The following is a 57671-nucleotide window of genomic DNA, read 5'->3' as shown; positions in this document are numbered from 1 at the left end:
TTCAATTAAAATTTTTGCTTTAGCAAGCATGTCACCAGCGTCCATTTCTTTAATCATATAAATTAAAGTTATGCCTGATTCTGTATCTCCATTTAATAAAGTATATTGAACAGGTGCTGCACCACGGTATTTTTCAAGCAAACTTCCATGAACATTTAAGGCTGCTTTTTTAGGTAAATTTATGATTGATGTTGGTATAAATTGCCCATAACTTGCTGTTATAAAATAATCAAAATCTAAGGTAGAAAGTTCATCAAAAATTTCTCTAATTTTTAATGGTTGGAATAAAAGAATTTTATGTTTTTTTGCAAGCTTACTTACTTCAGTTTCTATTGGTTTTTTGTTTCTATCTAAGGCGAGATTTGGTTGGCTAATTAAAGCAACAATTTCAAAGTCTTTATTGTTGATTAAACTTTCGAAAATCTTTGCTGAAAAAGAGCCAGTTCCTGCTAATATTAATCTAATTTTTTTTGAGTTCATAATTTAATTATAATGCTTAAATTTTAAATAAATAAAGTAAAGAAAAAACACCGTTAGGTGTTTTAAATTATTAATAATTAATACTATGCTTGAAAGCCTGAAATAGTAAATGAATAAGATTTTGTAATTACATAATTACATTCTAAACGAACTCAAACTCTTAGTTTGCCACTTTTTACATCACGGAATTTAATTTCATTTACTTCTCAATTAGTAGGTAAGTTAGTTACCTTAATTTTTGATGTATCTTTTCCAGCAAGTGCATCATTTACATTGATTGTATCTTTTCCTTCATAATCAACTACTAATGAACCTTTGAAAGTGTTGTATTTTTCACTATAAACGTCTTTTTTAACATCTTCTTTAAAATCTTTTTTAGCAGTTATATTAACTCTTAATGATGCAAATGTTGCACCTGAAACTTTTAAATCATTTACTGGTACAGTTGTAATTTTGATAGTATCTTTGCCATCAACAACTTTAAAATCACTTAAAATAAATACTTGTTGAGCGTCTCTAAAGAATTTATCAGCATCAGTTAAAAAGTAAACATTGTGAGCTAGAATTGGAAAACCGTCTTTATCATCTTTTAGTTTGAATAACTGAACTAATGGTTTAGTGATTGTTCCATCTTTAAATCCTTTTAAAGTTTCTTCACTTACTCAAAAGTTTTTTAATTTTCATTTGTCAATATTTGATTGTGTAAATTTGAACTTATCAGGTGTATCGTCGGCATCAGTGCTTTTATAATCAGCGGGTAAAGTTAAGTCAACTTCAACTTCTCCATCAATTGTTGGAGTTGGATTAAACTGATCTTGCATTGGCGAAGTTGGGTGAGTTTCGTTATAAATTTCAACACCAGTTTTACTTAAATCAATTTGAATTTCTTTATCTTGAGTTGGACTTCCTACTCAATCTTCAAAAGCAGCAGTTGCAGTTATAAAATAATTTTCGCTATCTTTTCTAAGTTTTGAAAATGTAATTCTTAATGATTTATCAAAAGGTGCCAATCAATATGATTTATCACTTAATTTGCTAGTTTTTAAACTTTTAATATTTTGTAAATCTTTTGTATATTTTGGATTTATTTTTAAAGTAGATAATTTTGATAAAAGATATGCTTTTTGGCCAACTTCATCAAGTCCATGTGGGTTAATTGATTTTAAATAATTTGACATATCTACTTTTTTAGCTTCTTCTAAAAAGACCGTCGGATTTGCACTTAATTCCAATTTAACAGTTACATATCAACCATCACTTTTCTTTTCAACTTTTAATAATTTTTGGCTATATTTTGAACTATCTAAGTTTTGGGTTGCAAAGTTAGGTTTTCCAGCATTATCAACAGCCATGTTTTTTGTTGCAAATTGATATGCTGATTCACTTGCAAAAATAACAGTTAAATTGTTCATTTGAGTTTTAAGGTTTTTCTTTGCTTCTTCAATTTCTTTAAGCTTTTCTTCACTTAATTTTCAACCCTTTAAAACTCTTTCAATATTGTGGGCAGTTTCTTTATTAGTTTTTGAATCTTTAAGCTTAAATAAGATTGTAACTTCATCTAAACTTGGGTTAACTACAGCTTTAAAGAAACTTAATTCATAACCGTATGGAACATTTTTAACAATTTTTTCCTGTTTAAAATCTTTTAAAAGAGTTTGTTTAATATTTGGATATATGAAAATTACACTTTCAGCAGCTTTATCAACATTTTCAAATTTAACTTTTCTTGCAAAACCAGTTATTTTAATACTGCAAGTTTCTTCATAAGTTTTGCCATTCTTTTTTAAAACAACTTTTATTTGAATGTTAAGTGTTCCATCATCGTCGTTTGCTTCACCAGCATCAATATTAATCTCAAATTTTTCAGATTTTTCAATAATAAGGTTAATTAATTCATCTAACACTTGTGAAGGTAAAAGTTTTTCTTTTGAGTCAACTACAATATTTTCTTCTTTTATTGAACCAACAAACTTATGTAGTTCTTCTTTTGCTTTATCTTCATTTCCATTTCCACAACTAGCTGAAATAATAGGCAATGCTATGGCAGGAATAGTTGTTGATAAAATTAAAAATAAATTTTTCTTCATTTTTTACTTCCTTTTCTTTTCATTTTCTTTATAGATATACACTATTATAAAATAAAAATTAATATTTTAATTTTTCAAATGTTTACAAGGAAAAATTTGCAAAATATTCTTTGATTTTTGCTTTTTTTTGTCTTAATTTCAAAAGTTTAGTAATTAAAAAATCTTAGCCATCAAGACTAAGATCTTTTAATGTTAATTTTAAGATTGTGTTCCTTCTTTAATTGCAGATTTTAATGTTTTAAAAGCAGATTCTAAATCTTTTTTAGCTTGTGCTGCTTTTGATTCATCTTTTACTGCTTTAGCTGTATTTCAAGCAACTTCATAAGCATCTACATCTTTTTTAAGAACTTTGAAAACGCCTTTTTTATATGTTGCAGGATCTAGAGAAACTGCATCAACAATTTCAACATCTTTTAGAATTCCACTTGCAATTAAATTATCTTTCTTAACTTCTTCTAAGTATGCAGTTAAAATTTGTAGTTTAGTTTTCTTAAATCCTTCAAGAACAAATTCAACATTTGTTTTTGATTCATTTTCAGTTCCAATTTCTTTAAGTTTAAATTCAATTTTAACTGTGTTTGTATCTGGATCAGGTGTAGCTTTGAAGAAACTAATTTCATATCCTAAAGGTGCAATTTTAACTACAATATTGGCATCAAATGCAGATAAAAGAGTTTCTACAATTTTAGGATATTTAAATTTAACTTTTTTAGCAGCTTCATCAACATTTGCATCTTTTAATGCAAATCCTTTAATTTTAATTTTACGAACTACTTCAATTCCTTTGCCTTTATTTTCTTTGAAAGAGAATTTTAGTTCAATTTCAAGAGTTCCTTCAAAATCTTGAAAAGCAAATCCAACAATTTCAATTTCAAATTCATCTGATTGTTCATAAACAAATTTAATAAAATCTTTGGTAGCGTGAGAAGCTAAAATTCCTTCTTTTGAGTCAACAACAATGTTATCTTCAGTTACTGAATTAGCAAATTTTTGTAGTCTTTCTTTCTTTTGTCCTTTTGTTTCGCAAGCTGCAGAAATAGCAGGTAGTGCTAGAATAGGTGCAGTTGCAGAAAGAATTAATAATAATTTTTTCATTTAAATTTTCCTTTCATTAATTTAATAGGTAAATAAATTATAAATTAAAAACAATAAAGTTGTAATTGCGAGTAATGTCAAACTTGATTTTTTACTTAATTTCAGTGTGTTTTTGGTAAATTTAGTTAAGAAAAAATCTTAGCTTTGACACTAAGATTTTATATAAATTCTCAATTTATAATATGAAATTTTTATTCTTTTGTTCCAACAACAATCTTAGCTTTTAGAGCGTCGATTGCAGCTTGTAAGGTTTTAGTTGCTTCTTCTGCTTTTGCTTCTTCTGTTACTTTTGTAGCAACATCAAGTGCAGCTTCATAAGTTTTAACTTCTGATTTTGCAACTTCTTTTTTGCCTTTTTGAATTTCTTCAGGTTTTTTAGGTGAGTCAACTTGGTCAACACCTTCTAGAAGTTTTGCTACTGAAGAATTTTTAATAAGTTCTTTTAAAGCATCTAGTTTTGGAGTTGTGCTAGGTGTAGCTTCTTTTGTTCCTTCAACGATAGTAGCTTTTAAAGCTTCAATAGCAGCTTTTAAAGTTGTTGCTGCTTCTTCAGCTTTGCTTTCTTCTGTTACTTTTGAAGCAACATCAAGTGCAGCTTCATATGTTTTAACAGCAGCGGTTGAAACTTGTTTTTTACCTTTTTCAAGTTCTTCTGGTTTAGAAGGGGTTTCAACTTGTTCAACACCTTCTAGAAGTTTTTCAACAGATGAGTTTTTTACAAGTTCCTTTAGTTCATCAAGTTTAGGTGTTTTTTCACCGCAACTTGCTGAAACTAGTGCAACAGATGGCAAGATTGTCATTGTTGCTAAAATTAATGATTTTCTAATTTTCATATTTGATTCCTTTAATTAATTAATCGGTTATAAAAAAAACCAATCCATATTATTTTATCATTAATTCGCTTTTTTAAGATTTTAAAATTTTAGTAAATAAAAAAATCCCAATCTCTTTAAGATTGAGATTTATTAGTATAAATATTTAATAATTATAGTTCAATTACTGCTGTGAAAGTTTTCTTTGAGATTGGGAAGGTCTTAGAAGGTTGACCTTTTATATATTTGTAAACTCTAAATGTAATGGTTAATTTATTACCCACAATTGTAAATGGGATTTTAGTGTTCATTGATCTTGAACCATATGTTCCATCACCTTCGCTTGACAAATATCAAATTCTGATGCTCTTCCTACTATTGTAATTGCTTCTGGAGGTCTATTGCCATTTCAATCTGGTGTTCCTAATCCTTGGTTAACAGCAAATCATTTCTTTTTATAGTCATATCATAGTAAACTATTACCTTTGGCTAAATCTTTTAAAGCTTGTCTTTGAGTATCAACAACTTTTAGATTTTCAGCAACATAATCACCATATTCTTCAATGTTATTTTGATCTCAAACTTTTTTTGGTTTAGTTCCTTCAACAATTTCTGATTTTAAAGCACTGATTGCTGCTTCTAAAGCAGTTTTAGCATTTAAAGCTTTGCTTTCTTCAGTTACTGCTTTTGCAGTGTTAAGTGCAGTTTCATAAGTTTTTTTAGCACTATCTAATATAACTTTTTTGCCTTTTTCAACAGTATCAGCTGCAGGTTTAGTTGTAACTGAAGCAGGTAAAACTTCTACTCCTGCAAGTAATGTGTCAACTGAAGAATTGTTGATAAGTTCTTTTAGTGCATCTAAGTTTGGTGTCGTTGAAATTTTATTTCCAACAACAATTTCTGCTTTTAGAGCATTAATTGCAGTTTCAAGATCTTTTTTAGCTTGTTGAGCTTTGCTTTCTTCAGTTACTTCTTTAGCAGTATTAAGTGCTGCTTCATAAGTAGTTTTTGCACTTAGTAAGATAACTTTTTTGCCTTTTTCAACAGTATCAGCTGCAGGTTTGGTTGTAACTGATGCCGGCAATACTTCTACTCCTGTCAAAAGTGTTTCAACTGAAGAATTTTTGATTAGTTCTTTAAGAGCATTTAAGTTTGGTGTTGCACTGCTTGAAGCTTTAGTTCCTTCAACAATAGCACTTTTTAAAGCATTAATTGCTGCTTCTAAAGTAGTTTTAGCTTCGCTAGCTTTGCTTTCTTCATTTACTGCTTTAGCAGCACTTAAGGCTTCTTCATAAGTTTTAACAGCGACGTTTGAAACTTGTTTTTTTCCTTGTTCTAAATTTTCAGGTTTTTCAGGGGTTTCTACTCTTTCAACACCTAATAGAATTGAATCTACAGATGAATCATTAATTAGTTCTTTTAATTCGTCTAGTTTTGGGGTTTTATTATCGCAACTTGCTGAAATCAAAGTTACAGTTGGCAAAATTGCCATAGATGTTACGATAAATAATTTTTTCATTTTCATATTTTTTTCTTCTTTCTTTCCTTATCTAATTAGTTTTTGAAAACTAATTGCCTTAATTTTAGAAATTGCTATATTTTTTGAAGAGAAAAAAAGCTAAAAATAAATTGTAATTCTTAAAAAGTGTTTGCAAAGTAAATTTTTTTTGCTTTTTTAAAAGTGAAATCGTTTATTAGTAATATTTTGGCGTAAAAACATAACTTTTAACAATAAAAACTATTAAATTTTTGCATACAAAAACCTGACATTTTGTCAGGCTTTGCTGTATATATTTTTAAATTAGCTTAAATCAAGAACTGCTGTGAATTCATTAATTGAATATTGGTGTGCTCCACCGCCAACAAATTTTGCTGTTCCAAATTGAATTGTTAATTTTTTGCCTTCAAGTTTGAATGTAAGTTTTCCACTTGGCTTACCGTTGTATTCGCGATTTGCACCAATACCAGTTAATTGGAATTTTTCAGTTGAATCATAACCTTTAATTGTAATAGCCACAGGAAGTTTTGGTTTCTTTTTTCCAAATGGAGGTTTTCCATCTTTTGAAACAACTATTCCATTTTGAGTATAGTCATATCATAAGTTTGCAGTGCCACCGGCTAATAGTTCAAGGTCTGCTTTTTGTGCAGGAACAATTTCAAGATTTTCTTCAGCGTAGTATCCAAATTCTTCTATTTTATTTTGATCTCAAGCTTTTGATTTGGTTCCTTTAACTACTGCTGCTTTTAAAGTTTTGATTGCTTCTTCTAAAGTAGTTTTTGCTGCGTCTGCTTTATCTTCTTCTGTTACTGTTTTTGCAGTAGATAATGCAGTTTCATAAGTAGCAACTGCTGCTTTTGTAATTTGTCTTCTTTCTTTTGTAAGAGTTGCAGGGTCTTCAGTTTTATCTACTTGTTCAACACCAGGTAAAAGTTTTTCAACTGTAGATTCATCAATAAATTTTTTCAATGCATCTAATTTAGGAGTTGTACTTACTTTTGCTTTTGTTCCTACAACAATAGCACCTTTTAGAGCATTAATTGCAGCTTCTAAAGTAGTTTTTGCTTCACTAGCTTTTGCTTCTTCTGTTACTGCTTTTGCAGCGGTTAACGCTTCTTCATAGGTTGTAACAGCAGAATTTGCAACTTGTTTCTTTCCTTCTTCAAGTTCTTCTGGTTTAGAAGGAGTTTCAACTCTTTCAACACCTTCTAAAAGTGTGTCAACTGAAGAATTTTTGATAAGTTCTTTAAGTTCATCAAGTTTAGGTGTTTTGTCACCACAACTTACTGAAATTAATGAAACGGTTGGCAATACTGTTAATGATGCCAATAGTATTTTTTTGAATTTCATGTGTTTTTTCCTTTATTTTTTTCCTTAATTAATTAGTTTAGCCTTATATAAACTAATTGTTTTAATTAAAGCATTGAAGTAATTTCAAAGATAGGAAAAGTGCTGAAAAAGCGTTTTTTAAACTAAAAAAAATAATTTTTTAGCATTTTTTAGTGTATTTTTAAGTAATCTTTCATGGCTAAAATCTTATTTTTAGACAAAAAATTAAAAGAAAAGCTGCCATTAATAAAGCAGTTTCAATTTTAATTTCCGTATTTTTCTAAATATATGTTCATATATTTATCAATTCTTTTTTGATAAATTTCATCCTCAAAAACAATTTGTTTTTCTTTTCTATTTCATAAAACTATAAGTGCATTAACTAAGATTTTATGAACTAAAAGATATTTTTCTTCAAAATCATCACCATATGCTTTTAGAAATACCTCTTCTTGATGTTTGGTTAAGTTTGCAGATTCAATAAAATATGCTAAATCTCAATGAACATCGCCCATGGTTGAATATTCTCAATCAATGAAATAAATTTTTTCTTTTGTTCTAAGTAAATTAAAAGGTCAAAGATCATTGTGTGTTGGAGCAGATGTATCAATGTTTTTAATAAAAAGCGAAAGTTTTCGATATCACTTATTTATAACTTCAATTTGTACGTTGTTTTCTTGTGTCATTTTAAAATAAGTTCTAAAACGCTTTGCAATATTGTTTTTGGGAAATTTTAATTTTGAATTATGTAAAGTGATTAAATCTTTGGCAAATTCTTGAAGCATGGCATCAGTGAAAAAAGAATCTTCAAGATTTTCTGCATCAATTCATTCGGTTACAAGTTCTTCTTTATTATCTTTTATAACCTTTGGTGTAAAAGATAAGTTATTAAGTAAAAAATAATCTATTGTATGATTAAAGCCGTCATAAGATTTTTGCTTTATAAATAGATTATTTTCTTCATCTTTATAAACTTTATTAGTATGTCCTTGATTTTCTAAAAGTATTCTAGTCATTATTAAAAGTCAATATTCTTTGCATATTTTGCATGTTCTTGAATAAAGTCACGTCTAGGTTCAATTTCTTCACCCATAAGGGTAGTAAATACTCAATCGCAACTAACAAAATCATCAATTTGGACTTGTAACATTTTTCTTCTAGCAGGGTCCATTGTTGTTTCTCAAAGTTGTTCTGGGTCCATTTCCCCAAGCCCTTTGTAACGTTGGATTGCAACATTTCTTTTATCTTCAAGTTTAGCTAAGATTTCATCTTTTTGATTGTCATTGTATGCATATTCAATGACTTTACCAGCACTTATTTTGTAAAGTGGAGGTTGGGCTATATAAACAAATCCATACTCAATTAAAGGACGCATATATCTATAAAAGAAGGTTAAAAGTAAAGTTGAAATGTGAGCACCATCGACGTCAGCATCTGTCATAATAACAATCTTGTGATATTTAAGTTTGTTAATATTAAATTCAGTTAAAATTCCAGTTCCAAGAGCATGAATTATAGTTGCAATTTCTTTGTTTGAAAGAACATTTCTTGAATCAGCTTTTTCTGAATTTATTACCTTACCACGTAAAGGTAAAATTGCTTGAGTGTGACGGTCACGTCCCATTTTTGCTGAACCACCAGCAGAGTTACCTTCGACTATAAAGATTTCTTTTATTTCAGCATTTTTTGAAGAACAATCTGCAAGTTTCCCAGTTAGTTCACTTGAAAGTCCGAGACTATCTTTTTTAATTGAAGCTTCAAATGCTAAAGCAGCAGCGATTCTTGATTTTTGAGCGGTTAGACATTTTGAAACAATTTGTTTAGCATAGTCAGGGTTTTCTTTTAAGAATTTTTCAAGAGCTTCAGATAATACTTTGTTGGTTGCAATTCTAGCATCTCTGTTTTCAAGTTTTCCTTTAGTTTGACCTTCAAAAATTGGGTTTGAGTGTTTGATTGAAATGATTGCAGTCAAACCTGATTTAACATCTTCTCTACTGATTTTTTCATTAGCGTTTTTGTTAAGTTTTGCTTCTTCAGCATAGTTATTATAAATTCTAGTTAAAGCATCTAAGAATCCTTGTTCGTGTGTTCCACCATCAATGGTTTGAATGTTGTTGGCATATGAAATAACATTGGTTGTATAAGTTTCTGAATATTGCATTGCGATTTCAACTTGAACAAGTTCGTTTTCAATTTTGTCACGATATTCACCAAAGGCGTAAATTACGTTAGGGAAAATTGTTTTTTTAGAGGTGTTTAATTCTTGAACATAATCCACAATTCCACCTTCGTATAAGAAGGTTTTCTTAATTCCAGTTACGTAATTATTGCAATGCATTATTAAGCCTTTGTTTAAATAAGCAATTTGTTTTGCATGGTCAACAATTGTGCCAAAATCAAAATCTGCTCTGTTCATAATTGTAAAGTCAGGATGAAACTTAATAGTTGTTCCCGTTTCTTCTTTAGGACATTCTCCTATAATTTTTAAGTCTTCAGCAGGTTTTCCACCGTTTGTATATTTTTGGTAATGGATTTTGCCATCTCTTTTAACTCAAACTTCAAATACATCACTTAAAGCATTAACAACAGAGGCACCAACACCGTGAAGTCCTCCAGAAAATTTATAAGCATCATTATGGAATTTCCCACCAGCATGGAGTACAGTTAAAATTGTTTCAACAGCGGGTTTTCCAGTTTGTTTTTGAATATCAACAGGAATGCCACGTCCATTATCGATAACTTCAATAAAGTTTCCTTCATAAAGATTGATAGTAATTTCGCTGGCATATCCTGCCATCGCTTCATCGACTGAGTTATCAACTATTTCTCAAATTAAGTGGTGAAGTCCTCTAAAACCAACGGTTCCAATATACATTCCAGGTCTTACTCTAACGGCTTCAAGGCCTTCTAAAACTTCAATATTTTCGGCTCCGTAATTTGAATTTTCTTTTCTTTCTTCTTCCATTTTTCAAACCTCTTTAATTGCTTATTATTAATAAAAAATTATATCATAAACTGAAGGTATTTGTTGGGCGATATTTTAATAAAAAATTTTGTTTTTAAATTAAGAAAGAGAATAAAAAAATGTGCGTTGAGCACATTTATTTTTTGAGTTTCTTAGCTTACTAATGAAGATGTATCAACATCTTTCATTTCTTCTTCACTTGCTTGGAAATGTGGCAATGTGTAAAGGCGATTCTTTTGAGCAACGATTGAACTATATCAGGTAAAAATTTGAGCATTGAATGAACGAACGCGGCTATTGTAAATTCTTGCTGCACTTGCAATTTCATCTTCAATTAATGAAATTTCACTCATAAGTTGTAAATAGGTTCTGTCAGCTTTTAATGTTGGATAGTTTTCAATTAAAACATTAATTCCGCTATTAATTTTTCCAAGTTCTTGTTCTAGTTTGTTGTTATCTTGAACATTTTCAAGTTCAACAATTCTTGAACGGTATTTAATAACTTCGGTTAGTGTTCCTTTTTCATGTTGTGCATAACCTTTAACTGTGTCAATTAGTTTTACTAAAATACCACGTCTTTTCTTTAATGCAACTTGAATGTTTGATGAAGCTTCGTTTACTACCATTTGTTTTTGATTTAGTTCATTTTTGGTTCTAAATCAGGTTGCTAGTCAAAAAATTCCTAAAGTAAAAATAGAGATTAAAATGTATCAAAATCAGTCAAGGCCTGATGCTTTTGCAGGAATTGCTTCATTGTCAACATTTGGGTTAAAACCTTTTTTTGCTTGTTCTTTTCTTGTATCAATAAGCATTTTATTTTCCTTCCTTCTTTTGTTAAAATTATAAAATTATTTTTTAATAATTTTTGTTAATTATTTGAATTATTCTAACGAAAATGATGTTTTTAGAGAATGTACAATTCGTTTGGCATTTTCTTTGTCATTTTGATAATCTCATGTATCAAAGTAAAGACCTAAACCACGGTTAGTTATTCCATTACAGCAATATCTTTGACAGCTTTAATTTCATCAAAAATTCTTTTAATCGCATAAAGTGTGTCTTCAAATTCTGCTTGATTTTTTAAAGCTTCATTATTAAACATAACACCATATTCTTGGATTATTTCACTTAAAAGTTGATTTTCATGTCCAAAGTTAAATTTGCCTCTAAATTTCGGTTGAACTTTCATATATGCATTTGGATTTGAGAATCTAAAATTAGACGTAAAGAATGATTTTTTGTCCTCGTAGTTGGGGTAAAATTTGACAAAGGGAACTTCAACAGTTGTTCCGCCTGTTGAAACATAATCAATTTCATTTTTTCCATAATATGAATTAAGACGAATATCTTGAACAAACACACGGCCTGAAAAGTCACCAACTCTTTCACTTGAAACGTAAATAGGTTTATCATGTTTTTGATTAAAGTTAAAAACTTTACTTGTGAAATAATCATTTAAGATAGAAACGATATTTGATTGAATTTTTTCTTTTCCGCCAATTTCTTCTAAATCGGCAAAAGTTGAAAGATATCTTTTTCCTAGTCCCTCAAAGGATTCTGAAGCAATGTTTTTATTTGTGTAAGTTAAAGTTATCATATTAATTAATGGCTGAATTAGCTGTCATATTGCATTTTTTAAAGTTTGAATATATCCATTTAAGTTTTTGTCTGGAAAAGCAATTATGAAAGTAGAAACTCAATTTATATTAATTAAATCTTCGCTAAAATCATTGATTGGTCTAGTAGCAAAAAGTCAATTTTTTATTTTTTGAAGTCTTAAAGGTTCAATTTCTTTTTCTCTAACAAATTTTTCATATTCAATCATATTTTTTTGAGTAAGGACGTTAAAATATTGGGCAAAAGGAATGGCTAAATTTGAATTATATTGAAAGTCATAGTAGTTGTAAAATTCTTCATCTTCAAGTGTGAAAATACCTTTAGTTTTTCTTCTCTTTATTTCTTTTTCACTAACTCCTGGTGCATATCTAAAACTTAGTTCAGGTAAATAGTTAGTTGGAACAACAAGTGCTTGTCTTTGATAAATAAATGGGGTTTTTTCAACGTGTTGTGCATAAACAGTTTTAGTTATTAGCTCATCGCCAACATAATAAGTAATTGTTTTTGAACCTTTAGTGATGATATTTTGGAATTCAAGTTCTTTATATAAGACGTTGTAAATATAACTATTTCTAAAGTCAAATTTTTCAGCAAGGTCAAATCCTATAAATCCTTTTAATTGACTTACAATAAAAAAATCACGTGAGTCAAATTCTGGAATGCTATAAAAGTTAAAAGTTTTTAAAACTAAATTTCGCATTTCTTCTAAGTTGAACCCACCAAAGAATTCAAAAACAACCCTACCTTTTTCAACATAAGATTTCTTTATCTCAGCTTCTTGATTTGAAGTAAATTCATTAAATTCCTTAATAATTTTGTTGTTTTTGATTAGAAACGGTAGAAAGAAAAGTCCAATTATTAAGAAACAAAAAATAATGATGATGGCATTTGCAAATTTTCTTGCATTAATTTTTAGTTCTTTTCTTTTTTCTTCAATTTTTCCTCTAAAATCTTGAATATTAGTGTTGATTTTGTCAACTCTTTCTTCATAAATTTTTTCTTCTTTTCCACCTGTGATTTCTTTTAAAACTTTGTTAAAAGAATTTTCGTATTCTTTAGCAACTTTAGTATAAAAATCTTGAGTTGGATTTTTGAATAGATTGTTAAAATCAATTTTATCCGTTGGCTTAATTTTGTCGATAGAATATTTATTTTTTTCTTCTTTTTCTTTTGCCATTTTATTCTCCTTCACTCATAATTTTACAATTTTCAAAAAAAATTAGAGAAATATAAAAAAGACTTCCTAAAAGAAGTCTTCATCATCCTCAAATAAAGAATAACGTTTTTGTTTGTTTTGTTCAACAGTTTCGGGTTTTGGTTTTTCCATTTTTCTGCTTAATTCACGGGTTTTTTCGAATTTTTTAAACTGTGCATCAAGAGTAATTGTTTTGCTTAAATCTTGAGTATATTTTTTGAATTCTTTTTCATCAACATGTTTAGAAACATAATCATTTGAAAGTTTTGAAATATCAATGGTTTTGCTTGCATCATCTTGGGTTAATGAAACATCATCATTAAAATCATCAATATTAAAATCTAATTCTGAAGTAATAACTAAATCTTGATTAATTTCTGGAACTTGATTTTGTTTTCCAGCTTTAATTTTTTGATTCATTTCTTGCTTGCTGATTTCTCTTTCAAGAGTATTTTGTTGGATAAAATCAGAAGCATTTGAGCTTAATTTTTCTTCCTCTTTTTGAACTTTTTCATACTCTTGTAATGCTGGGTTTGAAATTGTTGCAGTTGTCTTCTCAAGCTTCTTAATTAAGGTTTGATTTTTCTCATCTTCAGCAAGTTTTAAAGCCTTGTCTTCATTAATTTTTTTGATAACATTTTCGTTAGCAAGTTTTTGTTCTTGCATTTTTTCTTCAAATTTTTTGCCAACTTTTAATTTAGCCTTTGCATCACTTGATTTTTTAGCAAGAAGATCTGCTTTTGCTTTTTCTCTAACTTTTTTAGATAAACTAATTAATGCTAAATGAGTATCACTAATGAAGAAAAGTACAAGGCTTCCAACTAGAATTAAAGTTGTAAAAATAAATCCTAAAGCAGTACCAATTTTTCCACCTGCAATTGTAAATAAACTATATCCAAAAGTTCCTAAAACGCCGGCAGTGTATTTGTATGGCAATGCTACATTATTAGTTGATTTAAATTCTTCAAATCAAGCATCAAAAATTTTTGAAAATGTTTCAGAAGGTTTGTAATCACGCACACCTTTACTTACAAAATAAATCACACTTGAAAAGAAAACTGTGGCCACAAAAAACAAGGTTAATCTTCATAAACTAAAATGCAAAATCTTAAACGAATAAGTGTTTTTGAGCTTGAAAATTTTCTTTAAACAAAAGAGCATCGCTCATACATAAAATAGGATAGAAAACATTCCAAAAAGAACATTAATTGAATAACTGTGGATGCTTGTTAATCCTTTGATGTTCAAAAAGGAAATGATAGTCATAAAAACTGTAAAGAAAAAAAGAATTAATCAAAGAAAATCAGTATCTTGTCAAACACGATACTTGTTTTCAACCTTAATTTTTTCTTTTTCTTTTTTCAAACTTAAGGTATTTTCAGTTTTTACTTCTTGTGTTTCTTTTGTTTCCATAACTAAATTTCGTATAAAGTAATAACAATAATTGGTTCTTTATCAATACTCTTATAAATTTTACGCTTTAAAGTTTTTCTTAGTCTTTCTTGAATATCTTTTAGGTTAATTTCTTTTGGTTTTTTACCTTCAAATTCTTTTTTAAATTGATCTTCAATAATTTTTTCAATTAATTCCTTGTTATCTTTAGTAATAATACCCAAAGAATCAATTTGAAGTTTATTTAGGGGAATTTTTTTACGATAATCTACTAAAACTGATAAGGCAATTACGCCATCTCTTGACAAATTTTCTCTTTCGCGGATTACTTCATGGCTAATATCACCAATACCAAAACCATCAATTACAATATCTCCAGTTGGTCTAATTGTATGCTTTTGACTTTCAAGTTTGAAGTCTTTAAATTCAGCAACTTTTCCGTTTTGAAGCACAATACAATTTGCCATATTCGCTCCTGCTTCACGAGCAATTTGAGTGGCAACTACCATATAACGGTAAAGGCCTTGAATAGGAATAAAATATTTTGGTCTAAGTTCTTTGACAAAATCATAAATATCTTGTCTTGCTGGATTGCAAGAATAGTATTCACTACTTCCAAGTTCTATCAAATTATTAGTATTTCTAGCAATTTCATCTAAAGTTAAAGCATAATTAACTTCAAGTCCATTAACAGGAGGTGCGATTAGAATACATGCATCTGTTGGTTTTAGTTTTAAATAAACATCATTATTTGAAGCGATTCTAATAAATCTTGTATAAAGTCTTTCAATTGCTCCAGTTACTAGAATGACAGCATTTTTAACGTCATTAGCAGCACGATAATCAACAAATTCAGGTCATTCTAATTTAGTATTAATTTTAGAAACTAAATTAATAAGTTGAGAATAAGTTCTACCATAAGTAATTACAGGACGGTTGTATCTTTTGGCTAAAATCAAGACTTCATGTGCAGTGATCATATCTTCATCATAAACACCAACAATGATTCTTTGATCAGGACTTGCTTCTCTAAATTTGTATTCAATTTTTTTACTAATTCAAAGTTTGTCAATGCTTTTTCCAGGATAGTTAGAGTGTCCTGAATCCATAATTAAAAGTTGAACAGGTTTACCTTTTAAAACAGATTTGATCTTATTTAAATCAGTAGTTCCATAAGGGCCTAAATTGCCATGAACAAAGCTTGTAAGGAAAAGTATATTTCCTTCATCAACACAGAAATTAAAACCAAGTTGTCCAGGCAATGAACCTGCAATTTCAAATCCAGTAACCACAACTTCATTGAAAGTTAAGGGTTGATGAATTGTTTTAATTTCATAAGTTGTTGGGTCAATGTTATACTTGCTTATTCTGTCGCTTAAAACTATTTTATTAAAAGGGGATGTGAAAATTTTTAAGCCTTTTATTTTCATTAAAAGTCAAGGAATTGCTGAAAAATTTTCATTATGAATATCAGTTAAAAATAGTCCAACTATATCTTTTTTTCTTTTTTCTAAATATTCATAATCACAAATTAAAGTGTCAATTCCGCTATGTGAATTAATGGGCACTTTTGTTCCTGAGTTGATAATGAAAATTTTCCCATTTATATCTAAAATATAAGCATTTTTGCCATTTTCATCTAATCCACCTAATGAAAAAAAGTTAATCCTGTTCATTTTATACCCTCCAAATTATTAATGTGAAATCTTAGCTAATGCTAACTAACAATTACTTTAACTTTTGTATCTATAATAAAGTTTAACTTATTTTAAAAAATTGTTAAAAATTAGTATTTTTTTTACAAAAGTCTAACTATCAAATTTAAGTGCTTTTGCTTTATAATATATGAGTTATGGATTTAAAAAAATACATTAGAACTGTAGAAGATTTTCCTGAAAAAGGGATTAAATTTAAGGACATTTCTTTACTATTAGCAAACGGTGAAGCATTGTCTTATACCATTGAAAAAATGGCTGAACTTGCTAAAGATGCAGATGTTATTGTTGGGCCTGATGCTAGAGGATTTTTATTTGGAACTCCAGTTGCTGCAAGATTAAAAAAACCATTTATTATGGTTAGAAAAGCTGGTAAACTTCCTGGAGAAGTTGTTAGATGCAACTATGGACTTGAATATGGAAGAAGTGTACTAGAAATTCAAAAAGGAATAGTAAAGCCTGGCCAAAAAGCAGTTATTATTGATGATGTTTTGGCGACAGGCGGAACATTGAAAGCAATTATGAAACTTTTAAAAGATCAAGAAGTTGAAGTATTAAAAATTATTGTTTTAATGGAACTTGAAGGCTTTGATGCTAGAAAAAAACTTAACACAAATGTTGAAAGTTTAATATTTATTAAAGAGTAAAAAAAAATGGACAATAGTCCATTTTCTTTTCTTCAATTTTAAACTAAGTTTGATTTTTTGGTGGTGTTGAGTTATCACTATTATTCTTGAATTCTTTTCATTCATCAAGGTTTGGATTTTGCCTATTATTGAATGTTTGATTATTTGGCATATTGTTTGTTTGTTGATAATTAAAAGGAAATTGAAAATTTGGTTGCATATTTTTCTTTTCTTCTTTTTTAGCATCATGTATTGCTAAAGAAGAACCAATAATTGCTAATATATTTCCGGCAGGATTAATAATATAAAGAATGATTAAAATCATTGGTATTTTATCTTTTAATCTGCTTGATTCAACAATACAAATTATTCAAAATGAAAATTCAACAATTAATCACATAATTGCCATTCCAATTAATGTGTATTCTCACATATACTCTATTTTATCATTTTGAACTAGGCCTAAAAAACTAGCCAAAATTCACGGCTTAAACAATAATGAAATAGCTAAAAAGACTATAAAAACAATATAAAAAGCTTTTCTTTGTTTTTTAGGTTCTTTAATTTGCATATTTGGTTGATTTAATACTTCTTGCATAACATTTTTATTTTATCAAAATAAAACTCATTCTGGCAATACGGGCAAAAAATAACATTTTTAAACAAAAAAATGCAATTTTCTTTACTCTATTTAAGATTAAAAAATAAAAATTACGAATGTTAGCTTTTTTGTTTTTGCCCTTTATAAATCTAGACTATTTTTATTCAATAAAAATTCTTCCAACGAAATATTTAAAATTCCGTTTTCATCATAAAATGAGTTGAAAAGATGATTGATAACAATTATCTTTTTGAAAGAATTTGGAATTTTAATTAAAGCATCATACTCATTATCTAAGTGACTCCCTTCAGGTTTGTTATCCATTATTTGAATATAATATTCTTTACTTGAAATTCTTGCTATAAAATCAACTTCAAGTTGTTTATATACCATCTTATCGTCTTTGTTTTTGGCTCTTTGTTCAATAAAGCCAACATCAACACGATAACCTCTGGTTTTAAGTTCATTGTAGACTATGTTTTCAATTAAAAATCCTTCATTTGGTTCCCTAAAATTTATTCTCACATTTCTAAGCCCAATGTCTTGGCAATAAAATTTTGATGGAGTCATTAAATATTCTTTGCCTTTTATGTTATATCTTTTAACTTGATCAAAAAGGAATGCATTAGTTATACCTTCAAAGAATTTTTCAATAGTTTGATAATTAACTGAGATTTTTCTATTTGTTGCTAAGTAATTTGCCATATTCAAAGCGTTTGTTAAATTACCTGTAACAGAACAAAGTGCATCGACTGTGGCTGAAAGTTCAGATACTAAAGAAGTATTAATGTTGCTTTTTATATCATCAATGTAAACTTTTTTCATTAAGTTATCTAAATAATTTTCCTTTGCAAGTTCAGTTTTCTCTTCAAACAATCCAGGCATTCCTCCAAATTTTAAATAAGTTTTAAGTGCATATCTTTTGTCCCCTTCAAAAGCATCATAAAATTCTGAAAATGAAAGCGGTCTAACATTAATTTCAGTTCCACGATCTTTGAATTCATCATTAATATCCTTTGACAAAAACTTTGAGTTAGAACCTGTTATATAAATATCATAATTTTCATGCTTATTTAAAGAGTTTACTGCTCTAACAAAATTTTCAACAAGTTGAATCTCATCCAAAAAAATATAGTATTGCTTTTTTTCATCATTAGCAGCTTGTTCTATATAAGTTCTAAGTTTGCCTTTTTCAAGCAAGCTGTCTCATTTTTCATCATCAAATTCAACTATTATAATTTGATCTTCTTTTACCCCATTTTCTAACAAATAGTTTTTATATAACTTTGAAAGTAAATAAGATTTACCGCAACGTCTAATTCCAGTAATTATCTTTACTTTTGATGAATTTCTTTTTTCAATTAATTGATTTAAATAAAAATCTCTTTTTATCATAAGGCATTACTCCTAACAAAAATTTATTGTAAAATTACAGTTTTTTACAATTTTATTTTAACACATAGCGGTATTAATTTATGTTTTTTTAATGTTATACATTAAATAAATCAAGAAAAAAGCAAAAATAAAGCGAGCAAATTGCTCGCCTGATTTATAAACTAAAATTCTAATTTATTTTTGAGTTGGATTTTGTTGTTCGAAAGTGTTACTTGATTGGTTAGGGTTGGGTCAAGCACCAGTCATTCTTCATTTTTCTTCATTTTCGGCTCTATTGATTTCTTGTAAAGCTCAGATAGCACCAATGATACCTAATACATATCCAGCAATTGGAATTACTGCTAAAATAATGAAAAGTCTAGTTTTCTTATTAGTTAATTTTTCACTTTCTAAAATAGCAAAGATTCATAGAAGTAAGTTTGCCATTGGCAACATTACACAATGGAAAATTAGATATAGAAGAAATAGCAGTTTATTTGGTTTTTCGTTATCCATAAATTACCTTTCATAAAAAATTTAATTAATAATATTTTAAATTTAAAGTTAATATATTCATTTAAATTGTTTAATTTGATTTTTTTGCTTACAAAAAGTCCTTTTTTAATTCTATTTTTTGTGAGAAATTAAAAAATGAATGATTTTTTGAAGGCAAAAATTCAAAAACTAGAGTTCTTCAAGGAGTAAAAAGTCTGGTAATTTGATGTGTTTTACTGTTGAAGTTGAATAATCAATGGAATCATTAGTGATTAATATTTTTTGATTAATATTATCTAATATTGAGAATGCTTTCATTTCTCTTGAATATGTATTTTCATTAGCAACACTATAAGCAACTTGAACATAGATTTTTTTATTATCCTTTTCACAAAGAAAGTCAATTTCAGATCCATTAATTGTAAACGTTTTTACGCTATATCCCATGTATAAAAGTTCATTGTATACAATATTTTCTAAATTATGTTCAATATCATATCTGCTAGCTTCTACTCTCAAAGAATTAAAGCAAACATCAGTGTTGTATAGCTTGCCATAATAAGCAAGTTCCTTCTTAGCCTTTGAATAATATTGTGCTATTTCTTCAATTGCAAATGCCTCTTTTAAACAATTAATATATTTAATTATTGTATTAATTGAACAATTGTAATATTTAGTTTTAATATAGTTATGAATAGATTTTGATGAAAAAATTCTTGCATTGTTTTTCAATACATAATTAACAATTTTTCTAAACAAAGTCTCTTTTTTAATTTTATATCTTGAAATTAAGTCATGAAAAATTATCGTTGAATCTATTTCGCTTAAATACCTGATTTGATTTTCTTTGCTATCATGAAATTCAAATCTTTTAGGAAAACCTCCCCAAATAAGATAATCATTAATTTCAGAAGCAAAGTTTAATTCTCTAGCATATTCAATAATTTCTTTATAAACAAATGGTCTTATTTTAAATGAAACATTTTACTTTTTTTTAAAAATATTTCAATGAAGATGAAACATTTTTTAAATTTTGTCAAACTTTTCAGTGAAAAATAAGCCAAATAAGGAAGTAAAATCGAGCCAAATGCGGAAGTGAATTTGAGCCAAATGCGGAAGTTTGAATTAAATATGTTAAAATTTAGTTAATAAAATTAAGGAAGAAAAATGAAAAAATACTACAAAAGAATACTGGACGATGTTATTGAAGATGAACTCAAACTTGTGGGTGGAGTTTTAATCGAAGGACCTAAATATTGTGGAAAAACTGAAACATCAAAGCTTTTATCAAAAACTCATATTTTCTTAAATGATATTGATAAAAAGAATTATTATGAAGAGCTTATAAAGACTAAACCGTCATTGTTATTTAAGGGTGAAACTCCAATTTTGTTAGATGAGTTTCAAGACTATCCTATACTTTTTGATGGCGTTCGCTTTGAGATTGATCAAAGAAACCAAAAAGGTTTATTTATATTAACAGGTTCATCTGTTCTAAAAGATAATTTAGTCAAACATAGCGGTGTTGGAAGAATGTCTAGAATAAGAATGCGTCCTTTATCCCTTTTTGAGTCTGAACATTCAAAAGGTCTAATTTCTTTTAAATCTATTTTTGATGATGCAAAGAATAGTTTTGTGAATGCTTCTTCCGAATTAAAATTAGATGGCGTAATTGAAAGAATCTGTGTTGGAGGATGACCTTCAAATATTGATCTTGATGTTGAATTGGCACTAAAAGCAAATCTTAGATATATTGATCAAACTATAAAAAGTGATATTAATAGAATTGATGGCGTGGTTAAAAATCCAACAAAAGTAAGAAAAATGTTGCAGTCATTTGCAAGAAACATCCAAACACCAACTTCAATTTCAACAATAGCAAATGATGTTAATCAATCAAACGGAAGTGATTTATCAACCAAAACAATCAGTAATTATATTAATGCATTAGAAAAAATATTTATTATTGAAAACACTGAAGCCTGAACTCCAAACATAAGATCTAAAACAATAATTAGAACTTCAGAAAAACTTGGCTTTGTTGATCCTTCTATTGCAATTGCAATTAAAGGACTTAATCCTAAGTCATTATTAAATGACTTTAATTATTTAGGATTTTTATTTGAATCTTTAGTAATTAGAGATTTAAAAATATATGCCGAATCAATAAACGGCCAAATCTATTATTATCGTGATAAACAAAATTTAGAATGTGATGCAGTTTTTGTTTTAAATGACGGAAGATATGGACTTATTGAAATCAAAATGGGTCTTGGACATATAGAAGAAGCGACAAATACATTGCTGAAACTAAAAGATAAGTTAAAAAATGGAGAAAAAAACAAGCCTTCTTTTTTAATGATTATCACTGCAGAAGGTGAATCTTTTATTACAAAAGATGGAATTTTAGTAGTTCCAATTGGGCTTTTAAGAAACTAAATTTGCCTTTATTTATTAAAAAAATTAGCCTTATTTTTGCAATTTTTTAGACCATAGTCAAGTAAAAGTTGTTCATTTTTTTTGCATATAAAGTGAATAATTTTTTGTCATTTTTTGGCTTTAGCCTCTCGTCAAGCTATGCCCAAACAGGTTAAACATTATAATTATATTGGTTATTATTTTAACTAAATAACTATACAACTTCTATTTATTGGCAAATTTATTTGTCATATAGAAACGAGGAAAAATGAAAAAAACAAAATTATTATTTTTAGGTTTAGGTTCACTTGCAACTGCTTTAGTAGCAACTAGTGCAATTAGTAGCAGTTGTAATAATACAAACCCAAAACCTGACGAAGATACACTTGAAAAATACAAAACTTTTGTTGAAAAAACAGAAACAGAATTTTTAAGAACTTATGTTAGAGTAGAAAAAGATACAAAACCTGAATTAATTGTAAATGGACAAAAAGGTGTTTTGAAGGAAAAATTTGATGCTTTCAAAAATGCACTTGAAGAAGCAAAAGCAGTAAATGATAAAGCCAAAATTGCTGATGCAAAAGCCAAATTAGAACAAGCTCTTGTTATATTAAATGAAGGTGCAATTGAAGGTAAAGACACTAAATATTTAGAACAATTCAAACTAGAAGCTGAAGAAGTAGAAAAATATGGTGGTATTGAAAACTATATTTTAAAAAAAATAATTTCCGATGTTATTATAGTGGATGATTTAGATGTATTAGATCCGGATAAAATTAATGTGCATCAAAATGCAACAACTAGAAAATTTTTAGATAAACATATTAAAGCATATGAAGCGGGTTTTAATGCAAAAACTGAAGTTGAAGCAATAGAATGTTATGAAATTATTTCTGCACTTTCTTCAGTTACTGACTTATATATTACTAAAGGTTCGTCAAAATATATGACACCTTTTGAATACAATAAACCAATCGATGACAAGGATGCTGATTTAAAAGATATAAAAGCAACTTTGGCTTGATTTAAAGATCACTCATTTGAAAAAGCAGTACATCGTGGAAAAGCAAGTGCAGAACCAAATTGAAGTTTAAGTAATTTATATACATTCTTAAACATAAATTCTTACTATACATCAAGTTCATTTGGAACAACTATAACAATTGTTAGTCAAGTTAATGATGATGACAAAGGCACAAGAACTTTTAAAATTAAAGTTGAAAAGAATGGCAAATCTCAAGAAAAAGAAATTGTTTATGGTGGATTCTTGTCAAAAGAATGAGAAACTAAAAACAAAGCTCTTGCTGAAAAGCATAAATCACTAAAACTTGAATACACAACTACACACACTGATAAGCAAGCAAGTGAAAAATACAGTGATTATCTTGACGAAGATCAATTGCTTGTAGAAATTCCGGAATTAAAAACATTTATGGAAACTAATAAGTTAGATTTCAAAATTGAATCCGGAACATATAGCGACGCTGACAAAAAAATTGAAATTGATATCTTCTTCAATGAAAATAACTGAGATGCTTACTTTAAAGTAAAAATTACAGTTACCGGTTTTAAATAAGAATAATTTAAACAAAAGCCCACACTTAGTGTGGGTTTTTGAATTATTTTATGAATAGAAAAATTAAAACTAAGCTTAATTTTTCCCACCAATTTTAAACACTTTTTTCTTTCTTTTGCTCAGATTTCATTTACTGCATCTAGATAAATTTCGAAAGCATGATGATTATGATAAAGTAATTCCAAGTGGAATAACTGAAATTATGGGTTCATCAATGGGAATGAACGAACATTCAGATAAAAAATACTGAATTAAAAAAAACTAGTAGTTCCTTCTGGAATTGAAATTAATAGTAGTGCATTTTCATCAGCAACATCATCTGGAAATGAAGTTGGTGCTCAAATTGAAGAAGTAATTTTACAAGACGGCGTTATCTTTCCAGATCATTCTTCAAAACAATTCAAAGGTGCAAAAATTAAAAAGTTAACTTTACCAAATGGTATGTTAAACCTTCCTGAAGAGTTATTTGCTGTAGCAGAAATTGGAGAAGTTATAATTCCAAGTTCAGTAATACACATTAATAGCGATGCACTTTCAAAACTAACAGTCACAACTTCATTAACTGTAAGTACTGCTTTATACAATAAATACAAAGCTGAATTTGATAAAGCAACAAATATCGCAAACTTAATTAAAGTTTAATTCTAGGCCACACTTAGGTGTGGTTTTTTAATGTAAAAACTGTCTTTTTTAAAGGTTAAAAATAAGCAAAACCTATCTAATTTAGAAAGTTTTAGGAAAACTTTGAGAAAAAGAAGCCAGTTTTCTCAAAATTGAACTTTCACTATATTTTAAAGTTATAATACAATTGATTTTAACTAATCTCATACATAAAATTATTTTTATTTAGCACTCTGTCTAAAAAAGTGCTAAAATCATATAAGTTGGATTATGTTATAACCAATTATTGAAAGGAAAACATGAAAGTACCATTTATTGCCATCCGAAATCAAATTATTTTGCCATTTTCAACTGGAAGTTTCAAAGTAGGAAGAAAAAGTTCACTTGAAACTATTGACATAATTGAAAAATATGATGACACTTTACTTATTGCATTTGTTAAAGAGGGAGTTGATGAAAAAGAAGAAATTGTAAGCGTAGATCAAATTGAAAAATTTGGTTCAGTAAGTTTTGACCCACAAATTGAGTGAGTTTCACCTAAAGTAGCCAAGATTTCTGTTACAACTAATTCAAAAGTAAAAATTAAAAGTATTACAGCATCTAAAAAAGATGGTGGCATTTTAGTTGCTGATATTGAAGATATAAAACCTGCTACTGGTTTAACAGTAAAAGAACTGGAAGAATATCGTAATAAAGTTGTTGAAGCTTTAAAAACAGTTCCTGCAAAACATAAAGGAAGATTAACTGAAGCACTCGAAGAATTTATTCAAAGTGAAAGAAGACCAAAAATGGCTGATGACTATGAAACAGATAGTTGAATTCAACTTGGTCTTTTTAAAGAAGAATTTAATAATCAAGAAAAACTAGATCTTCTATTAAATAGTAAAATTTCTGATCGTTATGAATACATTGCTTCAAGATTAATTTCACACAAAAATTTAGAAAAAATTGATGCTGAAATTGAAAAAAGTTTGCATGATGATTTAAGCGAACAACAACGTGAATTTTTACTTCGTGAAAAGATGAAGCAAATTCAAAAACTTTTAGATGAAAGTGATGATCAAAACCGTTTCAACAAAATTGAAAACGATGAAATTACAAAAGAACAATATCCTGAATATGTTCTAGATGCAGTTAAACAACAACAATCACGTCTTGGAGCAATGATGCCTTCAAGTCCTGAAGCGAACGTTGCTAAAACTTACATTGATTTAATTTGACAACTTCCTTGAAGAAAAATCTCACGTGAAATTATTGATCTTAATAATGTAAGAGAAACATTAGACAAAAATCACTATGGACTAAAAAAACCAAAAGAAAGAATTTTAGAATTTGTTTCAGTATTAATTCACAATAAAAATCAAGAAAAAGAAGAAGAATATTTACCAATCAAAGATGAACCTGACATGTTTATTGACCGTAAATTATTTATGCACAATAAATTAGGTCAACCAAATACATCAGTTGCAAACAATATTCCAATCTTAACCTTAATTGGTCCTCCAGGAACAGGTAAAACTACTTTAGCAAAAGCTATTGCAGAAGCTTTAAATAGAAAATTCATCAAAGTTTCACTTGGTGGTGTTAAAGATGAGGCTGAAATTAGAGGGCATAGAAGAACTTATGTTGGAGCAATGCCGGGAAAAATCATTAATGCTATTAAAAAAGCAGGTGTGTCAAACCCAGTTATTTTATTAGATGAAATTGATAAAATGTCTGCTGATTTTAGAGGTGACCCTGTTAGTGCAATGTTAGAAGTTCTTGACCCTGAACAAAACGTAAGTTTCCAAGATCACTATTTAGATTTAGAATATGACTTATCAAAAGTTTTATTCATCGCTACTGCTAACTCATTTGAAACAATTCCAGCGCCTTTAATTGACCGTGTTGAAATTCTTGAACTATCAACCTATACTGCAAAAGAAAAATTAAAAATTGCTCAAAAATATTTAGTTCCTAAAATATTAAAACAAAACTCATTGACTGAAAAACAATTCCAAATTGATGAAAAAGTACTTGAATTTATTATTGCTTCATATACTCGTGAAAGCGGAGTTAGAGAACTTAAAAGAATTCTTGACTCAATTGCAAGAAAAATCGTTGTTAAAATTCTTGATGGAAAAGTTAAAAATGAATTTGTTGTTACTGTAGAAAATGTAGTAGAAGCATTAGGACCTATTCGTTTTGAAAACGAAAAGAATGAAAACATTGATCAAATTGGTGTTACAAATGGTTTAGCATATACAAGTGTTGGTGGAACAACATTGCCAATTGAGGTTACAACATTCCCTGGAAAAGAAGGATTGAAACTTACAGGTCAACTCAAAGATGTTATGCGTGAAAGTGCACAAATTGCTTTAGGTTATGTTCGCTCAAATGCTAAAAAATTCGGAATCGACTTTAACTTTGATGACAATATTATTCACATTCACGTTCCTGAAGGTGCTATTCCAAAAGATGGACCTTCTGCTGGTGTTACCTTTACAACTTCAATAATCTCAGCTCTTTCAAGAAAACCAGTTCCAGCTTATATTGGTATGACTGGAGAAATTACTTTAAGAGGTAAAATTCTTCCAATCGGTGGACTTAAAGAAAAATCTTTAGCCGCTAGTCAATTTGGTATTACTAAAATCTTTATTCCTTGAGAAAACGAAAAGAACTTAATTGACTTACCTGAAGAAGTTAAGAAAATTATGACATTCATTCCAGTAAAATACTATTCAGAAATTTTTGATCACATTTTCAAAAACCAAAAAAGTATTTCAAAAGGTGATGAAAAAGTAACTAAAAAAACAAGTAGCAAAACTACTAAAAGTGTCAAAAAGGAAACCAAAAAATAATAAATGAAAATGCAGAAACTAAATCTGCATTTTTTTTGTTCTTTTTGAAAGTGAAGAATTTTAAATATATTCTTTACTTTCATGTCTCAAGGTTTTTCCACCTTCTTTTTCTTCTTCAATAGTAATATCAGTTAAGTTAGGGTTATCTTCAACCAATGCTTTTGAGTGAGTTGTAAATAAAATAGTTGGAATTATAACAACGTTTCTTCTTTTGTGTTTATAGAAGAATGGTGAAAGTCTATCAATAATTAATTGTTTTAATTGAGGTACTGTTCAATTAGTTGAGTTTTTGATTGTATACAGTATTGCTCCATGAACTAATCTTTTCGCTTCTTCTACTAAAGCAAGCGAATTTTTAACATAAAAGGCACCACGCGAAACTATTCTTGGTTTACCTAAAATAAGATTTTTTTCTTTATTAATTGCAACAATTGCATGTAAAAATCCGTTTTGTCCAAGTTCCATTCTTTCTTTTAAGATTTGAGAATTTGAAACAGACAAGATATTTCCATCAATAAATACAGGTCCAAAATAAACCTTTTCTTTGGAAAGAGTTATTTTGTGATCAACTAAATGATAAACTTCACCTAATTTAGCAACAATAACATTTTTAGGATCAACTCCTGATTCAATGGCAGTATAGCCATGAACTACACTCATTCTAAATTCGCCATGATAAGGCATAAAATATTTAGGTTTAGTTAGTTCAAAAATCTTAAGATGCTCGTCGCGATAAGCATGACCTGATGTATGCAGATATCCATCAACACCATTTTCACGAATTATTGCACCAAGTTTGTAAAGTCTATTAACCAAAAGTTCAATTTTTGATCTATTTCCAGGAATTGGTGAAGATGAAAAAATAATTGTATCACCTGGTTTGATAGTAACATGAGGATGTTTTTGATAACTCATTTTAGCAAGTCCAGCAAGTTCTTCACCTTGTGAACCAGTTGTTAAAATTAAAAGTTCATTTTCGTTATATTTATTAAGTGATTTTTTATCAATAAATACTTCTTCAGGTGCATCAATATAACCAAGTCTTCTACCAATGTCAATTCCATCAACCATTGATCTACCAAAAGCAATGACCTTTTTCTTCATTGAAGCAGCAAGTTCAATGATTGCTTTAATTCTTGTTAAGTTTGAGGCAAAAGCAGTAATGATAATTTTGCCTTTTGCTTCTTTCATATATTTTCCAATGTCTTGTAAAATATCAGATTCTGAAGGAGAATGATTTGGACGCATTGCATTAGTTGAGTCAGAAAATAAAACATCAAGTCCTTCATCGCCCATTTGTTTAAGTTTTGCAAAGTCAGTTAAATTTCCTATTGGAGTATAGTCAAATCTAAAGTCGCCAGTCATCATTAATGAACCATTAGGAGTTTTAACACGAATTCCAAAAGCATCAGGAATTGAATGTTGTGCTGTCCAAAAATCAACTGAACATGTGTTGAATTCAAAAACTGCATCTTTGGTTATTTCAATAAATTCAACATGTTTTTTGATTCTCATGTCCTCAAATTTAAGTTTTAAATATTGAATTGCGATTTTAGGGGCATATATTCTTTGAACATCAACTTGTTTAACTAAATAAGGGACACCACCAATATGATCTTCATGACCATGTGTTATAAAAAGGCCGGCAATTCTTTCTTGATTTTTTTGTAAATAAGTGTAGTCAGGAATTGAACCATTAATTCCAGTTGTAAAAACATCGTGAAATTTGATTCCTGTATCTATTATAAAAATTTGGTCATATTCAATGATTAAGGTAGATTTACCAATTTCTTGCATTCCACCTAAACCAAAAATTTTAGTTGGTTTCATATCTTCTCCTAGGTTTATTATTATTAAGAAATTATTTTGACATAATTAATTTTTTAATTATAACTAAACTTATTTTACAACATTTTATAGCCTATTTAGTAATTAAAATATTAGTTTTTTGAGGTTAATTTTAAGCATTTATTATGCTTTAAAAATTAAAGAAAATAAAAAAGAAAAATTTTAAGAAAATTATTTTAGTTTAGATACAATTAGTATTATGACAAAAAAAGAATTAGAACAAAAAAAGCATGTCGTAAAGAATGCCTTTAAAAAATCTAAAGAAGCTGTTATTAGAGGAAATCTTCTAATCTTAGCAATTGGTGTTTTATTAGGTAACGCTTTCGGTCTTGTGATTTCTTCACTAGCTACCGATGTCATTATGGCTGCTATTGCTAAAATATGAGCTGGTTCAGGTGATTTAGCAAAATGAGAAGTTGGTGGAATTTACATTGGTAAATTTTTAGCTGCTTTAGTAAACTTCGTAGTTGTTGCTGTTTGCATTTTCCTTGGTCTACTTATCTTCTTTACAATTAAGAATGCTATTGAATATGCTAAAGCAAAAAGACAACCTATTGAAGAAGAAAAAGCACCAGAACCTACAACTGAAGAACTTATTTTAGCAACATTAAAGAAAATTGAAGAAAATACACATAATACTATTAAAAAATAGGAAATTTTAAGGAAAATAAAAAACCTTGCTTGTAATAAGCAAGATTTTTTTATATATAAGTTATTTCAATGTTACTTTAGTTCCAGTTTTTTCTTTGATGATTTCTTCAAGATCTTTTAAATCACCAATGAATGCAGCCTTTCCGCCTTCTTCAACGAATTTGATTGCTGCTTGTACTTTAGGAAGCATACTTCCTGGTGCAAATTGTTTTTCTTCAATATATTTTTCAAGTTCAGCTTTTGTAGCATGTTTAAGTGCTTTTTCATTTGGTTGTTTGTAGTTAATCATAATATTATCTACAGCAGTTAAAACAACAAAGAAATCTGCGTTTGCTAAAGAAGCCATTCTTGCAAGTGCAAAGTCTTTATCAATAACTCCATCAACACCTTGAATATGACCTTTTTTATCAACAACGGTAGGAATTCCTCCTCCTCCACCAACGATAACGATTGCACCTGCAGCAATAGCGTTTTTCATTTGGTTAATACCAACAAAGTTAATTGGTTTGGGTGAAGCAACAACTTTTCTAAATCCACGGCCAGCGTCTTCAACAATAACACTGTTTGGGTTCATAAGTTCTGCTTCTTTTTTAGTTGCATAAAATGGACCAATTGGTTTTGTTGGGTGTTGGAATGCAGGGTCTTTAGGATCAACGATAGTTTGAGTTAATAAGTATAAAACTTCTTTATCTTTGATGCCTTCATCATGTAATGCATTTGTAATTGCATTAATCATGTGGTAACCAATGTATCCTTGGCTCATTGCTCCAGCTTCTGGTAAAGGAACTAGAGGACTTTTTTCATTTTTTTCGTGAGCAGCTGAAAAACCATTAAAAATCATACCAACTTGTGGTCCATTTCCATGGCCAATAATTACTTGGTGACCTGCTTTAACAAGTTCAGCAATTTTCTTAGCTGGTAATTTAACTAATTCTTTTTGTTCTTCAGGATTGTTTCCGAGTGCGTTTCCGCCAAGTGCGATAACTATACGGCTCATAATTAGTATCCTAACATTGCTAGAATAGCTGCTTTAATTGAGTGCATTCTATTTCCAGCTTGTTCAATAGATCTGTTGTATTTTGATTGGAATACTTCGTCAGTTACTTCCATTGCTCCGGTTGCAACAACTGGAAGTTTTTTGCCGAATTTTTCTTTAATTTCTGCTGAGAATAGAGTGTGGTCGTCGTGGAATGCTGGTAAGCAGTGTAGGAAGATAACACTTTCTTTAGCTGCTTTGATCATTGCCATGTCAACTTGGAATGAACCTAGTTCTTTAATACGTGGTTCAAATAGAGAGAAATCTTCACCTAATGATACTCATACGTCGGTGTAAATAACATCAGCGTCTTTAGCTGCTTTGATTTTATCATCTGAGAATGATACAGATCCACCATTTAATTTAAATAGTTCTTGACATTTTTTGTAAACTTCTTTGTGATCTGGTCCTGATTTTACAATGTCTCATTGTGGTTTAGGTCCACATAGTACACAGTTCATGCCAGTAAATGCTGCACCAATCATAATTGAACGAGCAACGTTATTTTTGATGTCACCAGCGAATACAACTTTTTTGCCTTTTAGATCTCCTAAGTGTTCTTTCATGGTCATGTAGTCAGCTAGCATTTGAGTTGGGTGTTCAGCATCGGTTAATCCGTTTCAAACAGGAACACCTGAGTATTTAACTAGAGCATCAACGTCTGATTGTTTGAATCCACGGAATTCAATACCGTCATACATTTGACCTAAAACTTTAGCAGTATCTTCGATTGATTCTTTTTTACCAAAGTTTGAACCTGATGGCCCGATGTAAGTACATGAAGCACCTAAATCAGCTGATGCAACTTCGAATGCACAACGAGTTCTAGTTGAGTCTTTTTGAAATAGAATAACAATGTTTTTTCCAACTAATGGACGTGAATTTACATGTAGTCCTTGTTCTTTTGAGTGTTTTAATTTAATTGATAAGTCAATTAGATAGTTAATTTCGTCAGTAGTAAAGTTCAATGCTGAATCTAAACTACGACCTTTTAAGTTCATAGGCATTTTTTGCCTCCTTTTTAAGAATGTTAAAGTAAATGAAATTGATAATTTTATTCGTTTTTTATCATTTTTTTGAGCAATTATAAACTCGTTTTAATTATAACTTAAACTTAAAATATTTTTAATTTAAGGATAGGAATTTTGAATAAAAAAAGAGACAATTTTAATTGGCTCAAAGCTTATTTCTTCTCTTTTGTGAGTTCATAAACCAAAATTGCTGTTGCTGCTGAAACGTTTAAAGATTGCACAATTCCATTTTGTTCAATGAATACTACTTCATCACTATTGTTAATTAAAGTTTTTGAAACACCAGTTTCTTCATTGCCAACAATTAAACAAGTAGGGCTAGCGAAAGTAACTTGATGTAATTTTTTTGCATTCTTATCAAGGGCAGTTGCATAGATTCAAAAATTATTCTTTTTGAGATCATTTGTTGCATCAAAAAGTGAAGCAACTTTGATGATTTTTACATTATTAAATCCGCCACTTGATACTTTCAAAACCGTTGGAGTTACATCAACTGCTCTATTTTTTGGAATAATAATATGCTTAATATTGAAAGCATTGCATGTTCTAATGATTGAACCAAAATTTTGAGGATCTTGAATATGATCTAACATTAAAACAAAGTTGGGTTTGTCTTTAAAAATTGATCCTAAATCATGGTATTGAAAGTCTTTTATAATTGCGACAAAACCTTGATGATTCCCTTCACAAAGTTTGTCAAGTTCAAACCTTGAAACGTAAGAAATATTATTAAATTTGATGTTCGTTTTATCTTTCAAATTTCTATCAATCATTAATTTTTCAATTGGAAAGTTATTACTAACTGCATCCAAAACTGAGTTTTTACCATAAATTATATTTTTCACTATAGAACCTTTTTATCTTGTAAAACTTTTCTAAGTTGATCAGCTTTTTCAAAGTCTTTTTTCTCAACAAGAACCTTTCATTTTTCATACTCTGCTTTAGTTTCTTTATCAACATTTTTAGTTGGAAAAATAAAACCTAAAATTTTTGCAATTTCAAGAAAAGTTCAGGCACTTTCTTTTTGTTTTGAAAGTTTTAAAATAATTTTATTTGCTTCTGCAAATTGTAAATTGGCAATTAATTCAATCACTTCTTTTACTATTTTTTTATCAATATTTTCTTCGACATTTTCAAGTTCAACTTTAGCTTTTATGACTTTGAATCTATCAATAATTGCTTGATTAGAAATTAAAAGTTCATCGGTCAAATTAATTGGTTTTGCATAGTTTGTAGTTAACAATAATAGCTTATAAGTATCTGCATCATATTTAGTAAAAAAGTCATGTGGATAGATAATGTTACCTATTGATTTGGACATTTTTTCACCGTTATAATTTAAGGTTCCAAAGTGCATTCATCCTTTACTTAGAGGCTTGCCGTGTAAAGCAAAATGTTGAATATTTTCATTTTCGTGATGAGGAAAAATTAAGTCAATTCCGCCGCCATGAATATCAATAGTTTCACCATCAAAATATTTATTAATAAAACAACTACATTCAGTATGTCACCCAGGGCGCCCTTCACCAAAAGGTGAGTCAAATTTTATTCCTTCATTTGTATCTTTTCAAAGAACAAAATCAAAGGGGTTACGTTTTGAAAATTTGTCTTCCTCATAGTTTAAATTTGAAATTTTTTGTCCACTTACTTTTCCATATTCTGATTCATATTTTTTAACATCAAAAAAGACATTAATTCCAACTTGATATGCTGCTTTTTTTTGTAAAAGTACTTCAATATAATCAGTCATATCTTTTAAAGAATCTGTAACTCTAGCAACCCTATCTGGCATATTTAAATTAAAGTTTTTATATTGTTCTCAATAGTATTTTTCATACTTTTGGCTAATCTCTTTTTCGCTTTTATTTTCTTCTTTTGCTCTTTTGATAATCTTGTCATCAATATCAGTAATATTATTCAAGAAAAATACATTATCGCCAAGAAATCTCTTGGCACGAATTATTATGTCAAAAGTTATTGCTGGTCTAAAGTTGCCAATATGCGGAAAATTATAAACAGTTGGCCCACATAAGTAATATTTAAGCATTTTATTTTTCATACAAGAATTATAACCAACTTAACCCTAAATAGAGAAACTTGCTATATAATTTGTTTTGTTATGAACACAACAAAAAATATTATTATTGCTTCATTAGAAGAAGCCTTAAAAAAACTTAATTTGAAAAAGCCAATTGTACTTACCGAATCAAAAAACTTCGGAGATTTTGCTACAAATTTAGCCCTAACTTTACAAAAAGAAATGGGCGAAAATGCTTTTGATATTGCTAACAAAATTGTTAAAAATATCGATCTTAAAAAGTACAAAGCAATTTCAAAAATTGAAGTTGTAAAACCTGGTTTTATCAACTTTTGAGTAACCAACACAGTTTTAGCTGACTTAGTAAACTCAATCAATACCTTGGGTGAAAACTATGGTAGCGAAAAGAAAAATAGCAAAGGAGCAATTAATATTGAGTTCGTATCAGCTAATCCAACTGGTTACCTACATATCGGACATGCAAGAAATGCAGCAATAGGAGCTACACTATGCAACGTTGCAGAAAAAGCAGGTCACCGAGTTGTTCGTGAATATTTAGTTAATGATTATGGAAATCAAATGAATAATTTAGCAAGCTCAATGTTTGCAAGATATCAACAAATTTTTAATAAAGATTTTCCAATGCCTGAAGAATGCTACAGAGGTGGCGACATCATTGATTTTGCAAAGGAATTTTATAAAGAATTTAAAGATAAATACAAAAATGTTGAATACACTGATGAAATAAGAAAACTTTTTAGAGAATACGGAAGAAAACTTGCTTTAAAGAATATTGAAAAAGACATGGAAAGATTCGGTGTTTGATTTGACATTTATACAAGTGAAACTGAACAATATGAAAAAGATTTAGTTTGACCTGTTATTAGAAAACTTAAAACCACTTATGTCAAAGATGGGGCAACTTGACTTGCAACCACAAAAGGTGGAAGAGATGACAAAGACAGGGTTATTATCAAATCAAATGGAGATTCAACTTATCTTTGTGCTGACATTGCATACCATGCACAAAAATTTGAACAATTAAAAGATAAGAAAAATGGAATCATCATTGACATTTGAGGAGCTGATCACTCAGGTTATGTAGAACGTGTTAAGTTTTCATTTGAAGACTTAGGATATAGAAGAGATCAAATTGAAATTATTCTTTTCCAACTATTAAGAGTTGTTAAAGATGGAAAAGAAATCAAAATGTCAAAACGTTTAGGTACTTCTTTAACTTTAAGAGAACTTATGGATTTAGTTGGAAAAGATGCTATTCGTTATTTCTTAATTGATAGATCTTACAATTCTAAGATTGACTTTGATATTTCTAAAGTTAGTTCGGCTGACGAATCAAACCCACTTTTCCTTATTAAATATGCTCACGCAAGATGCGTACAACTTCTTGAAAAATCTAAATTTAAAAATCCTAAAGCAAAGAAATTTGAAAATCAATTTGCAATTAAACTTGTAAGCGAACTTGCTGAATATCCAGATTTAATTAAATCAATGGCTAAAACTTATAAAGTAAACTTACTTCCTCCATATATGTTAAAAGTTGCTGGAGCACTTAATGCATTTTATTCAAACTCAAAAATTATTGGCGATGAAAATGAAGAAAGTTATGTTGCATTAATTAAAGCAACAAAAACAGTTCTTGCAAATGCTATGAAGTTAATGGATCTTGATATTCCTGACAAAATGTAAGATATAAAAAACCGAGCAAACAAATGCTCGGTTTTTTTAATACTTTGGCTCTTATTAAATAAAAATATGGCGGGTAAGAGAAGATTCGAACTTCCGCGGGTGCGTTAACACCCCTACAGTCTTAGCAGGACCGCCTCTTCGACCACTTGAGTACTTACCCAAACTTGTAAAATTATATTACAAAAAGTCGCCATTTTAGTAAATATGAGTGTCGGTATTTAGTTTATTTATGTGGATATATATCTTTAATTTCACCTGAATTTTTTCAAATTCCAAGTTTTTTATTTCTTGCTTCTCTTTCGGCATTTAAAAGGTCGTTATAGTATTCAGTATTTGGAGTATAGAATTTATCTCCATGATTTATGCTAATGTAAGCTTTTTTACCAAATCCAAGTCTTACCATTTCTAGACAAACATTGACTCATTTTTTGTCAATATAAGCATAAACTATAGCAATAACTCTTCCATAATCTCCTCTAAAACCATTATTAGTATGTTGAGGAACTACAAAAGTTTTTTCACTTTTTGCCATAAACTCAGCTAGTCTTGTTTTTGCAGCAATTCCATATTTCTTTTGAGTAGGGTTTTTTGCTTTTGAAATTTCAGGTGTATCAATTCCTGCAAATCTTACTTTATCGTTATGCTCAATATCTTGAAAAGTATCACCATCAAAAATGTTGTATCTATTAATTTCAACCGCAGTGTCAACTGCTTGATAAGAATTTACAATTTTATATTTTGGAAATTGTTTCTTTCAATCTGCAAGTGCATCGCCTGTTGGAGTTGGTTGAGGTTGAGGTTGTGGCTTTGGCTTTGGTTTAGGTTGAGGGGTTGGTTTCTTTTGATCTTGTGGTTTTTTCTTTGAATCAACACAAGAAGCTGCAACTAGTGGAAGTGCAACCAAAGGTGTAACAACTAAACTTAAACATTTAAATAACTTTTTTGCTTTCATTTTTTTACTCCTGGAAGAATTTTAACTTTTTTATTACAAGTTCCTTCATTTTTTTAATTCCTTCTTCACCAATTTTCCTTGAATCATAGTTCTTATCTTCATTAATTTTGTTGCTTATAACAAAACTTTTAATTGCTTCACAATTAGCAAGTTGGATTTCGGTGCTTACATTTATTTTAGCAATGCCAAGCTTGATTGCTTTTTTAATTTGATCTTCAGGAATTTGTGAACCGCCATGAAGAACAAAAGGAAAATAATTTTCTTTGCTTAATTTTTCTAAAAGTTTAAAATCAAGACCTTTTCAATTTTCAGGATATTTTCCATGAATATTATTGACACTAATTGCTAAAAAATCAATGCCAGTTTCAATCATTTTTTTAACTTCTTCAGGTTTTGAAAGATTATCTAAATCTTTATCACCTTTGATTTTTCCAACTTCAGCTTCAACAGAAACATTAAACTTTTTAGCAATTTCAACAAGCTCTTTTGTTTTTTTAAAGTTAACTGAAAATTCTTCTTCACTTCCATCATACATAACTGAAGTAAAGCCGGCATTAATTGCTTCTTTGCATTCTTCAATAGTTCCGTGATCAAAATGCAAGCAAACATTGATTGAAGGAGCAAGATTTGAAGCCATTTCTTTAGTAATAATTGCTGTAAGTTTTATTGATGAAATATATTTAGAAGCAGAAGAACTTGCAGAAATAATCACATCTTTTTTCTCTTCTTCACAAGCAAGTAAAATTGCTTTTAGTGTTTCAATATTATTAAAATTAAAATGACCTATTGCTTTTTTATTTTTATAAGCATCCAGAACTATTTTTTTGCCATTAACTAAACTCATTTTTCCACCTTAATTTAATTTTAAGTTTTATACTTTTAGATTTTCAATATTTGATAAAACTTTGATAAAACTTTAGGAAAAGTTAAAAAAATAGGCTTAAAAGCCTAATTTTTATTATATTTCAGGTCTAATTGTGGTTCAAGTTCCATCATCGTTTCTATAAAAATGACCGTCAATTGTTAATAATTTATATAATTCACCACGTTTAATTTCTAACAGTTCTTCATCAGTTAATGAAGGATTGCTTTCTTCCTTTCAACGATTAAAAAGTTCACTTTTTACTGTTTCAAAAAGTGTATGAAATTCTTGATCTTGATTAGCTTTTAAAGCTTTTCTAGCAACATCTACCATTGTGTTCATATTTGCTCCTTAAACTTATTAAAGTATATTATATAACTTAAAATAAAAAAGTAAAACCATAAAAATAAGTTGTTCTTTGTTATATACCACAATTTTTTATACAAAATTAAATAACCAAAGATTATTTAAACGTGTATTTTATTATGCTTTTTAATAGATTTTAACACTTGAATTATTTTTTTTGTTTTAAAGATTTATAATTTAAACGTATAAAAAAATGCCTTAGTAAAACATAGATTTTTGTGATTTTTATTATAAAAATTTGTTTTTTCTTAAGTGCATCCATTTTATACAAACTATTTAAATTAAAACAAAATATATAAAATAATCGAAAGGATTTATCAATGTCTGTATTTAACAGTAAATTTAAAGGAATTCATGTGTATTCTGAAATTGGTGAATTAGAATCAGTTTTAGTACACGAACCAGGACGAGAAATCGACTACATTACACCTAACCGTTTAGACGAACTTCTATTCTCAGCTATTCTAGAAAGCCATGCTGCTAGAGAAGAACACAAAGAATTTGTTAAAATCATGGAAAAAAGAGGAATTAATGTTGTTGAACTAAGTGACTTAATTCTTGAAACCTACGAACTTGCAAGCAAACAAGCACAGGAAGGATTAATTAACGAATTTGTTGAAGATTCAGCACCTGTTTTAACCTCAAAAGAAAAAGAATTAGTTAAAAAATTCTTAAAATCTCTAAAACCAAAACAAATGATTGATTACATGGAAGCTGGTATTACTAAATACGATTTAGGAATTGAAGCTGATAGAGAAATCATTGTTGACCCAATGCCAAACTTATACTTCACTCGTGACCCATTTGCATCAGTAGGTAATGGTGTTACAATCCACTACATGAGATACAAAGTGCGTCAAAGAGAAACTCTATTTTCAAGATTTATTTTCACAAATCACCCTAAATTAGCAAAAACTCCTTGATACTACAATCCAGCTCAAGGTCTATCAATCGAAGGTGGAGACGTATTCATTTACACCCAAGATGTTCTAGTATGTGGTGTTTCAGAAAGAACTGACTTAAAAACAGTTACATTACTAGCTAAAAATATTGTTGCTAACAAAGAATGTAAATTCAAACGTTTAGTTGCTATTAACGTTCCAAAATGAACAAACTTAATGCACCTAGACACATGATTAACAATGCTTGACAAAAACAAATTCTTATACTCACCAATTGCAAATGATGTATTTGAATTCTGAGATTACGACTTAGTAAACGGTGGATCAGATCCACAACCAGTTAAGAGTGGACTTCCACTAGCTGGTCTTCTAAAATCTATTATTGGAGTAGATCCTGTTTTAATTCCTATTGCAGGAAATGGAGCTAGCCAAATTGATATTGAACGTGAAACTCACTTTGATGGAACAAACTACTTAGCAGTAGCACCTGGTGTTGTTATTGGTTACGGACGTAACGAAAAAACAAACAAAGCTTTAAAAGCAAACGGAATCGAAGTTCTTCCATTCCAAGGAAACCAATTATCACTTGGTATGGGTAACGCACGTTGTATGTCAATGCCTCTATCACGTAAAGATGTTAAATAATAGTATTTATTATTGATTAATCTAACAAAATTACAAAGTATATATAAAAATCTACCTCGCTCGGGTAGATTTTCTTTATAATTATAAAATTATGGATATTTTAGAACAAAAGAAAATCAAAACTGGGCTTATAACTTGCCTTACAATGGTCTCACTTTTTATCTTTAGTCTAGTCCTATTTTTAGTTTTTGGTAAAACAAATAATCTAACCATTAACTCACTTGAAAAATTAGGAAAAGACGCAAAAGTTAACTTCATTGTATGCGTTGCAATCTTTACAATTTTCACTCTTTTAGCCTTTTGAATTTCAGCACTTTATTTAATCTTAAAAAGAGCTTTTGTTGTTTATTATCATAAACAATATGTAATATTCGTTTTAGGTTGTTTAATCCTTCCTTTAATGTATGCATCTTCAATTTGAGCTCTTATATTAAACAAAAATATTATTAATCTAATGGAAGAAGATTTAAAAACTAACAAGCAAACTGAAGAAGTTTAAACTTGTTAGTTTTTTCTTTATCTTTTTTAATTAATAAGTATGTTCAGTAATATTCAAACTATCTACTACTATATATTTATCTCCAGGTTGAATATCAAACTTTTCAAGTGCTTTTCTTGCATTATCATGATCTAGTTTAATAATTTGTCTTACTGCTTCTGAATGTTGTTCAACATAAACACCATTAGTAATACCAAAACTATAAACTAAGTTATCATAATGAACTATTCCAACAACTAAAGCATTAGGACGATATTTAGCAACTTCTTTTAAAAGAGCTCCAGTATGACTTAAAACAACAGCATATTTAAAATCGCCTCTAAATAATTTTTTGGCAACTTCATAAGCAATCTTAGATCTTGAAGAACTAGTCTTTGGAACTTCTTCTAACTGATGTGAATAAAAGAGTTCACTAAAATATTCTTTTTCAGCTCTTTGAGCAATATTTGCCATAGTTTTAACTGCTTCAACTGGGTATTGACCAGCAGCAGATTCGCCTGAAAGCATTGTTGCATCAGCACCAAGTTCAACAGCGTAATAAACATCAGTTACTTCTGCACGTGTTGGCAATGGACTTTTTTCCATTGAGTCAAGCATTTGCGTAGCAACAATAGTCTCTTTCCCTAATAAACGACACTTTCTAATAATCTTCTTTTGATAATAAGGCACATCGTAATAAGGAATTTCAAGTCCAAGATCACCACGTGCTATCATTATTGAATCTGATGCTTCAATAATTTCATCAATATTTTCTATTGCAGCTTGAGATTCAATTTTTGAACAAATTTGAATTCCTTCACCACCGTATTTTTTAAGTAAATTTCTTATTTCTTTAACATCTTTTGCTGAGTTAACAAAAGATGCTGCGATGTAATCAATTTTATAATTAATTCCTCAAATAATATCTTCTTTATCTTTCGCAGAAAGGAAAGGCATTGAAAATTTTACCCCAGGAATATTTACCCTCTTATTTGATTTAAGCAAGTGGGTATTTTTTGCTTCAACAATGATTTCCTTATCTTTGACTTCCTTAACTACGGTAACAAGTTTACCGTCATCAAGTAAGATTCTATTGCCTACTTTAACATCATTATCCATTCGGTATGAAACAGTAATTTCTTTACTATTTCCAATATATTTTTTATGCAATTTTGGATCTGTTTTGATTGAAATGATTGAATTTTTTTGAATTTGACAAGCATCATTTTCAAGTTTTCCAACTCTAATTTCTGGACCTTTTGTGTCAAGCATTAAAGAAATAGGAAAGTCAAGTTCTTGTGACACTTTTCTTGCTAAATCATAAACAGATTTGTGAGTTTCTTCATTACCGTGTGAAAAGTTAACTCTGACAGTTGTAACACCTGCTTCTATTAAAGATTTTAAGGTGTCATGATTGTTTGAAGATGGGCCAATTGTTGCAACAATTTTGGTTCTTCTTTGATTAAAAATTTTCATTTTTCTCCTGATTTTTTTATATTATTAAATACATTAAATTGTAAGTATATAAATAAATATTAGCACAAAAAACTACCTTATTTTTAGTGTTTTTTTCACTAATAAGAATATAATTAATGCACATAAATCATTTTTGTGGAGATAATAAATGACAAAATTTAAAAGAATTTTCTTTATTGTCACCGATGGTTTGGGAATAGGTGAAGAACCTAGATCAGAAGAATTTGGAGATAAAGGTGCCAATAGCTTCTTTCATGCATCAGAAGTATTACCTCTAAATATACCTAATTGAAAGAAACTCGGCATCTGCGAAATTGCTAAAATAGCTGGACATAACGCCAGAAACAAAAACCCCCTAGCCTATATGGCTCGTATTCAAGAAATGTCAAATGGTAAAGATACTATTACTGGGCATTGAGAAATGATGGGTATTTACACAAAAGTTCCTAATCCTCTATTTATTGAAAAAGGTTTTCCTAAAGAGCTAATTCAAAAATTAGAAGAAGCATTTGATGGAAGAAAAATCATCGGAAATAGAAATGCTTCAGGAACACAAATTTTAGATGAACTTGGAAGACAACACATTGAAAAAGGTGACATTATTATTTATACTTCGCCTGATTCAACATTGCAAATTATTGGTGATGAAAACACTTTAGGTGTTCAAAAACTAACTGAATATGGTAAAAAAGCAAGAGCAATTTGTTCATCAAAACCTGAATGAAATGTTGCAAGAATTATTACTAGACCCTTCGTTGAAGAAAATGGTAAATTCATTAGAACATTTAATCGTCATGACTTCCCAAATAAACCAACAGCACGTATTTTATTAGAAGATTTAGTAGAAAAAGGTGTTGAAGTTATTGGTGTTGGAAAAATTAACGATATCTTTACAGGCGTAGGTATTAGTAAAAACTATGGACCTGCAAGTGATGACGAAAATATGGATGTTGCCATTAATATTGCAGCAAGTAATTCAACCAATCAACTTGTTTTTGTTAACTTAGTTCAATTTGATAGTCACTATGGACATAGAAGAAACCCTGTTGGCTATTCAGAAAATATCTCACGTCTTGACATCAAACTAGGTAAATTAATTAACGCAATGCGTGAAGATGATTTACTAATTATGACTTCTGATCACGGAAACGATCCAACATATAAAGGAACAGAGCATACTCGTGAATATTTACCTCTAACAGTATTCTCAAAATCTTTCAAGAAACCTAAAGTTTTAGGCACTCTTCAAGGACTCGGAACTGCTGGTAATATTGTAGCGAAAAACTTCAATGTTCCTTTACTCCAAACTGGTGAAGATATCTTTGACAAACTTGTCTAAAGAACTAAAAAAACATCTCAATCTAATGAGGTGTTTTTTAATTGAATTTTATTTGAAGTAATCAAATAAATCTTTAATTTTAAAAATAAAAGTGTGTTTTGTTTCAATGATTTCATTACTATTTTTGGGATTTTTAAATACTTGGTTGTTTAAATTTTCTAATGTGCTTGCACCAACAAAGTAAAAATCATCTGCACTAATATCAACATAACAAATTAAGAAAGTGTAACTTTTTTTAGAAGATCTAATTAAATCATTTTCTTCAATTTTTGAAGCTTGAACATACTTTTGATAAGAATCAATTATTTGTCTTGTTTTTTCTTTATCATAGTCGTTATACAAATTCTTAACTTCTATGTAAATATTATGTTCTATATCATTTGCATTAATTTTAAAAACAAAATCAGCATAAGAGTTTTTGATTTCTTTTAGTTCATCAAAATATTGCAATGTTAATCCATGAAAGACGGGGTTTTTACTTCATACCTTAATTCTTGACTTACTAGCTTCATTATCCTCAAAGAAACTTTTAATTCTTTTAGCAAAGAGTGCCTCAGTATAAGAATCAAAAAAATGTTTTGGATTCTTTTTTAAATCTTCATAAGCATATTGCTCAACGTTATTTAGGTTAACATTTCTATTATCATCTTCTTTTAAATTAATATTAAATAAATAATCATTTACTTTCGGCAGCGTTTTGGTTGTGGATAAAGTATATAGATTTAAATTTGAATTGTTTTCTAATTCTTCAATTGAGTTTTTATAATTCAATTTAATTTGATCAAAATAATTTTTAAACAAAATATATCAAAATATGGTTTTGCTAATTTCATTGTCATTATTTTTATTTGAAATATTTACAAAATAACTTTCGATTTCTTTTCTTATTTTGATGTTAAAATAGTTTGAATTTTTTCTTAGTAAATCCATAACATATATTTCAAGTTCAATTGAATTAAAAATTTTGCTATCAACTTTTATTTTATCTTCTATCTTGCTGGTTTCACCATCTAGATATGAATATTTTTTATAGTCATTTTTAATTTGATTATATATATTGATGATACTTCCTTCATTTATAATATGTTGGATTTTTTCTATGTATTGTGTTTGATTAAAATGTCTATTTATTTTTTCAACATCTATTTTCCCCGTAACAAATGTAACATCTTCAAACTTAGGTTTTAAAATTAATCTATTTCAATAACCATCTGGGAATTTTATATTTGAATAAATATAGTATTTATTAGAAATTGAATCTTCAGATACAAGTTCTTTTGGATAAGTAGGATTTGGAAATCTTTTAATTCTTCCAACAGTTTGAATTGATAAGTTTTTAGATGTTACATTTCTTAGTTGAACTAGCATACAAGCTCTAGGAATATTTCATCCAGTTGCAGGCCCTATTTTAAATAAAATAGTATCAATGTTTGAATCGTTTTTTGATATTTCTTTTAGGCTTACTTTTGAGTTTGATGTGTTAATTCTAAGTTGGGAGTCAACCTTTTCGTTTGAAAAATATTTAACTCAACTTAGATTATAACTTTCTAAAATACTAATTATTTTTTGTATCTCATTTTTGAATGCAGTTTTTTCAATATTATCTTTTGGTTCGCTATCAACTTGAATCAACATCGCAGGGCGTATATTTGCCAACTCTTTATTATTTTCAGCATACCGTTTTTTAATTTCGTTAAAAGTTTTGCAAGCAATTTTTAAAAGAGTTTCATTGTCAATCTTATCTTCATCCTGTTCTTTTAGATTAAAGTTTGGAATATGATGATTTTTTAAAAGTTTAACATCATCATTTTCAAAATCTTTTTCATCAATATAAACAAGTTTATGATTTCCCTTTGGTGTTGCTGTCATTTTTATTATAAATTTAGCAGCATCTTGAATTCTATATTCAAATTTGGCATCTTCTGTTTTTATTGATGTCTTGTCTAAATAATCAACAAAAGTTTGATTTTTGCTTGCTTCACCACCGTGATGAGCTTCATCTCTAATATAAATTAGAGTATAATTTTGAGTTTTTATTTCACTTAGAAAATCAGAGAAAATTCTATATTCGGTTAAAATTTTTCTTTTACCAAATGAAGATTTTCCTAAAATAAAAACTTTGTTTTCTGCAGCTTTAAAAGAGGGAACTGAATCTTTATTTTTTTGTTTTGAAATTGACGGAGATTCAATTCTCTCCACTATATAACTAGCGCCTATATCAAATTTATAATCATTTAAATTAATTTCCATTTGATATGGAAGTTCAGCAGAAGATAAAGTAGCGATAACAAAAATTAATTTTTGAGTACTGCCTTTTGCAATATTTTGTTGAATCATTTTATGGATTGCATTTGCAATCATAAAAGTTTTTCCACTTCCAGTTGGTGCTTGAAACTCAATGATGTGTTTTTTGTTTTCAACATTTAATGCAAAATTAAATTCATCAAGAATTTCATTAACTGCTTGTTCTTGAACTCTAGTAAGTTTCATATTTTATTCACCTTCCACTTTTATAGGCTTCAAGGTGTTTAAGTTAATTAGCACATCTCTGGGTTGTTGTGTTGCTCATTTTTCAGCATCATGAATACCAAAATCTATGAGTTCTTGAACAAAATCTTTTCTCACTTTGCTTGCTTCAGATTCAAAAATCTTGGTATTGTAATATTCAATATCAAATACTGTTAAATTTTGTTTATATGGTTTATTCTTTTTGATTCAATCAAAATCATTTTCTTTTTTAGTTCCAATTCCATTATTGATCCTATAAAGTCTTTCATAACAAACTTTTTTAGCAATGTTATTTTCATTATTTGTTACTAAAGTAAAAATTCTGTTTCCACCATCTTCACGGTTTAGTTCTAACACAGCATGTCCGGTGGTTCCTGAGCCTGCAAAGAAATCAAGGATACGAGCATTTTTGTTAGGGCAACATGCTATCAGTTGTTTAATTAAGTTAACAGGTTTAGGATATTCAAAATTGCTTTGTTTAAATATTTGCTCTATGTCAATTTTTCCATATGAATTAGAATAAATATTTTCCATCAATCTTGAAGATGACCAGTCAACACCATTTTCTTTTCCAACAATTGAATATTTATCATCAGATTGCACAATTTCAAAATCTTTATAATTTTTCACATATAAAATTGATTTTGCATTCTTACTAATAAAATCATTTTTTAAAAGTCAATCGATTCTTTTTTTAGAAAAAGATCATGTTTTTCCTTTGCGAGGCTTAAAAGTTTCCCCATTATAAATAACATCAAAAGTATATGAAGGATTCCCTGCCCCTCCGTCTAAGGGGTGTTTCAAAGTATATTTGCCACGATTATCTTCATATTTATAATCATCTCAATCATTTTTGATTTTCTTAAACTTAAATACTTTACTGAAATTTTTAAAATAAACATGAATATAATCTATGTCTTTTTGTAAATTTGAATTCCCGAAACGCCCGCCACCTTTTTTAGTAATTCTTGATAAGGTAGCACCAAAATTCTCTTCGCCAAATATTTCATCCATTAGTATTTTTAAATAAGCTTGTTCGGTATCGTCGATTGAAACAAAAATTACACCCTCTTCGGCTAAAAGTTGGCGTGCCATTCTTAATCTTTCGTTCATCATATTCAGTCAGCCTGTTCGGCTGAATTTATCTCTGTAAATAAATTTCGAAGCTTTTACTTCGTCTTTTTCGCTAAGGTTATTACCATCGCCTTTGGCAGCTTCGGTGTTATAAGGAGGATCAATATAAATTACATCAAAATAATTAGTGCCCCCCCCCGCAGTGAGTGCGGATGACTTATCTTTGAGTCTTTCTATAACAATTAAGTTTTTGAGTACATCATAGTTTTCACCAATGATTAAAACATTGTCATTTTGATTTATCGTTTCACCTCTGAATGATAATTTTTCATTCTTTTTAAGCAAGGCAACTTGGGTTGAATCAACACTAGGTGCTGCATCAAATGTAAAACCAAGTTTTACTCTTTGAATTAATAGTTGAAAGACATTATCTAAATCTTTTTCATCAGTTTGATTTAGTATTTTTTTAATCAAGTCTTTTTGATCTTGATTTAAAGATGTTTTTGACATTTCATCAATATCTTTTAAATAACTTTGTAAATCTTTTAACATTGCTTCTCCTTATTAAGTTTAATTATAACTTTCTACTTAATTTAATTTTTGAATAAAAATAAAACTTAGGTTTTCCTAAGTCTTTATTTGTTTCATCTTTTTGATTTTGAAAAATCAAAATTATCAATAATTTGAATAGCTTCTTCTAAAACTTTTTTACCAGTTTTGTGATTTGAATCAATAATTACATAAGGTATTTTGAATTCTTCAACAAGTTCAATATAAAGCTTTTTATATAAGCTATGAAGAAGCTTGAAATATTCTTCGTTTTGGTCGAAGTTATCAACTTCGCTTTCTCTTCCTCTTTCAAAAATTCTTCTCTTGAAAGTATCATAATCAACATCAATATAAATTGCTAAATCAGGATTTTCTTCAGGAAGTATTAATTCTTTGAACATTGCAGCATAACCTTCAAGATACTTTTCAGGTTTTTGTCCTTTTAAATTAACAATTCCAAAAACAAAATGTTCAAGATTAAAACGATCTAAAAAGATATGATGTTTTTTAAATGTTTTGCCGTCTTCTTTGAATTTCTTAACTGTTTTAACAAAGTTGTCTGATAAACTTTCTAAAATAAATGATTGAAATGCAATGTTGATATTTGGTTGATTTTCATAAAATCAACGTAAAAATGTATTAAAAACAGGATCATCTTTCTTGAATTCTTCAAGAAAAATAGAATCTTCATAATGTTTATGTAAACCTTTTGAAAGTGTAGTTTTCCCACTTCCAATCATTCCACTTATTCCAATAACCATATTATTATTTATTAAACCTTTCACATTTAGAAAAATCAAATTCATCAATTAATTTGATAGCTTTTTTGAAAACTTCTTCTTCTGTAAGTTCATTAGTATCAATAATAATGTAATTTAGATTGTATTTTTTTGCTTGAGAAATAAATAATGGTTTGTATAATTCAAAAAGTGTTCTGAAGTAACCTTCATTTTTCTCTCAATTAGCAGTTTCAACGTCACGCCCTCTGCAAAACAGTCTTTTCTTAAATGTATCAAAAGACATATCCAAAAAGATTGCTAAATCAGGAGTTTCATCTTGAGTTACAAGATGATTGAAAAGTTTATCATATCCTGTTAAGTATTTTTCTCCCTTAGGTCTTAAGTTTACATTAGCAAAAATGTAATGTTCAATTGAAAAACGATCCAAAAATAAATGATTATCTTTAAATGTATAACCTTTCTTTTTAAAATCTCTGATAGTTTCAGCTAACTTAGTTGTATGGTTTTCAACAACATATGATTGAAATCCCATAGTTAAGTTAGGTTGTTTTTCATAAAGTCATTTTAAAAAGGTGTTGAAAACTTCATTGTTTTCATCATATTCTTGCAACATCATTGAGTTTTTATAGTGTTTGATTAATTTAGCAGTAAGAGTACTTTTCCCCCCACTTATCATTCCACTTATACCTATCAACATCATTTCTCCTTATTCATTTTTAATAGTTTAACTTATGTTATTTTATTGAAATTTAGAGGAAAATTTTCAATTTAATTTTAAAAATTTTTTCGCACACTTTTTGAGTTATCAAAGGTGATTTTTTTGTGAAAAATGATTCACAAAGTTCTGGCCAAAGCTTGGATATATAAGTTATAAAAAATTAATCAAGTTTAATTTTGTAATCTAATCTCTTGAATTTCAAACCTCTCTAAAACAAATATCTTTAATAATGTATAATTTGAAATAAAAAGGAAAGCTATGAAACAAATTGAAAAAATAACCCCTCAAAAAGAAAATTTTGCAAGATGATATACAGACGTTGTCCAAAATGGTGACCTTATGGCATATGGTTCAACTAAAGGCTCAATAATCTTCAAGCCTCTGTCATATGGAATATGACAAAATATTCAACAAAACCTTGACAAAGAATTTAAAAAACTTAATGTTAAAAATGTTTACTTACCACTTTTAATTCCAGAAAACTTACTTAATAAAGAAAAAGATCACTTAAAAGGTTTCAATCCAGAACTTGCTACTATTACTGAAGTTGGTGGAAAAAAACTTAGTGAAAAATATTTTATAAGACCAACTAGCGAAACACTTTTCTGTGACTTTTTCGCTAACGAAGTTGAATCTTACAATGACTTACCTTTAATCTTAAATCAATGAGTAAATGTTCTTAGATGAGAAAAAACCACTAATCCTTTTTTAAGAACACGTGAATTTTTGTGACAAGAAGGTCATACAATTCATGCAACAAAAAAAGAAGCAATGGATTTAACTAAAAAAATGATTAACGTTTATCATAAATTCCTAAAAGATTATTTAGCTTTACCTACTATTATTGGAAGAAAAACTGAACATGAAAAGTTTGCAGGTGCTGAAGTTACATTAACTGTTGAAGCAATGATGAAAGATGGAAAAGCACTTCAATCAGGAACAAGCCACTATATTGGGCAAAACTTTTCAAAACCTTTCAAAATTGCTTTTAAAAATATTAATAATGAAGAAGAATATGCTTATGAAACAAGTTGAGGTGTTTCAACTAGACTTCTAGGTGCTTTAATAATGGCTCATGGCGATGATAGGGGAATTATTATTCCACCAAAAATCGCTCCAATTCAAATTGACATTGTAACATTATTTGCCAACAAAAATGAGGGTGTTTTAGAGGCTGCAAAAAACATTAAAAAATCACTTTCAAAATTTAGAGTAGAACTTGATTCAAGCGATAAAATGCCTGGGTTTAAAGCAGCAAATTCTGAAATCCACGGAACCCCAATTAGAATTGAAGTTGGACCTCGTGATTTAGAAACAAATGAGGTTATAATTGTTCGTCGTGATACACTTGAAAAAATAAAATGTTTAATTGAAAATATCAAAGAAAAAGTTACAAAACTTTTAGATGAAATTCAAACTAATTTATATGAAAAAGCTTTAGAAAGACTTAACGCAAATTTTGTAGTTTGTGAAAATTGAGAAGAGTTTGAAAAGGCAATTTCTGAACAAAAATTTGCTGTAACTTTATTTGAAGGAAACGGTGAAGATGAAGTTAAAATCAAAGAATTAACTGGGGCTTCAACTCGTTGCATTTTGCCTAAAAATTCATTTAACTTTAAAAAGTCAAAATGTTTCTATACTAACAAGAAATCAAATAGAATAGTAATTTTTGCAAAAGCTTACTAAATGCTTTATCATTTATAATAAAAATATATGAAGGAGAAAATTATGCAAAAAGTAAACAAAGAAACTTTAAAAGATCAACATCTACAAGGTAAATCAGTTTTAGTATTTTCAGCAGACTGATGCCACTGATGTAAACTTCTAAAACCTGAACTAAAAAAACTTGAAGAAGAATATAAAATCAATGTTTTTGATGTTGATGTTGATGAAGACAGAGAATTTGCTCGTGAAAACATGGTTCAAAGTCTTCCCACAACTTTCTTCTATCAAGATGGGAAATTAATTGGTTCACAACTTGGATATTTACCAAGCGAAGAACTTGTAAAAAAATTCAATTAAAAGGTCATTAGGAAATGCTACTTCTAAATAGCATTTTTTAATACTCTATTTTTTCAAATTTATTCTTTATTTAAGTAGAAAATTTGAAATTATAGTCTGAATAAAAACTCAATAAACTAACAATGCTAAATTAAATAAAAAAAATAAGGAAATTGTAAATTTACAATATAATAAAACTATGAATTTTAAACCAGAAGTATACTTTTCAGATCTAGATGGAACATTCTTAGATCTACATAAAACTGAACAAATAGTCAGTCAAACAAATATTGAAGCTGCTTTTGAAGTTAATAAAAAGAAAGCATTTATTTTCTCAACAGGAAGACCTAATTCACCATTCGTTATGCGTCTTGCCAAGCAAATTAATTCACCTTATGTAATATGTCAAAATGGTGCAGTTATTGTTGACCAAAACAACAATATTATTAAAACTTGCGAAATGGATCAAGAAACAGTAAACAAAGTAATTCAAGTTTTAAAAGAAGAAAAAATGATGTTTATTTTAAATAGTGATGGAATAATTTATGGGCCTAAAATTAAACATTGATTCTTCTCACCTTGATACAAAAATAACACTAAAAGAACATATGAAGAATTTACTAAAATTGATAAAGCGACTAAGATTTTTACCTTTGGAAAAACAAAAAGAGGTATCAAAAGATTATTTAAAAAATTAAGCGAAAGATTTATAAATTTATCGCCCCATATTGTTTCAAAAGGGTATGCAATTGAAATAACAGATTTCTTTGCAACAAAAGGAAAAGCTGAACATTTTGTATGTAATCTTTTAAACGTTGATCCTAAAAAAGCAATACACTTTGGTGATGGCGGAAATGATATTTCAACTGTGCCTTATGTGGGTGCATTTGTATGCATGAAAAATGCAACAAAAGAAATCAAAAAACATGCTACCGAAATTGGTCTTCATTTCAAAAATGCAGGTATTGCTTGAATGCTTAAAAAATATGAAGGAGAATAAAATTTAAGGCAAACTCATTGCCTTTTTTTTAATTACTTTTTTTCTCACATTTGAAGTAATTTCTCTTTATAATCTATAATTATTTGTATTATTTAAAAAATATTAATTTAAGGAGAAAAAATGTCTAAAACAAAAATTGCTATTAATGGATTTGGAAGAATTGGACGTTTAGTTTTTAGAGAAATTTTTAACGATAAAGAATTAGAAGTCGTTGCAATTAACGACTTAACAGACGCAAAAACACTTGCTCATCTTTTAAAATATGACACCACTCATGGACAAATGGATGCCAAAATTGAAGCTGAAGAAGGAAAAATTATTGTTGATGGAAAATCATACTTAGTTTTTGCTGAAAAAGATCCAGCATTACTTCCTTGAAAAAAACTTGGTGTTAACTTAGTTGTTGAAGGAACTGGCCGTTTTGTTACTCTTGAAGGTGCTTCAAAACATATTGAAGCAGGAGCGAAAAGAGTTTTAATTACTGCTCCAGCAAAAGGTGGAGATGTTAAAACTGTTGTTTATTCAGTAAATGAAAAAATCCTTGACTCAAACGACAAAGTCGTTTCAGCCGCTTCATGTACAACCAACTGTTTGGCCCCAGTTATGAATGTACTTGAAAAAGAATTTGGTGTTGAAAAAGCATTCATGTCAACAGTTCACTCATATACTGCTGATCAAAGACTTCAAGATGCACCTCACTCAGATTTACGTCGTGCAAGAGCCGCTGCATCAAACGTTATTCCTACAACAACAGGTGCTGCTAAAAGTATTGGAAAAGTTATTCCTTCACTAAATGGAAAAATGAACGGAATTGCTCTACGTGTTCCAACAATTACTGGTTCACTTATTGATGTTTCAGTAGAACTTAAGAAAAAAGTTACCGTTGAAGATATCAACAAAGCAATGAAAAAATATGAATCTGCATCATTAAAATATTCAGAAGATCCTCTTGTTTCTTCAGACATTATTGGTGAAACTCACGGTTCTATCTTTGATAGTTTATTAACAAGTAGTTTAGAAGTTGATGGTAAAACTTTATACAAAGTTTATGCTTGATATGACAACGAAAGTTCATTTGTAAGTCAATATGTAAGAACTTTAAAACATATGGCTAAACTTGGAAAATAATTAAAAAGCATCAAGCGTTGAACTTGATGTTTTTTTAATCCAAATTTAAGTCTCGTTTCATTTTTTTATATTCTTTTTCATAATCTCGTGCAATATTAAAAACAATTTCACTTACTTTTTTATAATCTTGAACTAAGTTTTGTAGACTTTTTATTTCTTCTCGCTTTTTAATATCGCTATTTATAATCTCATTAAGTTTCAAAATATAGTTATGAGCAAAGTAATTTCTTTTATCAAGAAGTTTTTTTAAAACTTCAGTATCTTTTTTATCAAAAATTTTCAAATTTTCAATTGCTGCAATAGTTGTGCCCATTGATTGAAGAGCAAAGTTTTGATACTTTTTAAGATACTTAACGTAAAACTCATCAACTTTTTCTTGTGAAATCTTATTGGTTTTAACAATAGTTTTACGTATATTTTTCATTATTTGAAAATAAAGATAAATTAATTCCAAATTTTGTTCAATATCAGAGGATAAAATAATAATCGCACCAACATTAGAATAAATTTCTCATTCAAGCTTTTTGCTTTCTTGCATTAATTTAACTCCTTAAATAGATTTTCAATTTGCTCTAAGCTAAGTTCTTCTGATCTTACGTTAGGAAGGGCTTCAATTTTTTCTAAAGCATTTAATATGTCTTCTTTATTATAAGTATGAATTAAATTATTGAAAAGTGTTTTTCTTTTAAATTGAAATAAAAGTTTTACAAAATGTAAAAACTTTTCAAGATCATAAGGTAAAGAATCCTTAAACTCTAATGTAATAACTGCTGAATCAACCTTTGGAATAGGATTAAAATTTGTTTTTTTAACATCAAATTGTTTTTTAACTTTACATACATAATTTACTGAAACTGTAAGCTTACTATATTCTTTAGTTCTAGGTTTGGCATCAAGCCTTTCACTTACTTCTTTTTGAACCATTAAAGTTGCACTTTTGATTTTTTTATAATTTCTGAGCAGCTTAAACAAAATGTCACTTGTTATATAGTAAGGAATGTTTGCTACAATTTTGACCTTATCTTTGATTTGATTAAAATCAAATTCCAAGAAATCTTGAAGCAAGATTTCAACATTATCTTGTTTTAAATTATCGCTTAATTTTTGATGTAAATCTCTATCTATTTCAAAAGCTGTTAAGGATTTAACTTTCTTGGCTAAAATAAAAGTAATTGCACCAAGACCTGGTCCAATTTCAATTACATCTTCGTTGTCAACTTGGCTTACTTCAACAATTTTTTCTTTAATTGCATCGTTAGTTAAAAAGTTTTGACCGAATTGTTTTTTAGCCTTAATTAAAGCCATCTAAACTCCATAAATTGTTTTAATATTTTTTCTAATTTGTTTAACAAAATCTTCAAGTGGCATATTTTTCATCTTTGCGATATGTTCATAAACATATCTTACATAAGGACTAATATTAGGTTTGCCACGCATTGGAACTGGTGCAAGATAAGGAGTATCGGTTTCACAAGTAATTCTATCAACAGGTAAAATGCTTACTGCTTCATTAAGCTCAGTAGCGTTTTTAAAAGTAATTACACCACTGATTGAAAAATATACATTAGGTAATTTCAAACATTTTCTTGCATATTCTACATCGCCACTAAATGAGTGTAGAACAAATTTAACATCTCTATATTCAGGTTTACTGAAAATTTCATATGCATCTTCTAATGAATCTCGAAGATGTAGCATAGCAACTATTTTATGTTTTTGAGCAACTTTTAGTTGACTAATAAAAGATTCTTTTTGAATTTCTTTTGAAGGAGAATCATCATAATGATAATCAAGGCCAAATTCTCCAATTGCGACAACATCTTTAGTAATAATTCTTTCAAGAAATTCACCATCTTGTTTTCCTGTTGCTTCAGTTGGATGAATTCCAATAACAGGATGAATTCTTTCAGGATCTTTTTTAGCAAGTTCAATAACTTCCACTGAATCTCCTCTACAAGTTCCAACAGCAAAAAGTTTTTCCATATCTTGACTTAATCAATCTTGAGAAACCTTGTAAGGACTTTCATAATATTCTCTAAAAGGATGAGTGTGAGCATCAATAAATTTCATTAGTTTACCTCCAAAAGTTTAAAAATTACTTCACTAATTTTTGTTTTTCATTTTAATGAATTTAGATGATAATCTTTACCATTATCTTCAATTAAAAGATTATCAGAAATTACTTTTATTGAAGAGAAATTGATTTTGTAGATTAAAGTAGTATGTGCAAGAGAGGTAGCTTCCATATCAACAGCATATACATTTTCAAAGTTTTTGTTTATTTCTTCAATATCGTTTTTGCTAAAAAACTTATCTGCTGTTACTACATTGGCAAGGGTGATATTACTAAAAATATGTTGAATCTTTTCATTCAATTTTTTGTTTGTTGAAAAGTATTGATTTAATTTTGGAAGTTCCCCTAATTTGTAGTTTTTAAGTGTTGTTAAGTTTGTATCAAAGTACGCAAGATTTTGTGCCAAAATCAATGAACCAATTTCTATGTTTTTTATAGTTCCAGCAGGACCAATATTAATAACTTCTTCAATGTCATTGTGTGTGGCTAAAATATAACTTAAAAACATTGAAGCATTCACCTTTCCAACGCCTGTAAATGCTATATAGAATTTTCTATTTTTGTTCTTACATAAAAGCAATTTTTGAAAATCGCTATACTTTTCATTGATGCCTTCTTCATGAATAATTTCAAAGTGATTTAAAGCAAGTTCAATCTCTTCTTTTTCAGCAAAAATAAACAGTTTCATTTTCTCTCCAATAATAAGTAATTACATTAATTATAAGGTGAAGTAAATAAAAAAACTTCAAGTTGTCTTGAAGTCTTATTATCTAATATTGCTCTAATTAAACAACTAATCCTTGTTTTTTAAGTGTTCTTGCAGTTTTTGCGGTTGCACGAACTGTTTTCTTTCCACCATTTGGTTGTCTAACTGTAACTTTTTGTAAGTTAAGATCAAATGTTCTTTTGGTGGTTTGAAGTGAGTGTGATCTCTTGTTTCCACTTAGAGCTTTTTGTCCTGTTAATTTATCTCTTCCGGGCATATTTAACTCCTAATAATTTGATTTATTTATTTTACATTAAAATTTATTCTTTTTCTGAATTTGCTCCAACTTTTGCAACTATTTTATAGACTTGTGTATCAATTCAAACAGTATCACCAGGTCTTATTTTTGCATTACGTGCTTGACTTGGAATATTATTAATTTTTATTTCATGACTCTTTACAAAAAACTTAGCCATCCCGCCAGTTGGAATTAAATCTAATTTTTTAAGTAATTGTCCTAACTTTATAAATTCACCGACAATTTCTACTTTCATTTTAAAATCCTTTTTGTGGGGTGAATAGTTGAGTGTTGTTTGGATTTGAAGCACTTGTTATAACAATTCTTTGATTTCCTTTTATCAAACTAATTTTAAGTTCTCCTTCAAAAACAGAAATTGCTTCTCTTAAAAATTTACTATTTAAAGTTAATTTTAATTCTTCATCAGAAGTATAAGTAAATGCTGTTGTTTTGATTACAGATTCAGCAATTTGTTCACGAGTTGAACTGATAGTTAGAACTTTATTATTAATGTTGAACTTAATTTTGTTGTAACTATCGGTAATTATTACTGATGCTTTTGCTAGTAAGTTCGCAAGTTCTCTTTTTTCAATAATAATTTCATTTTCAAAACTAGTTGGAAGAATTTTTGAAACATCAAGATAAGGTTGTTCAATAACTTTTGATTGAATTGTAGTTCCATCAACTTGAAATGCAAGTTTATGTTCTGAGAAGAAAATTGTTACTTGTTTTTTAAACTCAAAGTTCATTAAGTCTTTTAAGTTTTTAGCCAAAATTGAAACATTAAAGTCGGCATCATTTGCAATATTTTTTGTTTCTTCAGCATATCTAAATCTATCAGTAGCAAGCATTTTTAAAACACCATCTTTTGCAACGATATTTACACAACAAAGAGTTAAATTATTTTCATTTGAACTGGCAGCAAATGAAACATTTTTTATAAGGTTTCTTCACTCTTCTCATCCAATTTTTAGTTCATCACCAAAGACTTCAAAATCGATTTCTGGGTAGTCAAAGGCATCGTATAAATTAAGTGTATACATGTCAAGCTCTGTAGCAATAGTTAATGTTTTGTCATTGCTTTTTAAGCTTAAATCTCCTTCTAATTTTTTAATTATATTTCTAAACATTGAAAGTTCAATTAAGAAAATTCCAGGAGTAATGATCTTTGCATCTAAGCTTGTTTCAACTGTATGTTTAACGCTAATTTCTCCGTTTGAACCTATGAATATAATTTTGTTGTCTTGGACCTCAACTTTGATTCCTTTCATTGCTGGAATAAAAGGATTTTGATCTATTGCTTTTGCTACTCTTTCGATTGCGTCATCTAGTAGTATTTTATTGATTACGATTTCCATTTTTTACCTTCCTATAAGTATTTATTTAAATTTTCTTTAATTCTTTGTATTGCTACTTTTACTGTTGAATTTGATTTAATGTTTGCATCAATTCATTGAATAGAAACTATTACATTCGAGTGACTCATGTCGCCAAACATTTTGCCTATTTTTTGAAGAGAATAATTGAAATTATTTTTAATTAATCAGATAGAAATTCTTCTTGCTATAACAACTTCTTCTTTCCTTGTTTTTGCAGTTAATTTCCTTTTATCAAGGTTGTAATATTTTGCCACTTGATCAATTATTTTTTCAGGCGTTATATTATCTTTAACTAAACTTACATTTTTGAAAATTGTTTGCATTGTGTAAAGATCATATGTGAAATAATCATCGCCTTCACTAATTAACTTGATCCTGTTTATTGCATTTTCAAGCGAACGTACTGAACTTGAAAAGTTTCGTGCCACAAACCTCAAAGCTTCATCTTCTCAAAGATTTACATCTATATTATGTTGTTTCAATTTGAGTTTTAAAATCGAGATAACATCATCAATTTCTGGATTAGTAATTTCTACTGTTAGTCCACCATCAAATCTAGTAATAAATCTTTCTTCAAATCCACCTAAATCACTTGGTTTTTTATCTGCTGTAATAATTAGTTGTTTCTTCTTGTCATTAATTAGTGTTGAAAAAATATTGAATAGAACATTAAGCGTACTTTCTTTGTTTGCATATTGTTGCACATCATCTAACATAACGCAGTCATAACTTAAAATTTCTTCAATTATTTTATTAAGTTCTTCCTGATTTTTATTTCTTAATTGTTCAACTATCTTGCTAGTTAAGGTATAAGGATTAATGTAATAACAACTTTTGCTTTTTTTAATGAGTTCATTTCCGATTGCATGTAAAAGGTGAGTTTTTCCTAATCCTGAAGGGCTATGAATGAATAAAGGGGAAAACTGAACTTCATCTTTTTCACATACATTTCTTGCAGATTTAACAACTAAAGAGTTAAACTTTCCAACAGCGTAATTTTCAAATGTTAAAGTTGGGTTTATATTACTTGGCAAAGGTTTTTTAACTTCATCTTTTTCTTCATTTTCAGCTTTTAGAGATTTTATTTCATTGATGTTAGCAATAAAAACTACATTTCCTTTTTCACGTTGCAAACTAACAAGTGCAGCATTTTCAATTAAATTAAAGTATTTATTTTTAATGTAATCTAAAACTGGTGCTGGCACAAAAACGTAAATTGTATTATTTTCAATATGTACAAGTCTAATTGGTCTAAAAAAATGTTCATAAGAAAAATCATCAGAAAGAGTGTTCTTGATCTCCTGAGTGAAGGTAATATTTTCTGCTGCTAATAAATTTTTTAATTCTTCTTCCATATCTAAAATTATAAATTTATCAAATAAGCGATTTTTCAAAGCAGTGATACTAACATGCAATTTTTGGCGTTTTT

At 28.5% G+C, this 57671-nt stretch carries 52 protein-coding genes and 1 tRNA gene (1 of these 53 running past the window's edge); 14 read left to right on the top strand and 39 right to left on the bottom strand.

Going from position 1 to position 57671, the window contains the following annotated elements; genetic code table 4:
* The 12 genes from R9C05_RS00260 to R9C05_RS00205 all read right to left on the bottom strand — a co-directional run.
* Positions 1 to 480, bottom strand: the 5' portion of a protein-coding gene (locus R9C05_RS00260) for a methionyl-tRNA formyltransferase (RefSeq protein WP_121940602.1). 381 nt of this gene lie to the left of the window's left edge; only the first 480 of its 861 coding nucleotides appear in the window; the start codon lies at positions 478 to 480; the stop codon falls past the left edge of the window.
* Positions 481 to 563: 83 nt separating this feature from the next.
* Positions 564 to 2567: a lipoprotein 17-related variable surface protein gene (locus R9C05_RS00255; protein WP_121940601.1), complete on the bottom strand. Its 2004-nt coding sequence runs from the start codon at positions 2565 to 2567 to the stop codon at positions 564 to 566.
* A 198-nt stretch (positions 2568 to 2765) separates the two neighbouring features.
* Complete coding sequence (locus R9C05_RS00250) at positions 2766 to 3662, bottom strand: lipoprotein 17-related variable surface protein (RefSeq protein ID WP_121940600.1); 897 nt, start codon at positions 3660 to 3662, stop codon at positions 2766 to 2768.
* A gap of 191 nt (positions 3663 to 3853) precedes the next feature.
* Positions 3854 to 4495 (bottom strand): hypothetical protein, encoded by a 642-nt coding sequence (locus R9C05_RS00245; RefSeq protein ID WP_121940599.1) that lies wholly within the window; start codon positions 4493 to 4495, stop codon positions 3854 to 3856.
* A gap of 247 nt (positions 4496 to 4742) precedes the next feature.
* Positions 4743 to 5999: a hypothetical protein gene (locus tag R9C05_RS00240; protein ID WP_121940598.1), complete on the bottom strand. Its 1257-nt coding sequence runs from the start codon at positions 5997 to 5999 to the stop codon at positions 4743 to 4745.
* 276 nt (positions 6000 to 6275) lie between these two features.
* Positions 6276 to 7322 carry a hypothetical protein gene (locus R9C05_RS00235; RefSeq protein ID WP_121940597.1) on the bottom strand — a complete coding sequence of 349 codons (1047 nt, stop codon included), beginning with the start codon at positions 7320 to 7322 and terminating at the stop codon, positions 6276 to 6278.
* 242 nt (positions 7323 to 7564) lie between these two features.
* Positions 7565 to 8317 carry a phosphotransferase gene (locus tag R9C05_RS00230; RefSeq protein WP_404810260.1) on the bottom strand — a complete coding sequence of 251 codons (753 nt, stop codon included), beginning with the start codon at positions 8315 to 8317 and terminating at the stop codon, positions 7565 to 7567.
* Positions 8318 to 8319: 2 nt separating this feature from the next.
* Entirely contained in the window at positions 8320 to 10266 is a 1947-nt protein-coding gene (locus tag R9C05_RS00225) for a DNA topoisomerase subunit B (protein WP_121940596.1), read from the bottom strand.
* Positions 10267 to 10418: 152 nt separating this feature from the next.
* The gene (locus R9C05_RS00220; protein WP_121940595.1) at positions 10419 to 11078 is read right to left on the bottom strand and encodes a LemA family protein; all 660 of its coding nucleotides are present in this window, start codon (positions 11076 to 11078) and stop codon (positions 10419 to 10421) included.
* Between the two features lie 176 nt (positions 11079 to 11254).
* Positions 11255 to 13060: a hypothetical protein gene (locus R9C05_RS00215; protein WP_318613921.1), complete on the bottom strand. Its 1806-nt coding sequence runs from the start codon at positions 13058 to 13060 to the stop codon at positions 11255 to 11257.
* Positions 13061 to 13126: 66 nt separating this feature from the next.
* A complete protein-coding gene (locus R9C05_RS00210) occupies positions 13127 to 14491 on the bottom strand; it encodes an MFS transporter (protein WP_121940593.1) in 1365 nt (454 codons plus the stop codon).
* 2 nt (positions 14492 to 14493) lie between these two features.
* Complete coding sequence (locus R9C05_RS00205) at positions 14494 to 16146, bottom strand: ribonuclease J (protein ID WP_121940592.1); 1653 nt, start codon at positions 16144 to 16146, stop codon at positions 14494 to 14496.
* A gap of 176 nt (positions 16147 to 16322) precedes the next feature.
* On the opposite strand from R9C05_RS00205, the gene R9C05_RS00200 reads away from it, so the two are divergent.
* On the top strand, positions 16323 to 16832 hold the full coding sequence (locus R9C05_RS00200) for an adenine phosphoribosyltransferase (RefSeq protein WP_121940591.1): 510 nt from the start codon (positions 16323 to 16325) through the stop codon (positions 16830 to 16832).
* 43 nt (positions 16833 to 16875) lie between these two features.
* On the opposite strand, the gene R9C05_RS00195 is transcribed toward R9C05_RS00200, so the two are convergent.
* The 4 genes from R9C05_RS00195 to R9C05_RS00180 all read right to left on the bottom strand — a co-directional run bounded on the left by R9C05_RS00195 (position 16876) and on the right by R9C05_RS00180 (position 20055).
* Entirely contained in the window at positions 16876 to 17409 is a 534-nt protein-coding gene (locus tag R9C05_RS00195; protein ID WP_121940590.1) for a hypothetical protein, read from the bottom strand.
* A 144-nt stretch (positions 17410 to 17553) separates the two neighbouring features.
* Complete coding sequence (locus tag R9C05_RS00190; RefSeq protein WP_170141518.1) at positions 17554 to 18807, bottom strand: ATP-binding protein; 1254 nt, start codon at positions 18805 to 18807, stop codon at positions 17554 to 17556.
* Positions 18808 to 18981: 174 nt separating this feature from the next.
* Positions 18982 to 19302 (bottom strand): hypothetical protein, encoded by a 321-nt coding sequence (locus R9C05_RS00185; RefSeq protein ID WP_121940589.1) that lies wholly within the window; start codon positions 19300 to 19302, stop codon positions 18982 to 18984.
* A gap of 168 nt (positions 19303 to 19470) precedes the next feature.
* A complete protein-coding gene (locus tag R9C05_RS00180; RefSeq protein WP_404810267.1) occupies positions 19471 to 20055 on the bottom strand; it encodes a DUF4143 domain-containing protein in 585 nt (194 codons plus the stop codon).
* A 393-nt stretch (positions 20056 to 20448) separates the two neighbouring features.
* Here R9C05_RS00180 and R9C05_RS00175 point away from each other — a divergent pair, with 393 nt between their 5' ends.
* Positions 20449 to 21720 carry an ATP-binding protein gene (locus R9C05_RS00175; protein ID WP_121940587.1) on the top strand — a complete coding sequence of 424 codons (1272 nt, stop codon included), beginning with the start codon at positions 20449 to 20451 and terminating at the stop codon, positions 21718 to 21720.
* A gap of 247 nt (positions 21721 to 21967) precedes the next feature.
* A complete protein-coding gene (locus R9C05_RS00170; RefSeq protein WP_121940586.1) occupies positions 21968 to 23275 on the top strand; it encodes a lipoprotein 17-related variable surface protein in 1308 nt (435 codons plus the stop codon).
* A 251-nt stretch (positions 23276 to 23526) separates the two neighbouring features.
* Here R9C05_RS00170 and R9C05_RS02915 read toward each other — a convergent pair whose 3' ends face one another.
* Complete coding sequence (locus R9C05_RS02915) at positions 23527 to 23679, bottom strand: hypothetical protein (protein WP_404810259.1); 153 nt, start codon at positions 23677 to 23679, stop codon at positions 23527 to 23529.
* A gap of 37 nt (positions 23680 to 23716) precedes the next feature.
* Here R9C05_RS02915 and R9C05_RS02910 point away from each other — a divergent pair, with 37 nt between their 5' ends.
* Positions 23717 to 23917, top strand: a complete 201-nt coding sequence (locus R9C05_RS02910) for a hypothetical protein (protein ID WP_241857147.1) — start codon at positions 23717 to 23719, stop codon at positions 23915 to 23917.
* Positions 23918 to 24195: 278 nt separating this feature from the next.
* Positions 24196 to 26736, top strand: a complete 2541-nt coding sequence (gene lon / locus R9C05_RS00160) for an endopeptidase La (RefSeq protein WP_121940584.1) — start codon at positions 24196 to 24198, stop codon at positions 26734 to 26736.
* A 60-nt stretch (positions 26737 to 26796) separates the two neighbouring features.
* On the opposite strand, the gene R9C05_RS00155 is transcribed toward lon, so the two are convergent.
* A complete protein-coding gene (locus tag R9C05_RS00155; RefSeq protein ID WP_121940583.1) occupies positions 26797 to 28566 on the bottom strand; it encodes a ribonuclease J in 1770 nt (589 codons plus the stop codon).
* A 217-nt stretch (positions 28567 to 28783) separates the two neighbouring features.
* On the opposite strand from R9C05_RS00155, the gene R9C05_RS00150 reads away from it, so the two are divergent.
* Positions 28784 to 29236 (top strand): large conductance mechanosensitive channel protein MscL, encoded by a 453-nt coding sequence (locus tag R9C05_RS00150; RefSeq protein ID WP_121940582.1) that lies wholly within the window; start codon positions 28784 to 28786, stop codon positions 29234 to 29236.
* A gap of 60 nt (positions 29237 to 29296) precedes the next feature.
* Here the strand turns inward: R9C05_RS00150 and arcC are convergent, their stop codons facing one another.
* The 4 genes from arcC to cysS all read right to left on the bottom strand — a co-directional run bounded on the left by arcC (position 29297) and on the right by cysS (position 33361).
* Entirely contained in the window at positions 29297 to 30232 is a 936-nt protein-coding gene (arcC, locus tag R9C05_RS00145; protein WP_121940581.1) for a carbamate kinase, read from the bottom strand.
* Positions 30233 to 30234: 2 nt separating this feature from the next.
* Entirely contained in the window at positions 30235 to 31278 is a 1044-nt protein-coding gene (argF, locus tag R9C05_RS00140) for an ornithine carbamoyltransferase (protein ID WP_121940580.1), read from the bottom strand.
* Between the two features lie 176 nt (positions 31279 to 31454).
* A complete protein-coding gene (gene rlmB / locus R9C05_RS00135; protein WP_121940579.1) occupies positions 31455 to 32147 on the bottom strand; it encodes a 23S rRNA (guanosine(2251)-2'-O)-methyltransferase RlmB in 693 nt (230 codons plus the stop codon).
* A complete protein-coding gene (cysS, locus tag R9C05_RS00130) occupies positions 32147 to 33361 on the bottom strand; it encodes a cysteine--tRNA ligase (protein WP_277870168.1) in 1215 nt (404 codons plus the stop codon). The genes rlmB and cysS overlap by 1 nt, the downstream gene beginning before the upstream one ends.
* Positions 33362 to 33421: 60 nt before the next feature.
* Here cysS and argS point away from each other — a divergent pair, with 60 nt between their 5' ends.
* Positions 33422 to 35047, top strand: coding sequence for an arginine--tRNA ligase (gene argS / locus R9C05_RS00125; protein WP_121940577.1), 1626 nt, complete (start codon positions 33422 to 33424; stop codon positions 35045 to 35047).
* Positions 35048 to 35114: 67 nt separating this feature from the next.
* On the opposite strand, the gene R9C05_RS00120 is transcribed toward argS, so the two are convergent.
* The 4 genes from R9C05_RS00120 to rpoE form a co-directional block, all read right to left on the bottom strand.
* Positions 35115 to 35207 (bottom strand) — tRNA-Ser (locus tag R9C05_RS00120).
* Between the two features lie 63 nt (positions 35208 to 35270).
* Positions 35271 to 35999, bottom strand: coding sequence for a thermonuclease family protein (locus R9C05_RS00115; RefSeq protein WP_121940576.1), 729 nt, complete (start codon positions 35997 to 35999; stop codon positions 35271 to 35273).
* 4 nt (positions 36000 to 36003) lie between these two features.
* Positions 36004 to 36843 (bottom strand): class II fructose-bisphosphate aldolase, encoded by an 840-nt coding sequence (locus R9C05_RS00110; protein ID WP_121940575.1) that lies wholly within the window; start codon positions 36841 to 36843, stop codon positions 36004 to 36006.
* 114 nt (positions 36844 to 36957) lie between these two features.
* Positions 36958 to 37203, bottom strand: coding sequence for a DNA-directed RNA polymerase subunit delta (gene rpoE, locus R9C05_RS00105; protein WP_121940574.1), 246 nt, complete (start codon positions 37201 to 37203; stop codon positions 36958 to 36960).
* A 344-nt stretch (positions 37204 to 37547) separates the two neighbouring features.
* On the opposite strand from rpoE, the gene arcA reads away from it, so the two are divergent.
* Together arcA and R9C05_RS00095 are read left to right on the top strand one after the other, a co-directional pair.
* Positions 37548 to 38774 carry an arginine deiminase gene (arcA, locus tag R9C05_RS00100; protein WP_121940573.1) on the top strand — a complete coding sequence of 409 codons (1227 nt, stop codon included), beginning with the start codon at positions 37548 to 37550 and terminating at the stop codon, positions 38772 to 38774.
* A 91-nt stretch (positions 38775 to 38865) separates the two neighbouring features.
* On the top strand, positions 38866 to 39273 hold the full coding sequence (locus R9C05_RS00095) for a hypothetical protein (protein ID WP_121940572.1): 408 nt from the start codon (positions 38866 to 38868) through the stop codon (positions 39271 to 39273).
* Positions 39274 to 39303: 30 nt separating this feature from the next.
* Here R9C05_RS00095 and pyk read toward each other — a convergent pair whose 3' ends face one another.
* Positions 39304 to 40728, bottom strand: a complete 1425-nt coding sequence (gene pyk / locus R9C05_RS00090; RefSeq protein WP_121940571.1) for a pyruvate kinase — start codon at positions 40726 to 40728, stop codon at positions 39304 to 39306.
* A 148-nt stretch (positions 40729 to 40876) separates the two neighbouring features.
* Here pyk and R9C05_RS00085 point away from each other — a divergent pair, with 148 nt between their 5' ends.
* Positions 40877 to 42067, top strand: a complete 1191-nt coding sequence (locus R9C05_RS00085; RefSeq protein WP_121940570.1) for a phosphopentomutase — start codon at positions 40877 to 40879, stop codon at positions 42065 to 42067.
* 48 nt (positions 42068 to 42115) lie between these two features.
* On the opposite strand, the gene R9C05_RS00080 is transcribed toward R9C05_RS00085, so the two are convergent.
* The 4 genes from R9C05_RS00080 to R9C05_RS00065 all read right to left on the bottom strand — a co-directional run bounded on the left by R9C05_RS00080 (position 42116) and on the right by R9C05_RS00065 (position 47635).
* Positions 42116 to 44557, bottom strand: coding sequence for a DEAD/DEAH box helicase family protein (locus R9C05_RS00080; protein WP_121940569.1), 2442 nt, complete (start codon positions 44555 to 44557; stop codon positions 42116 to 42118).
* 3 nt (positions 44558 to 44560) lie between these two features.
* Entirely contained in the window at positions 44561 to 46201 is a 1641-nt protein-coding gene (locus R9C05_RS00075) for a site-specific DNA-methyltransferase (protein ID WP_318613919.1), read from the bottom strand.
* A gap of 83 nt (positions 46202 to 46284) precedes the next feature.
* The gene (locus R9C05_RS00070; protein WP_121940679.1) at positions 46285 to 46959 is read right to left on the bottom strand and encodes a deoxynucleoside kinase; all 675 of its coding nucleotides are present in this window, start codon (positions 46957 to 46959) and stop codon (positions 46285 to 46287) included.
* Between the two features lie 4 nt (positions 46960 to 46963).
* Positions 46964 to 47635: a deoxynucleoside kinase gene (locus R9C05_RS00065; RefSeq protein WP_121940566.1), complete on the bottom strand. Its 672-nt coding sequence runs from the start codon at positions 47633 to 47635 to the stop codon at positions 46964 to 46966.
* A gap of 279 nt (positions 47636 to 47914) precedes the next feature.
* Here R9C05_RS00065 and proS point away from each other — a divergent pair, with 279 nt between their 5' ends.
* The 4 genes from proS to gap all read left to right on the top strand — a co-directional run bounded on the left by proS (position 47915) and on the right by gap (position 51785).
* Positions 47915 to 49342, top strand: a complete 1428-nt coding sequence (gene proS, locus R9C05_RS00060) for a proline--tRNA ligase (RefSeq protein ID WP_121940565.1) — start codon at positions 47915 to 47917, stop codon at positions 49340 to 49342.
* A gap of 42 nt (positions 49343 to 49384) precedes the next feature.
* Positions 49385 to 49678, top strand: coding sequence for a thioredoxin family protein (locus tag R9C05_RS00055; protein WP_277870166.1), 294 nt, complete (start codon positions 49385 to 49387; stop codon positions 49676 to 49678).
* A 178-nt stretch (positions 49679 to 49856) separates the two neighbouring features.
* Positions 49857 to 50657: a Cof-type HAD-IIB family hydrolase gene (locus R9C05_RS00050; RefSeq protein ID WP_121940564.1), complete on the top strand. Its 801-nt coding sequence runs from the start codon at positions 49857 to 49859 to the stop codon at positions 50655 to 50657.
* 120 nt (positions 50658 to 50777) lie between these two features.
* Positions 50778 to 51785, top strand: coding sequence for a type I glyceraldehyde-3-phosphate dehydrogenase (gap, locus tag R9C05_RS00045; RefSeq protein ID WP_318613918.1), 1008 nt, complete (start codon positions 50778 to 50780; stop codon positions 51783 to 51785).
* 34 nt (positions 51786 to 51819) lie between these two features.
* Here gap and R9C05_RS00040 read toward each other — a convergent pair whose 3' ends face one another.
* From R9C05_RS00040 to dnaA, 8 genes are all read right to left on the bottom strand, one after another.
* Positions 51820 to 52323, bottom strand: coding sequence for a hypothetical protein (locus R9C05_RS00040; protein ID WP_121940562.1), 504 nt, complete (start codon positions 52321 to 52323; stop codon positions 51820 to 51822).
* Complete coding sequence (gene rsmA, locus R9C05_RS00035) at positions 52323 to 53090, bottom strand: 16S rRNA (adenine(1518)-N(6)/adenine(1519)-N(6))-dimethyltransferase RsmA (RefSeq protein WP_121940561.1); 768 nt, start codon at positions 53088 to 53090, stop codon at positions 52323 to 52325. Before rsmA ends, R9C05_RS00040 begins: the two co-directional genes overlap by 1 nt.
* Positions 53091 to 53855: a TatD family hydrolase gene (locus R9C05_RS00030; RefSeq protein WP_121940560.1), complete on the bottom strand. Its 765-nt coding sequence runs from the start codon at positions 53853 to 53855 to the stop codon at positions 53091 to 53093.
* Entirely contained in the window at positions 53855 to 54547 is a 693-nt protein-coding gene (locus R9C05_RS00025) for a 5'-methylthioadenosine/S-adenosylhomocysteine nucleosidase family protein (protein ID WP_121940559.1), read from the bottom strand. The genes R9C05_RS00030 and R9C05_RS00025 overlap by 1 nt, the downstream gene beginning before the upstream one ends.
* 97 nt (positions 54548 to 54644) lie before the next feature.
* Entirely contained in the window at positions 54645 to 54842 is a 198-nt protein-coding gene (gene rpmB / locus R9C05_RS00020; protein WP_121940558.1) for a 50S ribosomal protein L28, read from the bottom strand.
* A 43-nt stretch (positions 54843 to 54885) separates the two neighbouring features.
* Positions 54886 to 55119 carry an RNA-binding S4 domain-containing protein gene (locus R9C05_RS00015; protein WP_121940557.1) on the bottom strand — a complete coding sequence of 78 codons (234 nt, stop codon included), beginning with the start codon at positions 55117 to 55119 and terminating at the stop codon, positions 54886 to 54888.
* A 1-nt stretch (position 55120) separates the two neighbouring features.
* Positions 55121 to 56221, bottom strand: a complete 1101-nt coding sequence (dnaN, locus tag R9C05_RS00010; RefSeq protein ID WP_121940556.1) for a DNA polymerase III subunit beta — start codon at positions 56219 to 56221, stop codon at positions 55121 to 55123.
* An 11-nt stretch (positions 56222 to 56232) separates the two neighbouring features.
* Entirely contained in the window at positions 56233 to 57597 is a 1365-nt protein-coding gene (gene dnaA, locus R9C05_RS00005; protein WP_121940555.1) for a chromosomal replication initiator protein DnaA, read from the bottom strand.
* Positions 57598 to 57671 lie beyond the last annotated feature (74 nt).

It is taken from the genome of Metamycoplasma subdolum (genome assembly GCF_033546815.1).
GTDB classification, from domain to species: Bacteria; Bacillota_I; Bacilli_A; order Mycoplasmatales; family Metamycoplasmataceae; genus Metamycoplasma; species Metamycoplasma subdolum.
Note: the sequence above shows the minus strand (reverse complement) of the source record. Positions and strands in the feature narration are given on the sequence as shown.